General features: G+C 42.9%; 58 protein-coding genes and 1 riboswitch (1 of these 59 running past the window's edge). Of the genes, 27 read left to right on the top strand and 31 right to left on the bottom strand.

Annotated elements, in window-relative coordinates; genetic code table 11:
• The 3 genes in view from FD27_RS03440 to FD27_RS03430 are tightly spaced (at most 52 nt apart) and all read right to left on the bottom strand, a layout consistent with a single transcriptional unit that may run on beyond the window.
• On the bottom strand, positions 1–127 hold the 5' end (the start) of the coding sequence (locus FD27_RS03440; protein WP_057749566.1) for a YbhB/YbcL family Raf kinase inhibitor-like protein. The gene continues 380 nt to the left of window position 1, outside the view; the window shows 127 of its 507 coding nt (coding positions 1–127); its start codon is at positions 125–127; its stop codon lies off the left edge, out of view.
• Positions 128–141: 14 nt separating this feature from the next.
• Entirely contained in the window at positions 142–924 is a 783-nt protein-coding gene (locus FD27_RS03435; protein WP_057749563.1) for a tyrosine-protein phosphatase, read from the bottom strand.
• Positions 925–976: 52 nt separating this feature from the next.
• Positions 977–1,930: an SGNH/GDSL hydrolase family protein gene (locus tag FD27_RS03430; RefSeq protein ID WP_057749560.1), complete on the bottom strand. Its 954-nt coding sequence runs from the start codon at positions 1,928–1,930 to the stop codon at positions 977–979.
• Between the two features lie 217 nt (positions 1,931–2,147).
• On the opposite strand from FD27_RS03430, the gene FD27_RS03425 reads away from it, so the two are divergent.
• The 3 genes from FD27_RS03425 to FD27_RS03415 all read left to right on the top strand — a co-directional run bounded on the left by FD27_RS03425 (position 2,148) and on the right by FD27_RS03415 (position 6,070).
• Entirely contained in the window at positions 2,148–3,326 is a 1,179-nt protein-coding gene (locus tag FD27_RS03425) for a galactokinase (protein WP_057749557.1), read from the top strand.
• A gap of 222 nt (positions 3,327–3,548) precedes the next feature.
• On the top strand, positions 3,549–4,997 hold the full coding sequence (locus FD27_RS03420) for a UDP-glucose--hexose-1-phosphate uridylyltransferase (protein ID WP_057749555.1): 1,449 nt from the start codon (positions 3,549–3,551) through the stop codon (positions 4,995–4,997).
• A gap of 80 nt (positions 4,998–5,077) precedes the next feature.
• Positions 5,078–6,070: a LacI family DNA-binding transcriptional regulator gene (locus FD27_RS03415; RefSeq protein WP_057749552.1), complete on the top strand. Its 993-nt coding sequence runs from the start codon at positions 5,078–5,080 to the stop codon at positions 6,068–6,070.
• A 77-nt stretch (positions 6,071–6,147) separates the two neighbouring features.
• Here FD27_RS03415 and FD27_RS03410 read toward each other — a convergent pair whose 3' ends face one another.
• A complete protein-coding gene (locus FD27_RS03410; protein ID WP_057749549.1) occupies positions 6,148–7,728 on the bottom strand; it encodes an amidohydrolase in 1,581 nt (526 codons plus the stop codon).
• A 17-nt stretch (positions 7,729–7,745) separates the two neighbouring features.
• On the bottom strand, positions 7,746–8,417 hold the full coding sequence (locus tag FD27_RS03405) for a YczE/YyaS/YitT family protein (RefSeq protein WP_057749546.1): 672 nt from the start codon (positions 8,415–8,417) through the stop codon (positions 7,746–7,748).
• A 210-nt stretch (positions 8,418–8,627) separates the two neighbouring features.
• Between FD27_RS03405 and FD27_RS03400 the strand changes: the two genes are divergently transcribed.
• On the top strand, positions 8,628–9,911 hold the full coding sequence (locus tag FD27_RS03400; protein WP_057749543.1) for a dicarboxylate/amino acid:cation symporter: 1,284 nt from the start codon (positions 8,628–8,630) through the stop codon (positions 9,909–9,911).
• Positions 9,912–9,950: 39 nt separating this feature from the next.
• Here the strand turns inward: FD27_RS03400 and FD27_RS03395 are convergent, their stop codons facing one another.
• Entirely contained in the window at positions 9,951–10,406 is a 456-nt protein-coding gene (locus FD27_RS03395) for an Lrp/AsnC family transcriptional regulator (RefSeq protein WP_057749540.1), read from the bottom strand.
• Between the two features lie 223 nt (positions 10,407–10,629).
• On the opposite strand from FD27_RS03395, the gene FD27_RS03390 reads away from it, so the two are divergent.
• Positions 10,630–11,094: a universal stress protein gene (locus tag FD27_RS03390; protein ID WP_057749537.1), complete on the top strand. Its 465-nt coding sequence runs from the start codon at positions 10,630–10,632 to the stop codon at positions 11,092–11,094.
• Positions 11,095–11,231: 137 nt separating this feature from the next.
• Here FD27_RS03390 and FD27_RS03385 read toward each other — a convergent pair whose 3' ends face one another.
• From FD27_RS03385 to FD27_RS03365, 5 genes are all read right to left on the bottom strand, one after another.
• The gene (locus FD27_RS03385; RefSeq protein ID WP_057749535.1) at positions 11,232–13,184 is read right to left on the bottom strand and encodes a sugar MFS transporter; all 1,953 of its coding nucleotides are present in this window, start codon (positions 13,182–13,184) and stop codon (positions 11,232–11,234) included.
• A gap of 189 nt (positions 13,185–13,373) precedes the next feature.
• Positions 13,374–14,219: a metallophosphoesterase gene (locus FD27_RS03380; RefSeq protein ID WP_057749533.1), complete on the bottom strand. Its 846-nt coding sequence runs from the start codon at positions 14,217–14,219 to the stop codon at positions 13,374–13,376.
• Between the two features lie 120 nt (positions 14,220–14,339).
• Positions 14,340–15,776, bottom strand: coding sequence for an NADP-dependent phosphogluconate dehydrogenase (gene gndA / locus FD27_RS03375; protein ID WP_057749530.1), 1,437 nt, complete (start codon positions 15,774–15,776; stop codon positions 14,340–14,342).
• Between the two features lie 131 nt (positions 15,777–15,907).
• The gene (gene zwf, locus FD27_RS03370; protein WP_057749524.1) at positions 15,908–17,383 is read right to left on the bottom strand and encodes a glucose-6-phosphate dehydrogenase; all 1,476 of its coding nucleotides are present in this window, start codon (positions 17,381–17,383) and stop codon (positions 15,908–15,910) included.
• A 170-nt stretch (positions 17,384–17,553) separates the two neighbouring features.
• Positions 17,554–17,919, bottom strand: coding sequence for a hypothetical protein (locus FD27_RS03365; RefSeq protein ID WP_151495807.1), 366 nt, complete (start codon positions 17,917–17,919; stop codon positions 17,554–17,556).
• Between the two features lie 190 nt (positions 17,920–18,109).
• On the opposite strand from FD27_RS03365, the gene FD27_RS03360 reads away from it, so the two are divergent.
• A complete protein-coding gene (locus tag FD27_RS03360) occupies positions 18,110–18,538 on the top strand; it encodes a VOC family protein (protein WP_057749518.1) in 429 nt (142 codons plus the stop codon).
• A gap of 60 nt (positions 18,539–18,598) precedes the next feature.
• Here the strand turns inward: FD27_RS03360 and nrdI are convergent, their stop codons facing one another.
• On the bottom strand, positions 18,599–19,069 hold the full coding sequence (nrdI, locus tag FD27_RS03355; protein WP_057749515.1) for a class Ib ribonucleoside-diphosphate reductase assembly flavoprotein NrdI: 471 nt from the start codon (positions 19,067–19,069) through the stop codon (positions 18,599–18,601).
• A 178-nt stretch (positions 19,070–19,247) separates the two neighbouring features.
• On the opposite strand from nrdI, the gene FD27_RS08900 reads away from it, so the two are divergent.
• From FD27_RS08900 to FD27_RS03330, 6 genes are all read left to right on the top strand, one after another.
• Complete coding sequence (locus tag FD27_RS08900; RefSeq protein WP_235803006.1) at positions 19,248–19,538, top strand: hypothetical protein; 291 nt, start codon at positions 19,248–19,250, stop codon at positions 19,536–19,538.
• A 27-nt stretch (positions 19,539–19,565) separates the two neighbouring features.
• The gene (locus tag FD27_RS08895; protein WP_235803005.1) at positions 19,566–20,114 is read left to right on the top strand and encodes a P-loop NTPase family protein; all 549 of its coding nucleotides are present in this window, start codon (positions 19,566–19,568) and stop codon (positions 20,112–20,114) included.
• Between the two features lie 36 nt (positions 20,115–20,150).
• Entirely contained in the window at positions 20,151–20,678 is a 528-nt protein-coding gene (locus FD27_RS03345; RefSeq protein ID WP_057749512.1) for an NAD(P)H-binding protein, read from the top strand.
• A gap of 11 nt (positions 20,679–20,689) precedes the next feature.
• Positions 20,690–21,208 carry a DUF1836 domain-containing protein gene (locus FD27_RS03340; RefSeq protein WP_057749509.1) on the top strand — a complete coding sequence of 173 codons (519 nt, stop codon included), beginning with the start codon at positions 20,690–20,692 and terminating at the stop codon, positions 21,206–21,208.
• A 91-nt stretch (positions 21,209–21,299) separates the two neighbouring features.
• Complete coding sequence (locus FD27_RS03335) at positions 21,300–21,752, top strand: MarR family winged helix-turn-helix transcriptional regulator (RefSeq protein WP_057749506.1); 453 nt, start codon at positions 21,300–21,302, stop codon at positions 21,750–21,752.
• A gap of 51 nt (positions 21,753–21,803) precedes the next feature.
• Positions 21,804–22,526 (top strand): B3/B4 domain-containing protein, encoded by a 723-nt coding sequence (locus FD27_RS03330; RefSeq protein WP_057749501.1) that lies wholly within the window; start codon positions 21,804–21,806, stop codon positions 22,524–22,526.
• A gap of 51 nt (positions 22,527–22,577) precedes the next feature.
• Here the strand turns inward: FD27_RS03330 and FD27_RS03325 are convergent, their stop codons facing one another.
• Both FD27_RS03325 and FD27_RS03320 read right to left on the bottom strand, forming a co-directional pair.
• Positions 22,578–23,681: an AI-2E family transporter gene (locus tag FD27_RS03325; RefSeq protein ID WP_057749498.1), complete on the bottom strand. Its 1,104-nt coding sequence runs from the start codon at positions 23,679–23,681 to the stop codon at positions 22,578–22,580.
• Between the two features lie 3 nt (positions 23,682–23,684).
• A complete protein-coding gene (locus tag FD27_RS03320) occupies positions 23,685–24,521 on the bottom strand; it encodes a TIM barrel protein (protein ID WP_057749495.1) in 837 nt (278 codons plus the stop codon).
• A gap of 110 nt (positions 24,522–24,631) precedes the next feature.
• On the opposite strand from FD27_RS03320, the gene FD27_RS03315 reads away from it, so the two are divergent.
• From FD27_RS03315 to FD27_RS03305, 3 genes are all read left to right on the top strand, one after another.
• Positions 24,632–25,546 carry a hypothetical protein gene (locus tag FD27_RS03315; protein ID WP_057749492.1) on the top strand — a complete coding sequence of 305 codons (915 nt, stop codon included), beginning with the start codon at positions 24,632–24,634 and terminating at the stop codon, positions 25,544–25,546.
• Positions 25,547–25,616: 70 nt separating this feature from the next.
• On the top strand, positions 25,617–26,072 hold the full coding sequence (locus FD27_RS03310) for a helix-turn-helix domain-containing protein (protein ID WP_057749489.1): 456 nt from the start codon (positions 25,617–25,619) through the stop codon (positions 26,070–26,072).
• Positions 26,066–26,995 carry an IS3 family transposase gene (locus FD27_RS03305; RefSeq protein ID WP_151495806.1) on the top strand — a complete coding sequence of 310 codons (930 nt, stop codon included), beginning with the start codon at positions 26,066–26,068 and terminating at the stop codon, positions 26,993–26,995. Before FD27_RS03310 ends, FD27_RS03305 begins: the two co-directional genes overlap by 7 nt.
• Before the next feature lie 57 nt (positions 26,996–27,052).
• Here the strand turns inward: FD27_RS03305 and mscL are convergent, their stop codons facing one another.
• From mscL to ybaK, 4 genes are all read right to left on the bottom strand, one after another.
• On the bottom strand, positions 27,053–27,427 hold the full coding sequence (mscL, locus tag FD27_RS03300) for a large-conductance mechanosensitive channel protein MscL (RefSeq protein ID WP_057749484.1): 375 nt from the start codon (positions 27,425–27,427) through the stop codon (positions 27,053–27,055).
• Between the two features lie 201 nt (positions 27,428–27,628).
• The gene (locus tag FD27_RS03295) at positions 27,629–29,065 is read right to left on the bottom strand and encodes a C69 family dipeptidase (RefSeq protein ID WP_057749481.1); all 1,437 of its coding nucleotides are present in this window, start codon (positions 29,063–29,065) and stop codon (positions 27,629–27,631) included.
• An 84-nt stretch (positions 29,066–29,149) separates the two neighbouring features.
• Complete coding sequence (locus tag FD27_RS03290; protein WP_057749478.1) at positions 29,150–29,878, bottom strand: hypothetical protein; 729 nt, start codon at positions 29,876–29,878, stop codon at positions 29,150–29,152.
• The gene (gene ybaK, locus FD27_RS03285; RefSeq protein ID WP_057749476.1) at positions 29,871–30,380 is read right to left on the bottom strand and encodes a Cys-tRNA(Pro) deacylase; all 510 of its coding nucleotides are present in this window, start codon (positions 30,378–30,380) and stop codon (positions 29,871–29,873) included. Before ybaK ends, FD27_RS03290 begins: the two co-directional genes overlap by 8 nt.
• Positions 30,381–30,504: 124 nt before the next feature.
• Between ybaK and FD27_RS03280 the strand changes: the two genes are divergently transcribed.
• Entirely contained in the window at positions 30,505–31,236 is a 732-nt protein-coding gene (locus FD27_RS03280; protein ID WP_057749473.1) for a GntR family transcriptional regulator, read from the top strand.
• Positions 31,237–31,285: 49 nt separating this feature from the next.
• Here FD27_RS03280 and FD27_RS03275 read toward each other — a convergent pair whose 3' ends face one another.
• Positions 31,286–32,413 carry an acyltransferase gene (locus FD27_RS03275; RefSeq protein ID WP_235803004.1) on the bottom strand — a complete coding sequence of 376 codons (1,128 nt, stop codon included), beginning with the start codon at positions 32,411–32,413 and terminating at the stop codon, positions 31,286–31,288.
• Positions 32,414–32,644: 231 nt separating this feature from the next.
• Here FD27_RS03275 and FD27_RS03270 point away from each other — a divergent pair, with 231 nt between their 5' ends.
• From FD27_RS03270 to brnQ, 3 genes are all read left to right on the top strand, one after another.
• Complete coding sequence (locus FD27_RS03270) at positions 32,645–35,056, top strand: phosphoketolase family protein (protein WP_057749467.1); 2,412 nt, start codon at positions 32,645–32,647, stop codon at positions 35,054–35,056.
• Positions 35,057–35,199: 143 nt separating this feature from the next.
• The gene (locus tag FD27_RS03265; RefSeq protein ID WP_235803003.1) at positions 35,200–36,123 is read left to right on the top strand and encodes an ROK family protein; all 924 of its coding nucleotides are present in this window, start codon (positions 35,200–35,202) and stop codon (positions 36,121–36,123) included.
• A gap of 133 nt (positions 36,124–36,256) precedes the next feature.
• Positions 36,257–37,609 (top strand): branched-chain amino acid transport system II carrier protein, encoded by a 1,353-nt coding sequence (gene brnQ, locus FD27_RS03260; protein WP_057749461.1) that lies wholly within the window; start codon positions 36,257–36,259, stop codon positions 37,607–37,609.
• A gap of 58 nt (positions 37,610–37,667) precedes the next feature.
• On the opposite strand, the gene FD27_RS03255 is transcribed toward brnQ, so the two are convergent.
• Both FD27_RS03255 and FD27_RS03250 read right to left on the bottom strand, forming a co-directional pair.
• A complete protein-coding gene (locus FD27_RS03255) occupies positions 37,668–39,608 on the bottom strand; it encodes an elongation factor G (protein WP_057749458.1) in 1,941 nt (646 codons plus the stop codon).
• Between the two features lie 2 nt (positions 39,609–39,610).
• Positions 39,611–40,081 carry a universal stress protein gene (locus FD27_RS03250; RefSeq protein ID WP_057749455.1) on the bottom strand — a complete coding sequence of 157 codons (471 nt, stop codon included), beginning with the start codon at positions 40,079–40,081 and terminating at the stop codon, positions 39,611–39,613.
• A 192-nt stretch (positions 40,082–40,273) separates the two neighbouring features.
• Here FD27_RS03250 and FD27_RS03245 point away from each other — a divergent pair, with 192 nt between their 5' ends.
• From FD27_RS03245 to FD27_RS03235, 3 genes are all read left to right on the top strand, one after another.
• The gene (locus FD27_RS03245) at positions 40,274–41,287 is read left to right on the top strand and encodes a lipoate--protein ligase (protein ID WP_057749453.1); all 1,014 of its coding nucleotides are present in this window, start codon (positions 40,274–40,276) and stop codon (positions 41,285–41,287) included.
• A gap of 91 nt (positions 41,288–41,378) precedes the next feature.
• Positions 41,379–41,837 carry a hypothetical protein gene (locus tag FD27_RS03240; protein ID WP_057749451.1) on the top strand — a complete coding sequence of 153 codons (459 nt, stop codon included), beginning with the start codon at positions 41,379–41,381 and terminating at the stop codon, positions 41,835–41,837.
• Between the two features lie 299 nt (positions 41,838–42,136).
• The gene (locus FD27_RS03235; protein ID WP_057749448.1) at positions 42,137–43,447 is read left to right on the top strand and encodes an MFS transporter; all 1,311 of its coding nucleotides are present in this window, start codon (positions 42,137–42,139) and stop codon (positions 43,445–43,447) included.
• A gap of 257 nt (positions 43,448–43,704) precedes the next feature.
• Here FD27_RS03235 and FD27_RS03230 read toward each other — a convergent pair whose 3' ends face one another.
• The 3 genes from FD27_RS03230 to FD27_RS03220 all read right to left on the bottom strand — a co-directional run bounded on the left by FD27_RS03230 (position 43,705) and on the right by FD27_RS03220 (position 46,298).
• Positions 43,705–44,880, bottom strand: coding sequence for an MFS transporter (locus tag FD27_RS03230; protein WP_057749445.1), 1,176 nt, complete (start codon positions 44,878–44,880; stop codon positions 43,705–43,707).
• Positions 44,881–45,017: 137 nt separating this feature from the next.
• Complete coding sequence (locus FD27_RS03225) at positions 45,018–45,875, bottom strand: hypothetical protein (protein ID WP_057749442.1); 858 nt, start codon at positions 45,873–45,875, stop codon at positions 45,018–45,020.
• A 9-nt stretch (positions 45,876–45,884) separates the two neighbouring features.
• Complete coding sequence (locus FD27_RS03220) at positions 45,885–46,298, bottom strand: helix-turn-helix domain-containing protein (RefSeq protein WP_057749439.1); 414 nt, start codon at positions 46,296–46,298, stop codon at positions 45,885–45,887.
• A gap of 115 nt (positions 46,299–46,413) precedes the next feature.
• Between FD27_RS03220 and FD27_RS03215 the strand changes: the two genes are divergently transcribed.
• Both FD27_RS03215 and FD27_RS03210 read left to right on the top strand, forming a co-directional pair.
• Positions 46,414–47,394, top strand: coding sequence for an alpha/beta hydrolase (locus FD27_RS03215; RefSeq protein WP_057749437.1), 981 nt, complete (start codon positions 46,414–46,416; stop codon positions 47,392–47,394).
• A 10-nt stretch (positions 47,395–47,404) separates the two neighbouring features.
• Positions 47,405–47,764: a DUF1304 domain-containing protein gene (locus tag FD27_RS03210; RefSeq protein WP_057749434.1), complete on the top strand. Its 360-nt coding sequence runs from the start codon at positions 47,405–47,407 to the stop codon at positions 47,762–47,764.
• Positions 47,765–47,809: 45 nt separating this feature from the next.
• Here the strand turns inward: FD27_RS03210 and FD27_RS03205 are convergent, their stop codons facing one another.
• The 6 genes from FD27_RS03205 to FD27_RS03180 all read right to left on the bottom strand — a co-directional run bounded on the left by FD27_RS03205 (position 47,810) and on the right by FD27_RS03180 (position 53,948).
• Positions 47,810–49,759, bottom strand: coding sequence for a cation:proton antiporter (locus FD27_RS03205; protein ID WP_057749431.1), 1,950 nt, complete (start codon positions 49,757–49,759; stop codon positions 47,810–47,812).
• A gap of 69 nt (positions 49,760–49,828) precedes the next feature.
• Positions 49,829–50,167 carry a magnetosome magnetite crystal formation protein family gene (locus tag FD27_RS03200; RefSeq protein WP_057749429.1) on the bottom strand — a complete coding sequence of 113 codons (339 nt, stop codon included), beginning with the start codon at positions 50,165–50,167 and terminating at the stop codon, positions 49,829–49,831.
• Positions 50,168–50,204: 37 nt separating this feature from the next.
• Entirely contained in the window at positions 50,205–50,855 is a 651-nt protein-coding gene (locus FD27_RS03195; RefSeq protein ID WP_057749424.1) for an energy-coupling factor transporter transmembrane component T family protein, read from the bottom strand.
• A gap of 2 nt (positions 50,856–50,857) precedes the next feature.
• Positions 50,858–52,234, bottom strand: coding sequence for an ATP-binding cassette domain-containing protein (locus FD27_RS03190; RefSeq protein WP_057749420.1), 1,377 nt, complete (start codon positions 52,232–52,234; stop codon positions 50,858–50,860).
• A complete protein-coding gene (locus FD27_RS03185; RefSeq protein WP_057749417.1) occupies positions 52,231–52,797 on the bottom strand; it encodes an ECF transporter S component in 567 nt (188 codons plus the stop codon). Before FD27_RS03185 ends, FD27_RS03190 begins: the two co-directional genes overlap by 4 nt.
• A 56-nt stretch (positions 52,798–52,853) precedes the next feature.
• Positions 52,854–52,945, bottom strand: a riboswitch (TPP riboswitch).
• Between the two features lie 40 nt (positions 52,946–52,985).
• Complete coding sequence (locus FD27_RS03180) at positions 52,986–53,948, bottom strand: nucleoside hydrolase (protein ID WP_057750198.1); 963 nt, start codon at positions 53,946–53,948, stop codon at positions 52,986–52,988.
• Between the two features lie 96 nt (positions 53,949–54,044).
• Between FD27_RS03180 and FD27_RS03175 the strand changes: the two genes are divergently transcribed.
• Positions 54,045–55,040 carry an NAD(P)/FAD-dependent oxidoreductase gene (locus FD27_RS03175; protein WP_057749414.1) on the top strand — a complete coding sequence of 332 codons (996 nt, stop codon included), beginning with the start codon at positions 54,045–54,047 and terminating at the stop codon, positions 55,038–55,040.
• Positions 55,041–55,112: 72 nt separating this feature from the next.
• On the opposite strand, the gene FD27_RS03170 is transcribed toward FD27_RS03175, so the two are convergent.
• Positions 55,113–55,361 carry a hypothetical protein gene (locus FD27_RS03170; protein ID WP_235803002.1) on the bottom strand — a complete coding sequence of 83 codons (249 nt, stop codon included), beginning with the start codon at positions 55,359–55,361 and terminating at the stop codon, positions 55,113–55,115.
• 191 nt (positions 55,362–55,552) lie between these two features.
• Between FD27_RS03170 and FD27_RS03165 the strand changes: the two genes are divergently transcribed.
• Positions 55,553–56,206, top strand: coding sequence for a L,D-transpeptidase (locus tag FD27_RS03165; protein WP_235803001.1), 654 nt, complete (start codon positions 55,553–55,555; stop codon positions 56,204–56,206).
• A gap of 95 nt (positions 56,207–56,301) precedes the next feature.
• Entirely contained in the window at positions 56,302–57,534 is a 1,233-nt protein-coding gene (locus tag FD27_RS03160; RefSeq protein ID WP_057749411.1) for a D-alanyl-D-alanine carboxypeptidase family protein, read from the top strand.
• The last annotated feature ends 137 nt before the right edge of the window (positions 57,535–57,671 follow it).

Below are 57,671 nucleotides of genomic sequence, written 5' to 3'. Positions count from 1 at the left end.
CTGGCAGGTCACTAACGGTGAGTGGAAATGACTGGACTGGATGATCAGCAATCATTTGGTCAGCAGGAGCGTATTTACCGTACTGGTCTGGTAGATAACCATTTGGCAGGTTAACAGATACTTTCATGAACTTGACCTCCCTTATTCTAGGTATTGATGACGAAGATCAGTTAAGTCTCCCTGTGTTAATTGTAAGTAATCGGTGAGGTAGTGGTCAACGTCGCCAAAGTTATTTTTGATAATTGTTAATGCCTGTTGGAGATAATCGAGGGAAACAGAACCGAGTGCCCGTCGATTTTCGACAACCGTGTCACTTTCGCCTTCTGCCCGGAGCATTTGAAGCCAGTTGTGCCGAAAATCGTAAGTCGCTTCATTTGTTAAGAGGTAATCCTGCTTAATTGTTTCCATTGGCACTTGGAGAGCGGAGAGAATCAAGAAGGCCCCCATCCCTGTCCGGTCTTTTCCAGCAGTACAGTGGAAAAGGGTAGCGCCATCATTGTTTTCCAACAGTAATCGGAACATTTCTTGGTAAGCTGCCTTAGCAGTCTCAACAGTGGCCATTCGGCGGTATACGTCAAGCATATGCCGATAACCATTTCCTGCCTGAGCCATCCGATCAGCAATCTCTTCGTCACTATGGGAGGCATCTGTTTCATCAGACTTAAATACTGGTAAATGGTGATATGTGGCAGTATTTGGCACGTGGTCTTGCGACCGTTTAACTTCTTCAGGAGCCCGGAAATCAAGATCGAGGGTCACTGGAATATTGGCCAATAACTGTAAATCGTGATGATTTAAATTAGCTAATGAACCGGAACGAATAATTTTATGCCATTTTACATGATGACCATTAGTGGTTTCGTAGCCACCAAGATCACGGAAATTTTGACCATTTTGGATATTGAGGAGTCGTTGATTGTTCATTTATAGGACCCTTTCTACTAGAAAGTCGAATTCTTTTATATTGTACACTTTTTCACTTTAAAAAGGAGCGGAGAGCTTTGGCTAATTGGTGACCACAATGGATAGAATCCTCTTGGTTAGGATGGAGACCATCGGTGTATGATGGGTGCCAGCTTGCTGTTTCAATTATTGGTAGTGCCCGCTGATGAGCTAAGGATCTGATTTGGGAAGCAAAGGATTGCTTAAAGGGGATCATGATAACAATGGGGACATTATCAAATAAGTGGTGGACCCGGTTAAGCAAGTCATCATAAGCAGCTGTAAACTGGTCGATCGAATAACGGCGGTCATTAACACCCAAATTAATCACCACAAGGTCTGGATGATCAGGTTGCCATCGCGACACTGCATCTAGTTGTGATAAATATTGACGGGCGTCGGGAACGCCACCGGTAGCTTTCCGCAGGACGCCACCAGCTGAATAAGCAACCCGTATCCCAAGTGTGTCCAGGTCATCACACGCGATACCAACATAATTAGTTTCGGGTCGATAATCAAAGGCAGCATGCTTACCCGTCACCCAACAACCAGCCGTAATGGAATCACCAATAAAATCGATCATTGCTTTATGAGGGGCACTGGTTAATTGACCACCATCTATTATGATATCAGTCACGCCAAAGCCCTCCTGACCACTCCAAACTTGATCGAGGTCACTATTACCAGCCGTAATAATCTCAATGAGGTGTTGTTTAGGGGAACAGTTGATAGTAAAGCGGTGGTTGATTGCTGTAACTCGTTGCCAAGAACGTCCGTCGATTCGCCAGGCCCACATTTGACTTGGGCCAAGCGAATTATGATAATTCGTCACTTTAACAACTAACTGGGTACATTGGTTACTAGTGAAGCGTAAAGTACTGCCGAGATTGGTGGTATATAACAGCGGTTGCTGATGAATAACTTTAATAAACCATCGTCCACTGGTTTGCTGTAAATCAAGTAGCTCCTGAGGTCCAAATTCATGCATTGTTGCTCCTCCTTTGAACAATATTATAAGTTTTTAGGAATCTTAAGAAAAGCAGTAAATGCACTAATACCGCCGTTTGTGGAAACCGCTTTCAAATAAACACTGTCGAATATGAAAGCGCTTATTGACAAACTAAGTAAAAAAGACTAGATTATAGTTTAGTAAAAGTTTACTAACTTGGAATTACCACGATAAAGTGGTTATGGAGGTATTTGAAATGGATAAGCAACAATTTCTCGATGAGTATCAAAACGTCTTCAAGGAACCTGGTAAGGACGTCTTCTTCTCACCAGGTCGAATCAATGTAATCGGTGAACACACTGACTACAATGGTGGGCATGTTTTCCCATGTGCTATTAGTATTGGTACTTATGGTGTTTATGGGCCACGTGAAGACACTAAGGTTGCTATTTATTCTGCAAATTCCGCTAAGGTTGAAAACAGTAAGATTATCACCTTTGATATCAACGATGATCAACCCCAAACGGCTGACGACGAAAAATGGGTTAACTACTTCAAGGGAATGTTAGTTTATCTTAAACAACGCGGTTACAAGATTGACCACGGATTCAATTTCTACATCCATGGTTACCTGCCATATGGTTCTGGATTATCATCATCAGCTTCAATTGAAATGCTGATGGGGTGCATCCTGAAGGAAGAATTCAACTTAGATGTTGACCAATTAGACTTGGTTAAGTTGGGTCAAAAGACTGAAAACGACTTTGTGGGCTTGAACTCCGGAATCATGGACCAGTTTGCTGTTGGTATGGGTAAGAAGGACAATGCCATTTACCTTGACTGCAACACCTTGGAGTACAAGTACTTACCACTGGAATTGGGTGACTACGAAATTGTCATCATGAGTACGAACAAGACGCACTCATTAGCCGGTTCTAAGTACAACGAACGGGTTCAACAATGTGAAGAAGCTGTTAAGCGCTTGAACAAGAAGCTGCACATCAACAAGTTAGGTGAAATTGATTCTGACACATTTGATCAATACACTTACCTGATCAATGATGACACCCTGTTACGCCGGGCTCGTCACGCAGTTAGTGAAAACGAACGGACTAAGAAGGCCATTGACGCAATGCAAAAGGGTGACCTCGAAGAATTGGGTCGCTTAATCAATGCTTCTCATGTTTCCTTGAAGTACGACTACGAAGTTACTGGTAAGGAACTTGATACTTTAGCAGAAAACGCTTGGAACCAACCAGGGTGCTTAGGTGCTCGGATGGTCGGCGGTGGATTCGCTGGCTCTGCAATTGCGATTGTGAAAAAGTCTGAAGCAGATAACTTCAAGAAGAACGTTGGTAAGATCTACAAGGATAAGATTGGTTACGACGCTAGTTTCTATGACGCTGAAGTTGTCGATGGACCACATAAGTTGTAATAGAGTGTGAAGCCGTGAAGAGCCCTGTATGTCTAGCCTAGTAAGGTGCTTGAGGTGCGAAGCACATCAAGTATCCTTACGTAGCTAGACACTAAGGGCTTAGGCTGAACACGTTTCGCCTTAGTAGCATTAGAAACCCGGCGAATACGTTTCGACTCGATAGCAGTAGGAATGTCACCTAATTTTATTCATCATTAATTCAATAAGTGAGGAAAGTAGAATATGAAGTTAATTGAAAAGTTTGCTGATCAAATCATTGATAGTGGTGCTTACAAGCCCCTTGATAAAATCTACGTTATGAACAAGATTCGGGGATTTGTTGGCGATGAAGATGTTGATGCCACTGACGATAAGCCAGTTGTTGCCCAATTAGTTGACTTGGCCGTTAAGCGCGGCAAGATCGAGGATGGTCAGACTGAACGTGAAATTCTCAATGACCAATTGTATGATTTGATGACACCACGGCCATCTGTTGTTAACGAAACTTTCTGGGAGAAGTATCAACAATCTCCTGAAGAAGCAACGAACTGGTTCTATCACCTAATGACTAGCAACGATTATGTTAAAGTTGCGGCTATCAAGAAGAACATCGTCTTTGACAAGCCAACTAAGTACGGTAACTTGGAAATCACGATTAACCTTTCTAAGCCTGAAAAGGATCCAAAGGCCATTGCCGCTGCTGCTCATGATACAAAGAAGAAGTATCCACAATGTGCCCTTTGTATGGAAAACGAAGGGTACAAGGGTCGCTTAGGCCAAGCAGCACGGTCTAATCACCGGGTTATCCGGATCAACGTTGGCGGCCAAAAGTGGGGCTTCCAATACTCACCATATGCTTACTTCAACGAACACTGCATCTTCTTAGACAGTAAGCATGAACCAATGCACATTAATCGGCAAACTCTGATTAACTTAGTTGAAATTGAAAAGCAACTTCCCGCTTACTTTGTTGGTTCTAACGCTGATTTACCAATTGTTGGTGGATCAATGTTGGCTCATGAACACTATCAAGGTGGTCGGCACAGCTTCCCAATGATGAAGGCTGAAATCAAGAAGCCATTGCACTTTGACCAATACCCAGACGTTACGGCTGGAATCGTTAACTGGCCAATGAGTGATATTCGGTTGACTAGTGCTGATACGACCCAATTGATTGACTTGGGAACGCACATTATTGACGTTTGGGATCACTATGATGACGAAAGCTTGTCCCTGAAGGCCTTTGATGGTGATACTCGTCACCATACTGTTACCCCAATCATGCACCGGGATGGCGCCAAGTTTGTTCTTGACCTGGTATTGCGTGACAATAACACCAATAAGGAATACCCACTGGGCATCTTCCACCCACACAAGGAATTGTGGCACATCAAGAAGGAAAATATTGGTCTGATCGAAGTAATGGGTCGGGCAATTTTACCAGCACGATTAAAGAATGAATTAGCTGAAGTTAAGAAGTACTGGTTAGGTGAAGATAACAACATTGCCGAAAGCCACTTGCCATGGGCAAAGCAAATTGCTGCTAAGATGGATATTACCAAGGATAATGTTGACGAAGTAATGGAACAAGAATTGGCTAACGTCTTTGCTAACGTTCTGGAAAATGCTGGAGTCTTTAAAGATGATGAAGCCGGCAATGCTGGCTGGGATCGGTTTATTGCCCAACTTTAACTTTGGTCTAGACAAAATGGCTAAATCGGTTTAAGATACAAAAAACGAGTAGTAAACTTTTAGTGAAAGAAGTGAGTTTGATGGCCGCGACCTTACGTGATATCGCAAAACAAGCGGGAGTTTCCATTGCGACAGTTTCACGGATTTTAAATAACGATGCAACTTTGTCAGTAAATGAAAACACTCGTCAGCGGGTCTTAGCAACTGCTGAGGACTTAAATTATACTAAACACAAGCGGACGCGGACCGACCAAGTGCAACGAGTAGCAATCGTTCAGTGGTACTCACTTACTCAAGAGCTCGATGACTTGTATTACATGGCTATCCGAATGGAAATCGAACGGGCGGCTCAGCAAAAGGGGATTTCAACGGTACCAATTTATCAAAATGACCTCGAAAAGATTCCTAGTAATGTCACGGGAATCATCGCAATTGGTAAGTTTAGTAATTCGCAAGTCCAAAAGCTCCGTTTAGTTACTAACAACATCGTATTTGTTGATTATGATAGCCTGTCTGCTGGTTATGATTGCTTAGTGCCTGACTTTGAGAATGCCGTTCATTCAGTAGTGAATGAGTTTTTAAGCGAAGGTATTGAGGATATTGGAATGCTTGCGGGAACGGAAACGACGACTGATAACGAAATTGTTCCTGATCTTCGTCTCCAGTACTTCGAGCATGACCTTAAAAAGCGTGGTATTTTTCACCCTGAATATATCTTTACGGGTGACTATAGCTCGATGTCCGGTTATAATGCGATGAAGAAAGCAATCGCCGACCTCGGTGATCGTCTTCCCCATGGGATCTTTATCGCCAATGATCCAATGGCAGTGGGGGCACTGAAGGCGGTTCAGGAGGCTAAGATCGCCATTCCGGATCGGTTAGCATTAATTTCTTTCAACGATACGGCATTGGTTAAATATGTTTACCCAAGTATGTCGGCGGTTCATGTGGGCACTGATGAAATGGCCCGGGCAGCTGTTGAAGTGATGGCTAAACGCCTAGCTCACCCCGCTAGTGATCCATTTAAGACCGTTGTGGGAACCCATTTGATTAAACGACAAACAACAAAATAACCTTGTAAAGTAAAACAAAGGCTAAGCACTTGATGAAGATGAAGTGCTTAGCCTTTTTAGTTTAATGTTAATGATAATTATTTAGCCTGGTAAACTGGTTGGCCGTTCATCCAGGTTTCTTTTACCCGGACGTTTTGCAGGTCCTCATGATCAACGGTAAAGATATCCTTGTTCAGGATCACAAAGTCGGCTGCTTTACCAACTTCCAGTGTTCCGTTGTCATCAAAGCCGCCAATTTTGGCACCATCACGAGTGTAGCCTAAGACCGCTTGAGGAACGGTGATGGCCTCTTCAGGGTTCACCAGATCGCCGTTAGCCGCCTTCCGGGTCACTGCAGCATAAATACTATAGAAGGGACTATCAGGCTCTGCCCATGGGGTACATGGAGCATCGGAACTTAATCCTAACATTGCTTGTGAATTGAGCATTGTTTTAACTCGGTAAATTAGTTTAAACTGTTCAGCATTTAAGTAGTTCCGGTAAGATTCATCTTCGGCAAAGAAGAAAATTGGTTGGGTAACGAGGGCATACTTCATCTTACTGTGGGCAATCTGGTCAAACATGTGATCGTTCATCAGAGAAGCATGTTCAATCCGGACGGACGGCATTTCCGGCAACCATGGGTCCAGGTCTTTGATGACATCGATAACTGTTTGAATAGCCTGGTCACCCATTGCGTGCACGGCTAACTGCAGTTTATTATCGCGCGCCATCTTAACGGCTCGCCGTAATTTTTCAGGTGAGGTCAAGCTAACGCCCATTTTACCTGATGGGTATGAGACAGAATTGTTAGCAGTTTCACCGGAAATGGATCCATCCATGAAGACTTTAATACCAGCAACTCTTAATTGTGCGTCCCCACTAGGCTGCAATCCCTTTTGGGGGTCAATTTCGTCAAAGACATAGTAGATGGATGCCTTAGGCTTAAATCCCCGCTTCACGGAATCTTGATATAGCTTAAGAGTCGTATATGGTTTCATTCGACCCATCATTTCGCCAATTGCAACAATTCCATTTTGTAAGTAGTGACGAGAACTGTTGACCATATTTTGCACATCGTTGTCGTAGCTCTGTGCTGACTTTGCCCGAATCAGCAGTTGTGAAGCAGCCACTTCCCGCATGAACCCGGTTGGCCGACCGTTAGCATCCCGTTCGATTTTTCCACCAACTGGGTCCGGTGTATTTTCATTGATTCCTGCCAGCTCTAAGGCTTTGGAATTACCAACTGATGAGTGGCAATCAGACCGGTAAATAAAGATCGGCTGGTCCGTGGAGACGGCGTCAAGGTCGTCACGATTAGGACTTCGATGCTCAGCGAGCTTAGTTTCGTCAAAGCCCCAGCCTTCGATCCACGTATCTGGGCCTTGACCATAAGCGGGAGAGTGCCGCAGGGCAGTTTGCATTTCCTTAATGCTATTCACGTTTGGTGGTGTACATGCCACTCCGTGTAAAGCATCAGCAATATACTTGGGGTGAGTATGGCAGTCGATGAGTCCCGGTAATACCGTTTGGCCATGTAAGTCGATGACGTCGCCTTCAGGAGTAGGATCGTTGCCAATCCATTTAATCCGTTGCTGATCATCAACAACCATGCCGTTGGCAAAATCAGTTTCGGATGTACCAATAAAAATCTTACCGTTAATAAAAGTTTGTGACATTGTTCATCACGATCCTTTCACTTCTTATAATTCAAATGGTGATGCAATTGCGGAAAAATGTGCTGGTCGGACCAGCCAATCAGGTATCCTTGGGTGAGAACGTTGTAGACCGTTCCGAAGTTAACCGCTACTAACCGGTGGGCACCGATTGCTGAGATAATTACAATCAGAATAGGCGGCACATAACTGGTCCACTGTGACCACACTGATGAACCATGCATAAACCGAAAGCGAAGGATGTATGGGAAGTCATCGTTAGGGTGCATGATAAGGTTGGCGCGTTGGTAAATGGAAACGGCCACTGCAATCCCGAAGAGACCAATAATATCGAGAATGACCCGCCACCAGATATTAAGACTCGGCACACCAATGTAGTTAAAGAATTCTGCAAACCACTGCAGGATGTAGCTGAAGGGCAAAATATACAGTAGATTTCGAATAAGGCGGAAATAATCAAACCGTCTGAGTAGCAGGAGATTAGTCAAGGCTACAGCAATCCCTTCAAGGAACAATGTATTCCCTAATGACCAGTGAACCCAGTTGCTTAGGTTAGCAGCGGAAGCCGTCCAAATGGCACTCCCCATGTTAGTAGAGACAGTTAATCCATTGGAACAGGCATTTAAAATAATTGATATAGCTAGAAATACCCAGCGGCCGGGCAGACTATTCGCCCATTGTTTGGACAAAATGACACCTTCTCTTTAATAAAACTTCCTTTACTATCGTAACTGAATTAGCAAAAAAATTGAACCGCTTTCAACAATAAAATTAAAGTGAATAAAGTTAACTGATTGCCGTCAAGTGTTCGCTTTTTGCAAGATGAAATTAATATTATTGGTCAATTTGCCTTTAAGTTGTGCTAAAGTAGAACAAGATGATTTAAGGGAGATTGATTTAACTTGAAAAAATATCGAATCACCCGTCTTAGCATGGGTTGGCAAATAATGATTGGACTAGTCCTGGGGATTATCTGCGGAATGATTTTTTATCATAATGCCGCTGCCATCACGGTTATGCAGAGCCTTGGGACAATTTTTATTCGCCTGATTCAGATGATTGTCATGCCGATTGTTGTATCGTGCCTGACTGTCGGAATTGCAAACATGGGTGATATAAAGAAGCTAGGAAGAATTGGTGGTAAAACGATAATTTATTTTGAGGTCCTAACAACGATCGCTATTTTATTAGGATTGTTGGTTGGTAATATCACTCATCCTGGAACTTTTATTGATATCCATAAATTACATGCCACTAATATTTCGCAATACATGTCAACGGCTAAAACGGCTGCCCATAATAGTGGCTTTTGGCAGATTATCCTATCGATTATTCCGACGAACATTTTCAAGTCAATGGCTGATGGGGAAATGATGCCGGTCATTTTGTTCTCAGTCTTTTTTGGACTGGGGATCGCTGCTGTCGGTAATAAAGCCAAGATTCTTATTGACGTCCTTAATGGAGTATCAGAAGTTATGTTCAAGGTGACTAATTGGGTAATGAAGTTTGCCCCAATTGGTGTGTTTGGCTTAATTGGTATGACGATTGCCGAAATGGGAATCAGTGCGTTGTTGCCGTTAGGGCTGTTTATTGTAATTGCCTATGCGACAATGTTAATCTTTATTGTTGTTATTTTGGGAATTACGGCTCATATTTTTCACTTGCGCTACTGGAAAACGATGCATGTTATTCTTGATGAAATTGTTCTGGCCTTCACCACGGCCAGTTCTGAAGTCACGTTGCCGCGATTAATGCGAAAGACTCAGGACATGGGGGTTAGTCAGGGAATTGCCTCATTCGTCATTCCAACTGGCTATACCTTCAACCTTGATGGTTCCGCAATCTATCAATCATTAGCGGCCCTTTTCTTGGCTCAAGCGTACGGCTTGCATTTATCTTTTGCCCACCAGTTGACGTTATTAATTGTCTTAATGATCACTAGTAAGGGGATGGCAGGAGTGCCTGGGGCATCCTTTGTCGTCTTGTTGGCATCTGTTTCCACCATCGGTGTGCCAATTGCCGGACTAACCTTCATTGCCGGAATTGACCGGTTCGTCGATATGGGACGGACCGCAGTGAACGTGGTCGGAAATTCCATTGCTACTTTGGTTATTGGTGAATCCGAACATGAATTAAACCGTGAACAATATAATGAATATCTTGATAGCTATGGCAAAAATAAATAGATAGCAAAAAAGCCCGCCATTAATGGCAGGCTTTTTTGGTTATTCATTATCCTCTGGTGTTTTAAGCTGTACTCCGCGATGTTCAACGCTCGTCGAGAAAACAATCTGCGTACTGGTTTTTCCAAACCGTTGTTGAATTTGGTTAATAAACTCGTCCAAATCCGCAGTGGAAGGGAAGACGACCTCCATTACTTCGGAGAAGTCCCCAGTCACACAGTTACATTCAATCACGTTCGGAATGGCTTGAACATACGGATAGAATTCAGGCTTTTGACGTGGTTCAAGTTGGACTTGAACAAACGCTTTGACATGAAAATTAATTTTTTCAAGGTCAATGCTTGCCTGATAGTTCTTAATAATTCCTGCTCGTTCCAATTTATTGATCCGGGCAGCAATTGCTGGTGAGGAAATGAAACATTCCTTCGAAAGCTCCTTCAAGGAAGCACGGGCGTTTGTTTGAAGGATGTTGACAATTTTACGATCGATTTTGTCCATACTAATAGTGATCACCTGAATTCTGGTCTGATTTAAAAATAGTTAAAATATCCTAATGAAATCTTAATCTTATTTATTGATGATTGTAAGCGATATGGTAAAACAAGTCAAATCCTTTTAGAAAATGAGTTGCTGACAAGATTGTGAAAATAGTGCTTATCGATATCTCAACAAATGTTATAATAATACTAAATGGATTAGATGTCCGAATGGAGGCTCTATTATGAATCAAGAATACGAAAACATCCTAGTGCCAGTTGATGGTTCCAAGGAAGCTGAATTAGCATTAGGCCGTGCCATTGCAGTTGCTAAGCGGAACGATGCTCATATCGACCTGTTAAATGTGATCGATACACGAGCAATGGCTTATAACTTTGCTGGTATGTCTGATGGCAGCATTGCTTACCAATTAGTTGATAAGTCGAAGCAATACCTGGATGACCTGTTAAAGGATGTTAAGGATAAGCAAGGCTTTGACAACGTTGATATCCACATTCGTCTGGGGAATCCAAAGACCATTATTTCATTTGACTTCCCTCGTGACCACAAGAACGACATGATCATCATGGGTGCTAGTGGTTTGTCACGGATGCAACGGGCCATTATGGGATCAGTTACTTCATACGTTAAGCGGAATGCTCCTGTTGATGTACTGGTTGTTCGGACGGCCGTTGATCAAGTTAAATAATTATATAGATATTAATAATGTAAGCGAGTAGAAGCTGGTTGTAGTTTCTACTCGCTTTTTTGTACGCAAAAACAGGATGCAACAATGATCGTCACATCCTGTTTCTGTAAGAGAAAGAATGTATTAATGGTTAAGAATTACTTTTCAGTATCCTTCTTGGTAACTTCCATTACATTATCCTTAGCAGTGACAGTTTGATCAGCAGTAATTAATTGCTTAAAGTCAAACTCTTCACTGTTAGTAACGGTAACAATAACAGTATCATCAAGGCCAGCCTTCTTAATCGTTGGGTCCCAGAATTCCATTAATTCTTGGCCCTTTTCCACGTGTTGACCCTTGTTGAAGTAAGTTACAAAACCGGTACCGTGTAACTTAACAGTGTCGATCCCAATGTGGATCAGCAGGGCAACACCGGTGTCAGACACTAACCCAACAGCGTGCCGCGTTGAGAAGGTTGCCCGAACAGTACCACTGAATGGGGCATAGACCTTACCATCAGATGGCTTGATTGCAAATCCTTGACCCATGTTACCATTGGCGAATGCTGGGTCACTAACGTTCTTAAGATCAACAACCGTACCAGCAACTGGTGCAGGAATTTCAGTTACACCAGGTTTAGTAGGTGTAGCTTCTTTAGCACCTTCATTGTCGTCGGCAGTCTTATTAAATTGCTTACCCCAAGTTTGTTCCAATTCGGCAACGATCTTGGCGTGCATCTTTTCATCCAACTTAACTTTCCGGTTGAAGATTAAAACGGAGATAACTAAGAGAATAGCAGGAGCTAAGAACATCACTAACTTGAACTTCATAACACCAGTAGCGGAAACAGTTGATGCAGTGGCGCCAGCCGTCATTCCGGCAGCGATGGCCGTTGGGCCGATAATCCAACCAGAAACGGCACCAGCGAACTTATCAAGCAGTGGACGAACGGACAACGTTAATGATTCATCACGGTGTCCTAACTTCAACTGACCATATTCAACCGAGTCGGTAATGGTCATCAAAACAACTAAGAATACCAGTGGTTGTGGAATGAAGAATAATTCAGCACCCACAAGCACGAGGGCTAATGATTGGCCAGCAAAAGCAAAGACAATTAGGCCTAGTGCCAAGACGGCAATTGAACCATAGAAGAGCTTCCGCCGACTGATCTTACTAGTAAACAGTGGGAACGTTAAAACAGAGATGACACCGACAATCGTGTTCAAACCACCAAGAATAGACAGTGCCTTGGAATTACCCAGAATGTAGGTAAAGTAATAGGTTTCCATTGAGTTCACCATGGTAATACCAGTGGTGTAGAACAAATAAGACATAGCGATTGAGAACAATTGGTCGTTCTTAATCAAAATCTTGAAGACATCTTTCAGCTTCGTTTGTTCCTTGTTTTCACGAAGGAGTGACTTCTTTTCATTAGTACCAAGACCAACACCAATTGCGGTGATGGCAGCAACAGCAGCGACAATGGCAGCGAAGATGAACCAACCACGGTCATCACCGGTACCACCGTTTTGCTTAACGGAGAAGAACAGAACCATTGGCATGATAACCAAGGTAACGATCTGAGCACCAACAGTTGAACCAACCCGGGCAAACGTAGCAATTTTATCACGTTCGTGTGAGTTGAAAGACAGTGCTGGTAACATGGACCAGAAACCAACATCATTGAATGAATAGAAGATATCCATCACAATGTACAAAACGGCAAACAGAACCAAGTACAGGTAAGGACTGGAAACACTCAGACCACCTAGTGGCGTAAACAGTGCTGCCAAAATAACGGCTGAAATAATTCCACCGCCGACAACCCATGGCTTGAATTTACCCCAACGTGTGTTAGTCCGGTCAATGGCGTTCCCAATCATTGGGTCGATTAACAATTCAATAATACGAAGAACGGCGATGATCGTCGTAACAATCAAAACCATGTGATCATCAAATGCTTTGTTACCAGAGTTAAACAGGTGACTGGTAACGTACATAATAAAGTAAGTAGAGAGTAAGGCATAGAAGGCATCGTGTCCGAAAGCACCCATCGAGTAGGCGAAACGAGCACGGCCAACATGTTCATCGCTCTTGTGACTATCCATTATTGACTCCTCTTTTCTTTAGCTACTTTGAATAAGTATTCGGTTATGATGTTAAGCGCTTACATAAAAAATGTCAACAATGTTTTAGTAAAATTTTACGAATTAAATTAATCTTAAGAAATAAAAAGGCCGCGAACGGCGATCTCATGCGGTTTGTGTTTTCACGACAAAATTATGTGAATTTGTTAATTATGGTAGGGTAATTGTGCGTATGGTCGTTTTCCACTGGTCAATGAAAGTGGCAGCTTGCCATTCATTGTGGCGCTTATTTTTGACGCCAACTGCTTGGTGATAGTAGCGAACGTGGTTAATGGTTTGAGTGGGGTGAATTCTATGAAGGTGTCCATAAAATACCCCTGCCACGTCAGGGTCACTTTCCAAGAGCTGACCGAGTTCGTCACTGCCCATCATCGCATTGATCATCTGGTAAAAACGATTTTGACGTTTTGTTATGACTTGTGTTGGTTTCGGTGCTAATAACTGGTGATGGGGTGCAAAGTGGGTCAGCAAGAAGACCTTTTTGTGATCCCGGCGGGCAAGCCTTAACTGCACCTTTACTTGTCTTAAGACCAGTTGCATTCGTTCCTGGTCAGTCATTGGCTGCTTAATAAGACTGTCAATCCAGTACACACGTTTCCAGTCTGCCACTGCTTGCGGGTCATTGCGGAATTGAGAGAAGGAGTAATCATACCAGCCATTATTACCGACCATTCGATAACCGCTACTACCTAAGTCAACGAATCGGTTATGAAGGTATCGCGGATCGTCAAGGTGTTCAACGACGTTAAATGGGGCATTAGCAACCATGTCATGATTGCCAGCAATGTAGAAGACCCGACAGGCATTGCCCAGTTCCGACTGTAAGCTAGCAAAATAACGACGGGTTCTGGTAAAGTTATTGAAAAGGTCACCACCATGAAAGTAGTAGTCAATATGGTGTTCTAATAGCCATTGTGACTGTTCAGCCATTATCGACGGAATGTCGACTCGGTTAACGTCCAAGTGATTATCACTAGAAATTGCGATTGTTACCATAAACGAACCTTCTCTTGATTGGAATATAGTGATGATTATAAGAAAGCCCTGCTGAAAACGCCATTCAAACGTCTTCAGCAGGGCCTAATTTAACTTGGAAAGAGGATGTTGGATTATTAATTATTGTTCTTCGTACCAGCTGTAGTGGTAGTTACCTGGACGGTCAGTCCGTTCGTAGGTGTGGGCACCGAAGTAGTCCCGTTGTGCTTGCAGCAAGTTAGCAGGCAATACTTCAGAACGGAATGAGTCATAGTAGCTAATAGCAGCACTAAATGCTGGAACCGGTACACCGGCCTTAACGGATAAGGCAACAACATCACGAATAGCCTTTTGGTACTTCTTGGCAACGTCCTTGAAGTAGTCATCAAAGAGCAGGTTCTTCAAGTCAGGGTTCTTCTTAAAGGCATCAGTAATGTTTTGTAAGAATTGGGCCCGAATAATACAGCCGGCACGCCAAATCTGCGCTAATTCACCATACTGAAGGTTCCAATCATAACGTTCAGAGTCGATCCGCATTTGTTCGAATCCTTGAGCGTAACTCATTACCTTACCAAAGTAGAGGGCTTGACGAATCTTTTCAATCAATTCGGCCTTGTTGTCAATTGATACAGCTTCGGTATCTTCAGGAAGTTCCTTGCTTGCCTGAACACGTTCTTGCTTCATCATTGAGATATAACGAGCATAAACAGCTTCCGTAATTACGGATTGTGGAGCACCACCATCCAGGGCAGTTTCGGAACTCCATTTACCAGTACCCTTGTTGGCACCACGGTCAAGAATCATGTCAACGATTGGCTTATTCTTGTCATCGCCTAAGTCATCTTTCCGGGTCAGAATATCAGCGGTAATGTCAACCAAGTATGAGCTTAATTCACCCTTGTTCCAATCAGCAAAGGTCTTTGCAATGTCATCAACTGGCATCTTCAAAACGTTCCGCATGATGTTGTAACTTTCGTCGATTAACTCTTCGTCACCGTATTCAATCCCGTTGTGGACCATCTTGACATAGTGACCGGCACCATTAGGGCCAATGTAGGCAACGCAAGGTTTGCCATCTTCTTCAGCTTTTGCAGCAATCTGAGTCAGGATCGGAGCAACTAAGTCATAAGCTTCTTTTTGACCACCAGGCATCAAGGATGGACCGTGCAGGGCACCTAGTTCACCACCGGAAACCCCCATACCAATAAAGTTAATGCCGGACTTATCCAACTTAGCATTCCGTGCCATCGTGTCGTGGAAGTTAGTGTTACCACCATCGATCAGGACATCACCCTTGTCTAATAGTGGTAAAAGTTCATCGATAACCGCATCGGTTGGCTTTCCTGCCTTAACCATCATTAAGATACGCCGAGGCTTTTCCAGTGATTTGACGAAGTCTTCGATTGTGTAAGAAGGCACTAACTTCTTGTCACTGTGGTCCTTCATCATTTCATCGGTCCGGTTACGGTGACGGTTATAAACTCCAACCGTAAAGCCACGGCTTTCAATGTTTAAGGCCAGATTCTTACCCATAACAGCTAAACCAACAACACCAATTTGTGCTTTTTGATCAGACATTATACACACTCCTTATTTTGTGTTTCATTTCACAATATCTATTATATAACACTCTCTTATTGAAGTGCAAACAAAAAAGGCGATTCACCAAAATTTGATGAATCACCTTGTAAATTTAGCAGTTATTCAAATTACCGGTTCAAACGGTAGACCCATTTACGACCGTCACGAGCTAATAATTCGTCAGCAGCAGCTGGGCCCATGGAGCCTGGTACGTAGTTAGGGAATGATGGCTTTTCAATGTCCCAAAGGTTCCGGATAACATCAACGAACTTCCATGCATAAGCAATTTCAGCCCATGAAGCAAAGTTGGTATGGTTGCCTTCTAGAGCATCGTGGAAAAGACGTTCGTATGGTTCTGGTGATTCCTTCTTAGCGGAGTCACTTTGTAAGAACTGTAAGTCAACTGGTTCAGTCGTGTAACCTTGACCAACGTGCTTAGCGTTCAATTGAAGGGCAAAGCCAGACTTAGGTTCAACATAAATCGTCAAAACGTTAGAAGCCAAGTTTTGGTTCTTGGCATCTGGGTTAGCGAAGATATCGATGAGTGGCTTCTTGAAGACAACATCGATCCGGGTGAACTTGTCAGCTAACTTCTTACCAGTCCGAACGTAGAATGGCACACCGGACCAACGATAGTTATCAAACATTAACTTAGCAGCAACGAAGGTTTCAGTACCTGATTCAGGGTCAACACCATCTTCGTTCCGGTAAGCGTTAGTACCGTTACCAGCATCGTATTGGCCACGAACAAAGTTAGCAGCAGCTTCTGAAGGGGTGTAAACCCGTAAGCTCCGTAGTGCCTTGATCTTTTCAACACGAACATCGTCATCAGTGAAGGCAACAGGTTCTTCCATTGCTAATTGAGCAACCACTTGCATAATGTGGTTTTGAAGCATATCACGAAGGGCACCAGACTTGTCATAGTAGCCGGCACGTTCTTCGACACCAAGCTTTTCACTCAAGGTAACTTGGATGTTGTCAATGTAACGGTTGTTCCAGAGAGCTTCGATGATTGGGTTACCAAACCGTAATGCTTGGATGTTTTGAACCATTTCCTTACCCAGGTAGTGGTCAATCCGGAAAATTTGGTTTTCTTCGAAGGTTTGTGATAATTCATCATTCAGCTTCTTAGCAGAATCGAAGTCACGACCAAATGGCTTTTCGATAACCAGACGGTTGTAACCCTTATCAGTAATTAAGCCTTGCTTCTTCAAGTTGATAGCAATGGTACCAAAGAATTGTGGAGCCATTGACATGTAGAAGAGCCGGTTGCCTTCCGTACCAAATTGCTTGTCGAGTTCAGCCAGCCGGTCCTTTAACTTAACGTAGTGTTCTGGCTTAGTAACATCATGTGCGCAGTAGAAGAAGTGTTTTGCAAATGCTTCTGCTTCGCCATCCTTGGCAGGAATATCTTTGATGGAATCAAGCACCATCTTTTCAAATTCATCATCACTTAATTCGTGACGTGAAGTACCTAACAGTGCAAAGTGATCAGCTAAGTAACCCTTTTGGTAAAGTTTGAATAATGAAGTGTATAACTTCCGTTTAGCTAAGTCACCAGTTGCACCGAATAAAGTAATTAAAGCCTTATTTTCTGTAGCCAAAATGTTCACTCCCTCTGAGTATTCAGAAAAATTTCTAACGTTATAATTATATACTTTCAAAGACTTTTATGCATTAAAAAAGGTAAACGTTTTCCTAATGGTGGCGGTGACTGTGGAATGGACCAGTTCACATAAAATCGGTATTACTAACCATTATCGCGAAAAAAAGATTAATGGTCTAGATCAAAACTTTTTTCAACAACAGCCCGAATATCAGTGATTTCTAACTGTGTTAACATTTTTCGCCCCTGGTCTAACCAAATTTGGGAACCAGTAAAACCACAAATTATTCCCGAATAAGAAAGCGGGTGCTGGTCGAGGTCCAAAGTATCCATTTGAAGGACAACCGTCTGTTTGCTTTGCCAATAATCGAATAGTTTTGTGGAAATGGTAGTAAGGGATTCTTGTGGGTAGATTGGTATCTGGTGATGATTATTACGCCGATGGAGAGCTGCCTGGTGATCTGATAGGAAGAAGCCTTGCCACTTTAGCATTCCGCGGTCGTGATAATCATACTTAAAAAAATGTGTTGCCATGAAATTAGCTTGCTGATTGGAAATAGATTGTAAGATCATTTTAATCGCCTATCGAACATTTGTTTGGTAGAACTAGTATAGCATTTTAAAACGATCTTGAGAATGATAAGGTCAGTTGGTTAAGGCCCTCGTTTGACGGAAATAAAAATCAACCATATAATTACTTTGAAATTCTTTTCGGAGGAAAATAATGGCGGCACAGATATACCCGTATTTAACATTTGAAAATGCCAAAGAGGCAATGGATTATTATGTCCAAAACTTTGGTGCTACGATTCTTTATCATCAACCTTTGAGTCAGCAACAAGCTGAAGACCTCGGCTTGAACCTTGATAACCTGGCCAACACCATTTTTCGGGGTGCGTTTTCAATTGCTGGCCAAAAATTGATTTGTGCCGATGCTACAATGGCTAGTCCTCAGGCATCATCATTGATCTCGATTATGCTCGATTTTTATGATGATGAGGGTGAAGCTAAAGAGTTATTTAAGTTGTTGTCTTCATCAGATGAACAGCGCGTCACGATTCCATTTGGTCCCCAGAATGGTGGCCAAATGGGCCAGGTGATTGATAAGTATGGAATTACTTGGATTATTGTAACTGGCAGTTTAGAAGATTAATACAGAGTACAAAAAAGGGCAGGGCGATTATTATTCGCCCTGCCCTTTTTGCATCTTAAATTATTTTGCTTGAACTTCATTCCATCGTTCCATTAACTTCTTGTAAATAACTTGAATATCTTGGGAAGTGCCCCGGAGTTCATAATCAGCCAGGAATGGGGCATTGAATTGCTTAGCATACTTACGTGCCGTTAAACAATATTGTTCATTGAAGTTACGGTTGCCTGAACCGACAATTCCAATACATTGGTCAGCATTGTGGCCATATGCAACGTATTCGCCAAGTGAGTTGGTCATTACTTCAGTGAATCCGGAAGTGACGCCATCACCACCGTCAAGGTATGTTGGTACGAAGACAAAAAATGGTTCCTTTTCTTCTGCCGGTTCAGTTTGGTCGGAAACTTCTTTCAAATTTAATTCCAGATTGGCGGGATTAAAGCTATGCTGCTGCTTGGCATATGCGGTCATTCGTGTCAGGAAGGAGCGGGTATTCCCTTCAATCGAAATATAAATAATATTCATTGCTGTCATAAGTAATCCTCTTTCTATATCTATTCGTAATAATTATCATTCTTATTCTAGATGAATAAGTCGATAAATGAAAGTAAAAAAAGCTTTCCTAGTACTTTTTAAGCGATTAGTGGTGAATTTATGCTAGACAATGATAAAATTAAAGAGATGATATTTACCGTTAACGGGAGGACTTAGTGTGAGTAGTATCGTATTAAATGACTTGACTTTTGATGCCAAATCAGGTGATCAACTTGAAGATGTGTCGCTAGAATTAACTTCACCACAAGTTGTGGCCATTTGTAGCAATGATAATGGTGCAACAGACGCTTTAAAACAATTATTTGATAACCGGGGAGTTATCGAGAAGGGTACTGCTGAAGTTAATGGTGAACCAGTAAGCAATATTAACCGCCGGCGCGGCAATCATTTAGTGGCTCATTTTTCTGATGTTGAGTTAAAAGGGAAAACAGTCTTAAAGGCTGTTTGAAACGCTTTGCATCGTAAAGAAAATGTATTGACAGTTGATCAAACCTTGGAAATGCTTGAATCGTTGAGTATTGTTCCTGGCAAGACGATTAACGAGCTAAGTTCTGATGACCAGCAAAAATTACGAATTGTTATCTTATTAGCATGGTGCCGGCCAATTGTCTTATTAGAAAACGCTTATGACGGTTTGAGTGAAGATGCCCGGACGACCATGGCCAACTTAGTCAATGATTACTGTCAAAAAACTAATTCTTTAATAATTTTCTCTAGTAATGATGTATCTACCCTCATGCGTTATTCAAAAGTTATTTATTACTTTGAAGGAAGCCATCTGACTTCAAGCCGGAACGTTGAAATGGCAAATGACGTGGATTGTGTAGTTACGGTTATGGGGACCGGCTTCCCAGTTGAAACCGCCGTTAAATTAGGTGCCCATATGCTAGAAGAAGCACCAAGCGAAACGCGATTCTTGTTCACTGGTAATATCCAAGCTCTCTTACCACTATTGGAACAAAGTACAATCACTGATGTTCGGATTGAAGACGCTACAGTTGAGGATGAATTGAGAACCTGGTAAATTAGCAGGCGACTAACCAGGGGAAAGGAGGCAGCTATGGGAAGAGTAGTTATTGTTGAACACCGTCAGGATCGCTTAGCAGCTGAAATAATGAAGGTCGTTGACGATGCTGTCGTTGCAACAAACTTTAAGCAAACCCTTAAAGCAGGGGATGCCCTCTGCTGGCTGCCGTTACCAAATGAGCCCGTGGATGACGAAGTTCAGGATCTGGTAACGATGGTCGATCATAATATTTTTCCACCGACAAAGATTGTGATGCTGTCCATCCCAGGCACGGCTGATGATGCCGATGATCAACAAATTGTTAAGTGGTTTGGCAGCAAAGGGCGGTCATGGGTGATGGCCCATCAATATGCTGTCAAGATGATTGATGAATTAGAATTACCGTATACCATTGTACGAGCGGTACCACTAACCAATCAGGACACCACGAGTATCGTTGTCCCGGAAGAACACTCGTTGACTGGTTCCCAAGTAGGGATTAATCAGGTGGCCCAAGTATTAAAAACAGCACTGACCACCGACCGGTACCGTAACCAATCAATTGGTGTGACAGACGAGTAAGGAGGTTGCCCATGACACAATTAACGGATTTTCAGCAATGGGAAAAGAACATTGCCCGTGTTCAGCTTCCTAAATGGCAAGAATTACCGACCCTCGGTTTATACGTGGATCAAGTAGCAGCTGTGGTCAACGAGCAATTAGCTAACTTAGGAATAGAGCCACTCACAAAATCAATGATCAATAACTATGTCAAAAAGAAGGTCATTCAGGCACCAATTAAGAAGAAATACGCAGTCAATCAAATCGTGGACTTATTGCTCATCGGGTTGCTGAAGCGTAATTTCTCCATTGAAAAGATTCGATCTAGCATTGCCCAAATCACAGCTAACTTCTATCCACAAGCAGCATATGACCGTTTCGTAGAAATTATGAACGCTGCATTAAGTGGTCAACCGTTACCGGACAATGATGAAATTGATCCTAATAAGGATCGGTTAATGCAACTGGCGGTGGAAACAGTGGTCGCCAGTCTAAAGGCCCGCCACCTATTAGCAGCTTTGAACCAAGAAGAAACGACGGTTAAGCCTTAAAATTAATAATTGGGATTTTCCTAATTTTTATTTATTGTTTTTATTGCAAATGCAACAAAAATGAGTACAATGTTGGATAAGGAGATAAGCAATGGTCGATATTTTACGCGAAGTTGGGATGATCGAACGGGCGCTCGATTCAATGTCCAATATTGAGTTTAAGCAAATTGACCTTGCTCGGGGCCAGTACTTGTACGTAGTCCGCATCTACGAAAATCCGGGAATTATCTCAGAACAATTATCAGGACTAATTAAGGTGGATCGGACAACAATCGCTCGGGCAGTCAAAAAACTAGAACAAAAGGGATTCATTGAACGACGGAGTGATCCTACCAACAAGAAAATTAAGCACTTGTACGTCACAGAAAAGGGTAAGCAGATCTACCCTTTCATTATTCGGGAGAATAGCCATTCCAATGACGTGGCGCTTCAAGGCTTCAGCGAACAGGAGGCCCAGCAAGTTCATGACTACCTGGTGCGGATTCGCCACAACATTGACCATGATTGGAACTTTGTAAAGCATGGTGGCAAGCGCCAGTACTGAGTTTTGCATTTTGTAATTATTTAGATTAGCTAATAAAAAGGAGTGACTAACATGAATAAGGTAACAGTTGATGATAGTTTTTGGGAACTCTTCCCTGATGCTCAAGTTAACATTTTGTATGTTGATGGTATTGATAATCATGACAGTGAAAAGAATTTAGCTGAACGGAAGAAATTGCTGAGTGAAGCCACTAAGGAAGCTGATAAGTTCTTAACAAATGAAACTTTCCGTTTGAACCCAGTCATTGATCAATGGCGGAAGGCATACCAACAATTCAAGAAGAAGAAGGGCGCTCGTTCATCAGTGGAAGCTCTTTTGAAGCGTGCTAACCAGGGACGGAAATTTGAACCAATTGATCCCCTCGTTGATGTTTACAACAGTATTTCTTTGTCTTACGGTGTTCCTGTTGGAATGGAAGACCGTGATCACATTGTTGGTGACATGCATCTCGGACAAGTTGACGGTGGTCAAGCTTTCCAACCTGTCGGCGCTGATGAAGATGAGCCAACTTTGCCAGGCGAAGTTTGTTACTATGATGAAAAGGGCGCTGTTTGTCGTTGCTTAAACTGGCGTGATGGTCAACGGACAATGTTAACTCCTGATTCCAAGAATGTTGTGGCAGTCATTGAATCCGTTAATGAGGAACAAACTAAGCGTGCGAACGAAGCAATGGAAGAACTAAGTAAGCTAATCACTAAGTACTTTGGTGTTAAGCCTAGTCAAGTCTTCCATTTAACCAAGGACAACCCTGATGCCGTTGTTCCTAAGAACTAAGTTTCAAATACTAATCCTCCCCGCGGTGAAACCGTGAGGAGGATTTTTGCTTTATGCAGTTTGACGACGATCAACGTCATTGGCAATCAATTTATAAATTGCTGCAAACAAGGGGACAGTAAACATCATTCCCAGAATTCCATAAATGCCACCGCCGATAATAACTGCGGCAAATACCCAGACGCTGGGGAGGCCAATTGATTTACCAACAACGAGCGGGTAGGTAACCCGATTATCTAATTGTTGGAGCAAAATAATGAAAATTAGGAAAATACCAGCTTTGATGGGCGAGATCGCAAAAATAATGACGACCCCAACACTGGCACCCAGAATAGCCCCGATGATCGGAATCAAAGCCGTAATTGCCGTTACCGCCCCAATCATGGAAGCATATGGTAAACGGAGGACGGCCATTCCAATAAAACAAGCGATCCCTAGCAAACAGGCATCTTTGCATTGACCAACAATGTAACTGCTGTAGCTGTCATCAAATGTCCGGATAACATACATTGTCTTGTCATAAAACTTTGGTAAGTAAGTCTTGAGTACCCGGGTGCATTGGCGACCTAATTTCTCCTTATAGATTAAAAGATAAATGGAGAAGAAGATTGCGATCACCGTTGTTGCCAGGACTGAGGCGACCGACGATGCGGTAGAAGCAACCATCTTGAGAGTACCCCCAAAGCCAGTGGCAATGTATTTACCGATTTGGTTCCACTTAATCTGGCTCGGGTGGAAATTACCAAAGATAGCGTTCAAGTCACTGTTTTGTTGGATTGCAGTAATGAACTTATTAATAACCCGACTATGATTAGCTAGTAATAATTTAATACAAGAAATTAGCTGTGGGACAACGATTGCCAATACAACGGCAATAATGATAATAATTGAAAGGTACGCCAGAACAATTGCGACTGGACGCTTAAATTTTTGTGCCCGACGGTGGCCTTTGAATATTTTTGTATAACCATGCTCGTACTGCTTGAGTAGCAAATTAACAATATAAGCAATAACACAACCGATTAATAACGGCACAGCAGCTGAGAAGACCGAGTGAAACAGTTTAGCAATTACCGGCCAATAATGAATTAGAAGATAAAGTAGAAAGGCAACAATGGCTAAAGACCAGTGTCGTTGACGAATTTTAATTTTCAAAAGTTAGTCTCCTTGTTGGATTTGTTTGGCGATAGCGGTCAAGTAACGGTGAGAAGCAACCTGTTCTTTACAGTTTTCTTGGTCATGTAAGTTAATTTCATAAATGCTGGTGGCATCTGGATTAAGCCGCTTTAGGACAGATGCCCAGTCGATCTTACCAGTGCCTAATTGGAGACTATCGTGAGTTAAGCCCATTGAATCGACAAGATGGTAGTGGACAACTGACGACTTGAGATGCTCCAGTGACTTTTGCAAAGCCTGGTTATCTCCATGCATTTCGATGAAGCAATGGGAAGTATCAAAAGCTAGCCGGTAATGATGACTTAAGATCTCATCTTCTTGCTCAGGATCGCCGTATGCAAAGACCCTAGCAATAGAATTTTCAAACATAATATGGTTGCCACCTTCTTTGGCAAAACGGTCGAGCCGCTTGTATACAGCTTGCCGGGCATCGTGGAGGCTTGAGTAGTGGGCGATCATTTCTTCCACTTCATCACCAGAGTAGCCACCGTGAACCAAGATCTGAATGTTCCGTCGATCCGCAATTTTTAGCAGTGCGGCGGTGCTTTCTTCAATAAAACGATATAAGTCAGGGTAGGAACTTTCTGGCGCTACTACTTCAGAATGCCATTGCTTATAGACCATTGGATGATGAATAACAATATGTTTAATTCCCTTAGACTGTACGTACTGGACCGCATTATCTAAGTGGGCAATTCCATCTGGTGTAAAGTCGGCCGCGTTAGTATAAAATTCATAAACCTGGGGATGGTATTGCAAACGGTCGTCGATTTGTTGGCGAGCGCTACTTCCCTTTAGTCCTAGCATTGGCATAATCATGAAAGTCAGTCCTCTCAATATATAACTACTCCCATTTTAGCAGATTATGGAATGAACAGCGGGTCAGGAAGGAGTATCATAATTACTAGCAGAAAGGATGGATGTTCCACATGAAACAGCTAATGAAATGGCAACCACTTATTATTGAACCAGTTCTGGCATTGACCTGGATAGTGGGGTGGTTGAATTTAATGACGATCTACCAGATAGTCAATGGACCGGTCCATGTTGGTAGTCAAATGGTTGAATCAGTTTTAATCTTCTCAGGCGTAATCCTGATCGCTGACGTATATAACCTGATCCTTACCTACCAACAAAATCCCGCAATTGTGAGGACTTCATTGTACCGCGGCTTGTCCATTTTTCAGGCCTTAATCATTATCTGTTTGTTAGTTCTATCATGGAGCCATCCGTCAGTGGTTCTTTTACCGACCACGGTTACAGTGTGGAACCTCATCTTTATTTTATTAGCAGGAACAAAGGGCTTGGTGGGCAACTTTTTTGCGGTCACTTCCCGTTACATTCCATTTCCACCTAAGCAGGAGTTTATGATTTGGCTCGGGACAATTAACCTTTTTTGTCAGGGACTATTATGTTATCCACTATTAGTAATTCAAGGTGGTAGTCGCTGGCTAATGGCATTCATTGTTGCTGCTGTGATTGTTGTCGGCTTGTGGGCAGAACTTATTCACTTACCATTGATTTTTTCGACAGGCTTTGTGCAACGCAGCGGCATTTACCAATGCATTGTTGGCATTAACCTCATTGCCAGTGTGACAGTCCTCTTCTTTGGCTTGGATACGATAATCTTTCGATTAATGGACAGTAAACCTGACTTGATCAGCGGTGCCTTTGTTACATCTTGGCTACTCCAGGGAGTAAGCCAACTAGCAATGGGGGCCATGCATTATTATGATAATGATTATCGTTATGGTCATGCGATTGGTCGTGAACGACTGTATATCCTGCTCGGGACAATTGTCGGTGCAATATTTTTACTTGTTGCTTGTTTCTGGTTGGCATGAAATTGAAAAGTGGTTCAACTGAAGTGAACCCCCATAGTTGGACAAATAATCCAACTATGGGGGTTTTACTATGACTAAATTTAATTTTGATACCAAGTTGAAAGCTGTCCAACTATATTTAGCGGGTGTAGGTTCAACCACGGTGGCACGGCAATTGGGGATAAAGAATGATGATAATGTTCGAATGTGGATAGCTCGTTACCGTAAATATGGGGCTAAAGGTCTCGAGCTTCGTCAGCCCAAATATGATTACTCTGGTGAATTTAAACTAAGTGTCTTAAACTGGAAAAAACAACACAAGGCTTCGTACTCCCAAGCAGCGCTTCATTTTGACATTAGTAATACCGGAACAATAGCTAACTGGCAAAAGAAGTTCGATCAAGGTGGCACTCAGGCCTTGTTTACCAGAAGAGGACGGGCAAGACATATGAATACTAACCATAATCGACAAGCTAGTAAGCAATTATCAGAGTTACAACGTTTAAAAGCGGAAAATCGGGCATTGAAAGTTGAGAATGAATATTAAAAAAAACTCAAGGCCTTAGTTCAACGCCGCGGACAGTCAAAGAAGAATACCGAATCATCCAAGAACTAAGGCACGAATTTGGATTTAGCTTAACGGAGATATTACCATATACCACCATCAAGCGAAGTACGTTTTATTATCAAGCGCATCGCCATGAAGCTAAAGATAACCAGGCGTTACTCCAAACCATTAAAGAGATTAAACAACATAATCCTGGTTATGGTTATCGGACCGTGACCGATGAACTACACCGCCGTGGAATTAAAGTTAATCACAAGCAAGTTAATCGGTTAATGCGTGAACATGGGCTGTTATCACGAATGTACAACCGACAAACACGGAAATATGATTCATCAATTGGCCCCCAAGGTAAGAAGACTAAGAATCGATTACATCGTCACTTTAAGACTGATCGGCCATACCAAAAGATGGTAACTGATGTGAGTGAGTTTCGATACGGTAATATGGGCCAAAATGAACGAGTTTATCTGTCACCGATTAAGGATCTTTGTACCGACGAAATTGTTAGCTTTAATATCAGTGAGCACCCTACCACTGACTTTGTGATGAAGCCATTAACGGAGTTAATTAAGCAGCGCCCGGCACTTAACTACCGCATGACCGTTCATAGTGATCAAGGGATTCAGTATCAAACCTCTATATGGTGCCACACGTTGAAAAAACATCACATTTTTCAAAGCATGTCACGGCGAGCAACCTGTCTAGATAACGCGCCAATGGAAAGTTTCTTCCACACGATGAAAGTGGAACTATATTACGAGCAACACTATAAAACTAAGCGAGAGTTAATTAAAGCAATGAAGGAGTGGATAAGCTACTACAATCAGGAAAGAATCAAGCATAAATTAAAAGGCAAGACTCCGATTGAATATCGAAATCTTGCCTTAGGAAAAGTGGCCTAATTAAAGTGTCCAACTTATGGGGTTCACTTCACAACGCAGTTTTGCGTTGGGCCACTTTTATTTTTCGTTATTTTTTAGTAACTGAACAATTTCTGCCAGGTATTTTTCTTCTTTGCTGGGTTCTTCTGGTTGGGGCTGTTCTTGTTTATGGTGGAAACTGTTAATCGCTTTTACTAATAAGAAAACTACAAATGAAATGATCAAAAAGTTGATGACGGCATTAAGAAATGAACCAACCTTGAATTGAGCGTCACCAATTGTCCAGACGATATTGGAGAGGTTAATTTTACCGAGAAACAATCCAATAAAAGGGTTTAGCAGGTCATTAACCAGCGCCTTAACAATTGCAGTGAAAGCACTCCCGACAATGATCCCAACGGCAAGATCAATCACATTACCGCGAGCAATAAAGTTCTTAAATTCTTTTAACATAGCAGCCTCCTTTGATACTGAATTTTAGGTAAGAAGATTATACCAAGCTAATTATCACGCTGAAAAGAGTCAAGTTCCGTAAAGACAAGGACTTAAGGAATTTTTAGAAAATATACTGTTTGCTATTTTGTTACAAACGAAAAAGATCCCAGTCAACACTAGAATGAAAGCGCTGACTGGGATCTTAAAATCAAACGGTAATTATAAATTCTTATCCATAATAAAGGTTAGCTTAGAGAGGCTGAGCCCCTTCATAATTAATTGACTCATCAACTTCTTGGTCCGTTTGGCCATTTCAGCCACCATTTGGTGAGTTTGATCACTTAAGTATGCGCAGGCATCTTTATCGTTCATGCCGTCAACTTTCGGAGCTACTTCATTTACCCACCGGTAGAAGTATTCCCGAGAGTCTTTCAGATAGTTGAGGTCATCCTGGGCAAATTCCGCATGGTGGGATTCAACGATCATTGAGAGTGCGCGGTACATCCAGTAGGCACTCTTCAGGTCCATGTTCAATTCCTTAGGTGTTTCCCGATAACTAACATCGACATCATCGGCATTACCGAAGAATGGTACGTATGGAGTGAAGGTTGGCACTCCCCAGCTCATCCACATAATGGTTGAAGCAGCTTCTGGTAAGTCTGGACGGACCTGAAGAACGTGGGAGTTCTGCGTCCGGTTCAGAGAAATTGGTCGGAAGAGGTGACGGGTTTGTTCATCACCATCATGGCCCAGCGGATCATAAGGGGTACCTTGATAGTGACTACTCAAAATCTTTTGGACATCAACCAGGGTAATCTTTTTATTTGTCCGCATAATAAATGGCAAATCGAAGTCTAGTGGATCCATTTCAATACTTGGGTTCATCAACTTGTGACCATACCATTGCCGTGGGGTGTTGTAGTGCTGGTCAAAGACGTCCGCCGTCCCAAAAATGTGACGGAAATCCCAGCCATGCTTGTCTGGGTTCAGATTATTTTTGGTGACAAAGTCTTGAATACCATCTGACCACATAAAGTTGTCGGGGTCGTCAAAGTCAACTTGTTGGATAGCAACCCGGTTACCGGTGACAGCGTAAGCATCATCAGGGATCCGTTCAGCAACCCAGTGGTGACCAGTAACGATTTCCATGTACCAGACATCATTCTTATCTGAGAAGATCACCCCATTACCTTCAGCGGAACCGTACTTGGTAATTAATGAGCCTAAGTAACGAACCCCATCGCGGGCACTGTCGATGAATGGCAGGGTAGCAGCCACGATTAGGTCTTCATTAATGCCAGTTTCCGTGTTTAAGGGATCACAGGCTAAAACCCGTTCGTTAGCGTAAACACTTTCGGTGGCACTCATCCCGACGTTCTTTTCGTTGAAACCACTTTCGTCGAAGGTTCCTTCGGTCTTGTAATTGACATTCGGCGTGCCTTGGTAACGATAACCATCAGCTGGCCGATCAACGACACACTTGTTGAGGTATGCCTTTACCTGGTTAGGGTGGTTATGATAAGCCGGATAAGTTACAAAACGAGTTGGGTTCAGGGGCCCAAAAGTATCATCGTTTCGGGCAGCCATGGTTGAGCCATCAATGGTTGCTTCTTTACCAACCAAAACCGTGGTGCAGGCTGATAGATTTTTCTTCATGAAATTCAGAACCTTTCATTTAACATTAAACATTATTGTTACATTTATAGTTTAAACTTGTTTAATTAGACGATCAATGAATAATTAACGGTAGTGCTTCACTATTGCCAACAACCCAATCCACCCTAAATTACAAGCTAACGAAAAAGCCATAATCAGGTAGACGGTCTTCATAGTTGCTATTAATTGGGTGTGAAATGACTGTGGATTCATGGTAATAGCTAGCGCCAAAGTTATAAATAAAATTACGATAATCAACGTTCCGACGCCCATCAGTGAATTATGAAAGTCGGCGCCACTGAGGTCAAATCCCCCAACGCTGATGTTAAAAGTAAGAAATAACCATAATAATAATCGCCACCAACTTACAGGAGCAGATCCATATGTTGGTAAAGCTAGATCGACTAGCAGAAAAGGACACAACCAGTTGGTAATTACCCAGAGGACCAATGTGCATCCCAATAAAGGGGCAATGCCGATAAAAAAGTTACCCATTTTTTGGTACCAGTTGTGGTTATTCCAGGCATGATTGACGACTCCTAGACCAGTATCACTGGGGTCACGCGGATTCGGAATATGAAGAAGGGTGACATGATTGATATGGTGGCCAAAGATGAGGGCAACGATTAGGTGACTCAGTTCATGAATGATCACACCAATTCCACCAATTAGCGCTTGTAGCCGGGGACCCCACAGTTCGACAACTCTTAGCTTAGCTTGGCGCCCCGTTAACGATAAACATGTGCCAAGTAAAGCTGGAATTAGAATGACATATTCGCCAACCTGTTCCAGAAAAAAGAGGTAATTATTCATGTTGCTCGAGGTCAGCAAACTTAGCATGAACTAGTTGGGCCAGGTCGTCAGCATTGATTTTGACAGAACGGCCAATTTTGCCAGAAGAAACATAAATTTTGCCTTGTTGGTGAGCAGTTTCTGAAATGAAAATGGGGAACTGGTGCTTTTCATAAATGCCGACAGGGGTATTGGCCCCATGAACGTACCCGGTGGTTTTAACCAGTTTCTTCAATGGAATCATGTTAACTTTCTTGTTGCCAGAAACTTTCGCCAGCTTCTTCTCATCTAAGTGAGTGTCTACAGGAACGACACCAACTAATGGACCAGTGACGTTACCAGACAGTACTAAGGTCTTGTAAATATAGTGTTCATCAATCCCAGTATGATCAACACTCATTGTTTGCACGTCACCATCTTGGTGAGTAGGGAAAAGTGCTTGTTCGTATGGCACTTTATTCTTATCCAGAATTTGTTCTACTTGAGTCTTTTTTAACTTACCCTTTTTGCTTTTCTTACTCATTATTACATGCTCCTTTTTTATTCTGGGACGAACCAATTTTTTTGAAAAAGGTCCCAATTTAAAATAGGTCTGTTATACTAATACTAGAATTAATAGTGACTAATTACTAGAGGGAGTATAAAACATGGCAGATTTAGTATACCGCTCTGTGATGCGTGATATAAAACAAAAGATTCTGGCAAATGAGTACCAAGGAATGCGGTTACCAGATGAACGAAGCCTTAGTACTAGCTATCAAGTTAGCCGGAGCTCAATTAAACGGGCGTTAGGTGTTCTCGCGCAGCAAGGAATTATTTTTAAAAAGCGTGGCTCAGGGACCTTTATTAATCCGCTCTATCTTAAGAATCGTTCACTATTTCGCTATGAGGGTAGTAACGTTGGGGTCACGGATAGTTTTAAGTTTGGTAACCATAAACAAGGTATTCGCTTGATTGATTACCAAGTGGTACCAGCTAGTACCGACCTTCAGCAGGATCTTTTCTTGGATGACAATGACTTCGTTTACAAAATTCGTCGGTTGCGATTAGTGGATGACCAGCCGTTTATGATTGAAACTGGTTATATTCCAATTAAAATTACGCCCACTTTGTCACCAGCAATTGTCAAAAGTTCTATTTTTAATTATCTTGAGAACGCTAAGGGCAAACGGGTCACAAAATCCTTCATGTCAATTAGCGTTGCGCCCTCCAAGATTGAAGATCAGCGTTTATTAAAACTAAAACCAACCGAACCGGTGGGCATCATGGAAGGGGTCTTCTTTCTCGACGATGGGACACCGTTTGAAGTATCCAACATGCGTGTGCATTATAAATACATGAAGTACAGTACCTTCGTTAATCTTGATCAAGAATCTTAATATTCAAAAGGCTGCCAAGCTAGTAATACTAACTAGGCGGCCTTTAAAATTACCCATTAACGATGTGATGAATGTGAAAGAGCTGCTTGCAGCTGCTCCATAAAATGTGCAATCCATAAGCAGACATGAATGCGAGGAAAATGGTCATTCCGATCATCAATGGAAACTTAATCATTAGTGAAAGGGACCAATGATTTAATAATTGCCAACTCCAGTACAGCCAAAAGACGTGTGACAAGTAAGCACGATGAGCATACAGGGCAATCCAGTGCACTAACGGGAGCCATTGGTTGCGGAACTTCTGCATGTAAGTAGCGATCATGGCAATGAGAATGATGGATGACAAGTTGTAGAAAATCATCGACGGAAGGTAGTAAGGCGCGTTGTCCAAACTAACGGGCGTTCCATAATTAAAGAAGTTCAAAGTGACGTAATAGAGTAAAATGCACCAAACAACAATGGCACTACCCCAGTGGCGCATTGCAAACCGACAAAGCGGTCCATGAAATGTCCATAACAAAGTTCCACTAACTGCGAAGATAATAAAGCTCGGGAAAACGCGGTCAAATAGGTACCAGTTTTGTGCTTGGGGGCCGTGAAAGATTTCTAGTTTGTAAAGCCAGTGCCAGGCCAGTTCAAATAATAAGGTAATGGTGAAGGCGGCAACTGCTCGATGCGGTCGGTTATGGCACCAGCGAGCCAGTGCCCAGAAGAAGGGCATGAGGATGATGAACTGGAGCATCATTACGTTGTACCACAGGTGAGGAGCCGCATTACCGTTAATAAATTGCCAACAAAATGTTGCAATATTGTGGTAATGACGATGCTGCTGGAGTTGTGGCAACAATAATAAGTAGATCGTAGTCCACATGATTGAGGGGATGAACAGGACATGCCACCGGTTAACCATAAAACGCGGATAATCTTTCAGATGCGCGTGGGGGTGTGTCCTAATGGTTGAGAAAAGGATCCCAAAGATAAATGCGGAGGCTGAAAACTTTACAACTTCATAAATTCCACCGAGAAAAAACTGCTGGCCAACTGGCAAATGATCACTCATTAGAAAGCTAATTACGGATTGCATCATCACGGTTGTCACCGCAAAAAGCTTTTCAAAGTCACCAATGTCAGCGGAACTGGCACTTCCCAGGTTCTGCATATCATCACATTCTTTCAATAATTCGCGAAAAATCACGTCATTTATTATATAATTAATTCTGAAATTTGCGACTAGGAAAGCGGATAAGAAACGAAAGGACCGGGATTTTAATTTTGGGTCGTACCAATTTTCAAAAAGGTTGACTTTTGATTTAAATCCGTTATCATTAGTATTGTAAATTTGAGTAATTTACGTATTGTTATAAAAGCAAGAACGTATTTATTTATTCAGAAGGAGTGTTTATTAGAAATGGCAGTAGATTACGACTCCAAGCAATACTTGGAAAGTGTTGATGCTTACTGGCGTGCAGCCAACTACCTTTCAGTTGGTACATTATTCTTAATGCATAACCCACTGTTACGTCGTCCATTAAAGGCTTCAGACGTTAAGCCTAAGCCAATTGGTCACTGGGGTACTATTGTTCCTCAAAACTTTATTTATGCTCACTTGAACCGTGTTATCAAGAAGTACAACCTTGACATGTTCTATGTTGAAGGTTCCGGTCACGGTGGCCAAGTGATGGTTAACAACTCATACTTGGATGGTTCATACACTGAAATTTATCCAGAATTCACCCAAGATGAAAAGGGAATGGCTAAGTTATTCAAGCACTTCTCATTCCCTGGCGGTACTGCATCACACGCGGCACCAGAAACTCCAGGTTCTATCCACGAAGGTGGGGAACTTGGTTACTCACTCTCACACGGTGTTGGTGCAATCTTAGATAACCCAGATGTTATTGCTGCTGTTGAAATTGGTGATGGTGAAGCTGAAACTGGCCCACTTTGCGCTTCATGGTTCTCAGACAAGTTCATCAACCCAATCAAGGATGGTGCTGTATTACCAATCCTTCAAATCAACGGTTTCAAGATTTCTAACCCAACTATCCTTTCACGGATGAGCGACGAAGAACTTACTAAGTACTTCGAAGGAATGGGCTGGAAGCCATACTTCGTTTCTGCATACAAGGAACCAGGCCGTGAAGGTGAATTTGATGGTTACAAAGACCACATGCAAGTTCACGAAGAAATGGCTAAGACCATGGATGCTGTTATCGAAGACATCAAGGCTATTCAAAAGAATGCTCGTGAAAACAACGATGATTCTATGCCACAATGGCCAATGATTGTGCTTCGTGCACCTAAGGGCTGGACTGGTCCTAAGAAGGATCTCAATGGTAACCCTATTGAAAACTCCTTCCGTGCTCACCAAATTCCAATTCCTGTTGCTCAAGACGACATGGAACACAAGGACATGCTTATTAACTGGCTGAAGTCCTACAAGCCTGAAGAATTATTCGACGAAAATGGTCACCCAGTTGACTTAGTTGAAGAAAACACTCCAGAAGGTAACAGCCGGATGGCTATGAACCCTATCACTAACGGTGGTATCGATCCTAAGCCATTAGTATTGCCTGACTACCGTGACTTTGCTGTTGATGTTCAAAACCACGGTACTGTTGTAAAGCAAGACATGATCGAATGGGGTAAGTACCTGAACAAGGTTGCTGAATTGAACCCTAACACCTTCCGTGGCTTTGGTCCTGATGAATCTAAGTCTAACCGTCTGTACGCATTCTTGGACAACCAGAAGCGTCAATGGGAAGAAGGCATTCATGAACCAAACGATGAAAACCTTAACAAGGCTGGTCGGATGATTGATTCACAATTGTCAGAACACCAAGCTGAAGGATTCCTTGAAGGTTACACTCTGACTGGTCGTCATGGATTCTTCGCAACTTACGAAGCCTTTGGTCGTGTTGTTGACTCCATGCTTACTCAACACATGAAGTGGTTACGTAAGGCTAAGGAACAATACTGGCGTCATGATTACCCAGCATTGAACTTCGTTGATACTTCAACTGTCTTCCAACAAGACCACAACGGTTACACTCACCAAGATCCAGGTCTGTTGACTCACATGTTTGAAAAGGAACGTCCAGATCTTGTTAAGGAATACTTACCAGCAGATACCAACACTCTGATGGCTGTTTCTAACAAGGCCTTGAATGACCGTGAATGCATCAACATCTTCGTTACTTCCAAGCACCCACGTCTTCAATGGTTCTCAATTGATGAAGCTACTAACCTTGTTAACAATGGTTTGGGCTACGTTGACTGGGCATCTACTGACCAAGGTTCAGAACCAGATGTCGTCTTTGCTTCAGCTGGTACCGAACCTACTGAAGAAGCTCTTGCCGCAATCGACATTCTGCACGATAACTTCCCAGAATTGAAGATTCGTTACATCAACGTTGTGGACATCATGAAGTTGATGGGTACCGACAAGAACCCTGAAGGTCTGACTGATGAAGAATTTGACCAATACTTCACGAAGGACAAGCCTGTTATCTTTGCATGGCACGGATTCCGTGACATGATTCAAGCTCTGTTCTTCAACCGTCACAACCACAACCTCCACATTCACTCATACGAAGAAAATGGTGACATCACCACTCCATTCGATATGCGTGTATTGAACGAACTTGACCGCTTCCACCTTGCTAAGGATGCTATTCAAAACATCCCTGGCTTCGAACAAAAGGGTGCTGCCTTCGTTCAAAAGATGGACAACATGGTTGCAAAGCACAACCAATTCATTCGTGATGAAGGTAAGGACTTACCAGAAATCACTAACTGGACTTGGAAGGGCTTGAAGTAATCGCTGCTGATTACTCAGTAAACACAACCAAATAAACGAAAACACCTCAGCTGGATGCTGGGGTGTTTTTTAATGCTGTGGTAGCTAGTCACAAGTGGAAGCTCACTTTTAATGATTGATGCTGTATAATTAAAGCAGAATTAGTGGTGAAAGCAGGTGAGCTGATGCAACGGGAATACCTTTCGATCGATGTTGGGGGTACGGCGATTAAGTCCGCTCGCATTAATCATTCTGGTAATATTATTAGTAAATTCCGGGTCGCAACTCCCCGCACAAAAGAGGCATTTTTGACCACCTTGTTGAATATTTGGCACGAAAATTCGTCAGTCGTTGCCGTATGTGTTAGTGTGCCCGGAATTGTTAATTCGAAAACAGGTCAGGTCCAGTTTACTGGAGCCTTGGCTTATATGGGCGTATTCGATCTAGGCGACTACTTAAGTGCCAAAACGTCTTTACCGGTTTATGTCGGCAATGATGCCAATTGCGCTACCTTAGCAGAAATGTGGCTCGGTAATTTGAGTGAAGTTAATACGGGGGCGGTGGTTACTTTGGGCACTTCCGTTGGTGGCGGGATCGTTGTTAATGGTCGCTTGCTTCACGGGCCACACTTCCGGGCGGGTGAGCTCAGTGCCATTATTACTAACCGTGATGATCCAGTTGCCAAGCAACGGACTGTGGGCGCAACAACATCCGCTGTCCAGATGGTCCGTCAGGTGGCGACAGCTTGTCGTTTAACAGATCCAGATGATGGCCGGAAGGTATTTGAGTATATTAATGCCCGTGATGATCGGGCATGGGCAATCTTTACTGCATATTGTCGTCGGGTAGCCATCCTATTGATCAACCTGCAAGCTGTTTTGGATCTTGATGTCGTTTTAATTGGCGGTGGAATTAGTGCCCAGCCAATCCTAATAACGGAAATTCAGCGACAATTTAAACAAGTACAAGCAAGCGATCGACGATTAACTGATGACATTCGAATACCAGTTATTGAAGCTGCCAAATTTGGCAATGAAGCGAACTTGCTTGGAGCTTTGTATGGCTTTTTCCTTAAATTTGAAGAATAATTACTAAAACGGGTCTGTTGAAGGCCCGTTTTTTTAATATATCAACAATCTTTGAAGGACAGTTCATTCCAGGTAATTCCATGGTAAAATGAATAATTGTGATTAAGAGATTAATAATATTAAGGAGCACACTATGCAAAGCTTTCGACAGGCGAGTAAGACTTATTTAATCATTGGGTCGTTAATTTTTGGAATGATTTTTGGGGCAGGAAACCTCGTCTTTCCGGTTCACTTAGGACAATTAGCAGGTGGCCATTGGTTGCCTGCAGCGAGCGGCTTTATTTTATCAGGAGTATTCTTACCACTATTTGCTTTATTAGCCATTAGTATTACGCGATCGCGGGGACTATTCGAACTGGCCTTGCCGGTCGGTTCCTGGTTTGCTCTGATTTTCTTGTTGCTTGTCCAAATTGCGATTGGTCCATTAGGTGCGACACCGCGGACCGCCACCGTGCCGTATGCAATTGGGGTGGCACCATATTTATCGCCTCGCTTTCAGCCAATCGGCTTGGCAATCTATACAGGGTTCTTTTTTCTGATGGTATATTGGTTAGCGGTGAAACAAGGGAAGATCACGGAGATTATTGGTAAAGTTCTGAATCCGGTTTTCTTAGTGATGTTGTTTGTGATTTTTCTAATGGCCTTCATTTGGCCAATGGGGAAATTATCAACGCCACAGCCAACGAGTGCATACGTTAGCCATGCTTTTGCGAGCGGCTTCCTCCAGGGTTACAACACGATGGACGCCTTTGCAATGTTGATCTTTGGGGTCACGATCATTACGGCAGTTCGACAGATGGGCTTTCAAAAACCTCAAGAAGTCTCCCTAGCAACGACGAAGGGGGGCCTGATTGGGATTGCCGGTGTGGGGATCATTTATCTAGGCCTTATTTACTTGGGGACCACTAGTCGTCATCATTTTGCGATCGCTACTAATGGAGGGACCACCCTTAATCAGGTTGCCCATTACTATCTGGGTTACTTTGGAAATGCCTTGTTACTGACACTCGCAACAATTACTTGTATGACAACGGCGATGGGCTTATCGATTGCCTTTGCGCAGGATTTTCATGATCGTTTTCCGCAAGTTAGTTATAAAACCTTTTTACGGATTAACTGCCTGGTGTCTTTTTGTCTGGCAAACTTAGGCTTGGACCAGATTGTCATGTGGTCAAAGCCGGTTTTGATGCTTCTGTATCCATTGGCAATTGTCCTGATATTGGCCGCAATGCTATCGCCGGTATTTCACCACGCCACCATCATGTACCGGTTACCGTTGCTTCTGACATTGATTCCAGCCCTGTTTGATATGGTTAATGCCCAGCCACCAGTAATTCGTAACTGGACAGCGAACCAAGTGCTAATTCACTTTTCCCAACAATCATTGCCATTATTCAAGATGGGCTTTAGCTGGCTACCATTTGCCATTCTGGGCTTTGTACTGGGGATGATTATTTGGCAGGTACAGCGGCGTGCTCGCAGTTAATAAATTTTTTGGAGATAAATAAACGCTCAGCATTTAAAATGTGCTGAGCGTTTTGTATTTACATATTTACTGGGTACTGATATGGGAAACGGGCCTTAGCTGGTACCTGATCCCACTTGACGGGATAGCCAGCACCATGGGCACAGAAAACCGAATCAGGGGTGTTATCTAAGTCGGCTGTCGGATCATAGTGATGACTTGCAATCACCATATTCGCATTATGACATGGCTGATAACCATCGACAGTTAATTCTAATTGGCCCTGACCATGAGAATAGGCACGAACCTGTTGGGCATAATCCCGCATTTCGCTAACGGGAGCGGTCCCTGTTAGTACTCCAATGTCCTGTTGGGTACCTTGCTGAAGATTAAAAGTACCACTCATTTGCTGAATATCATTGATGGCGCGGCCAACTTGATCGGTCGGAACTGTCAACCGATATTGATACCACGGTTCAAGTAGTTGACATTGGCCACGTTGCTTGAGCATCATTAATCCCTGGCGCACTGCCCGGTAGGTGGCTTGGCGGAAGTCGCCACCTTCAGTATGGACAATTTTACCACGACCACCAATCAGGGTGATTTTAACGTCCGTCAATGGGGCGCCGATCAGGACACCACGATGTTCCTTACTGCCCAGACTAACCATAATCTGGTGTTGCCAATTTTTCCGCAAAACATCGACACTACAATCATTAGCAAAAGTGAGCCCAGTTCCCCGTTTGGCTGGTTCTAAAAGCAGGTGAGCTTCTGCATAATGACGGAGAGGCTCAAAGTGGCCCACACCTTCGACTTTCCCTGTGATGGTTTCCTTATAAAGGGTTTCACCAGCAGTAAAGTCAACAGTTAAGTGGTAACGCTCTTGAAGGGTTTGTTGGAGAATTTCTAATTGAACGCTCCCCATAATTTGTAAACGAATTTGAGCCAGGTGGCCGTCCCACGTAACGTGTAGTTGCGGATCTTCGTCTTCAAGTTCTCGAAGTGCCGTTAAGACCTTATGCGGATCATTTTCTTGACAATCGACCGCATATGATAAAACTGGCTGGAGAATGTTCTGAAAGGAATTTTGGATATCACCAAGGCCTTCTCCAGGTTTACTATCCGTTAAGCCAGTGACTGCCGCGACTTCACCAGCATGCAATACTTGCTTAATAGTGAATTTAGCACCGTTATAAACGCGAATTTGATCAATCTTCTGGCCTTGTTTAATGGTAGCCTTGGCAGGAAGTTCGCCACCAGTCACCCGCAGCCAGGTTAGCCGATTATCCTGGGTATCATGGGAAACTTTAAATATGCGAGCACCAAAACTTTCTGACCATTGCCGCTCCTGTGTCCATTTTTCGAGACCAGTCATTAATGCGTCAACCCCTGTTAACTTGAGGGCTGCTCCCTGATAAATAGGGAACAGTTTTTGTTGTTGAATCAATGTTCTAATTGCTGAATCACTGATTTTGCCATTAGTCAGATATTGGTTGAGGACATTCTCGTCGAGAGTGGCAATCGATTCTAGTTGCGCGGCAGTTGGTTGAGTATCTAATGGCAAGCAACCACCATCAAATTCGTTTTGCAATTGTTTTATGACGTGCTGTGGGTTTGCCCCGGTCAAATCGTTCTTATTAATGAAAATAAAGGTGGGGACATGGTGGGCCTTTAATAACCGCCAAAGCATTCGTGTATGTCCCTGAATGCCGTCAACGGCAGAAACTACCAGAATGGCATAATCAAGAACGGCCAAGACCTGTTCAGTCTGGTAAGCAAAGTCGACGTGACCGGGTGTATCCAAAAGCGTTAACTGTATTTGGCCATATTGAATGCTGGCTTGGTGCGAGTGAATTGTAATGCCCCGTTGCTTTTCCAGCTGGTCGGTATCCAAAAAGGCACTGCCTTGATCAACCCGGCCCAGTTGACGAAGCTGGCCGGATTGGTAAAGAAGTGCCTCGGACAGGGTAGTTTTCCCTGCATCAACATGCGCAACGATGCCTGTGACAATCTTTTTCAAAGTTAATTCTCCCGTTGTCTTTCGGTCCGGACTACTAGAACATCACATGGGGCATTCCGGTTGACATAATTAGTGACGGATCCCAGGACAAACCGTTCAACCCGGGAAAGCCCTGTTGTACCGATAACAATGAGGTCAGTATGGTGGTCCTTAGGAAAATCATGGGCAATAACCCGCTTCGGATTGCCAAAACGAATGTGGATGGATACGTCGTCGACCCCAGCATCTTCAGCCACTTTTTTAAGGTCGTCCAGACGTTCCTTAGTCGTGGCCACCATCCCATAGGTTTGATCATTTGTAACGGCACTTGTTGCACTATAACCATCAGAAAGTTGGCCCACTTGTTCAATTGTTAGTAGGTCTAAGTGCGAATGGTTATGTAAGGCTGACTTAATAGCTTCTTGTAATACAGGGTTGGTGGCCTTGGAACCATCAATTGCAGCTAAAACGTTATGATATTGCGTTTCACTCATGGAACAGACTCCCTTTCGTTTCTTTACCTCAATTATACTTTGTTCAAGGTTAAATTAGGGCACTTTATCGGGATTTTTCATTGAAACCGGTTGCAATAAAGACTACACTGCAATTGTAGATAAATTACATTTTGAAAGATTTAGTCTAATAGTAACAGACTTATTGGTTAGACGAGGATAAGGAGTGGGACAATGCGATACGTTTCAATGACTTCCCATAATATTGGGATGAACTTAGCAACGGAACAGTACTTGATGAATGATAAGGATTTTGGTAATGAACCGTTGGTACTGTTTTACTATGAAGAACCATGCATCATCGTTGGTCGTAACCAGAATACCTTAGAAGAAATTAATCATGACTATGTCAAGGAACACAATATTCGGGTCACCCGGCGTTTATCTGGTGGTGGTGCAGTTTACCAGGACATGGGTAACCTTTGCTTCAGTTTTGTGGTACCAAGTGATAGCGAGGAGTTTGGTGACTTTAAGTCATTTACTAAGCCAATCGTGGAAGTCTTGCACCAAATGGGGGCCACGACTGCAGAAGTCAGTGGTCGGAACGATATTCTCGTTGATGGTAAGAAGTTCTCTGGTAACGCCATGTACACCAAAAATGGCAAGACATTCTCTCATGGAACGCTGATGCTTGATGTTGACCTGAGTGTGGTTGCTAAGGCATTGCATGTCCCAGCAGATAAGATTGCTTCGAAGGGGATCAAGTCCGTTCGTTCGCGGGTGACTAATTTGCGGCCATTCCTTTCCCCAGAATATCAAGATATTGACGTGCCAACTTTCCGTGATGACCTAATTAAGGGGTTGTTCCACGTGGATAGTTTGGACGACATTAAGGATAAGCAATACGTCGTTACTCCTGAAGATCAAAAGGAAATCGATAAGATCTATGAACAGTACTACAACAACTGGGACTGGGTTTATGGTAAGTCACCGGAGTTTACAATCAAGCGGCGGAAGCACTTTGATATGGGGACCATTGATGCTCGAATGGACGTCAAGAACGGGGTTGTTAAGAACATCAAGTTCTATGGTGACTTCTTTGGACCGGAAGACGTTGCCGACCTTGCCAAAAAGTTAACTGGGGTAAAGTATGATCACGATGCTATTTTGGCAGTGCTTGAGAAGAGTGGTACCCAGCAGTACTTTAATGGGATTCCGACTACGCAGGTCGCTGATTTATTAGCATAATTGCGGATTACTTAGTTTTTGTGTATGATGAGGAACGAGACAGGGGATGTCGAAGTCCTCATTTTTTGATCCGGTAAGGAGAGAACAATTCATGAAATTAACGGTGGCAGATTACATTAGCCAAATAACTGGCAATCAAGTGCAGGTCACAACTACTGAATCGACGGCAGCCAAAGTACAACAACCGGCTGTGTTAAAGAAAGCAATTCAGACCATCATGGATGCCCTTGATACTGGTCATCTTGCCAAGTATGAAATTACGATCAAAATGCGGAAGGGTGATCCAGTTGCCTTTCACCTAGATACGAACCTCATCAATGTGCCAATGGCGGAAGCCGAGCGACTGGATAACAAATTACTAGATAAAGAGCCAGCATATCCCGTCAATTTATATATGGTAATGGAAAGCGATGATATTAATAAGTCGCACTTAAGAATTGACGAATTAGCCAATGAAACTGATTTGGATGGTGCGGTTGATCCGCTAGTTAAGAAGACCCAGGCGTGGGTCGCTGAACACCTCGCTGTTATTGCGGAAGCCCGGGCCTAATTTGCGTATTTAATCTGAAGATGTTACAGTAATAAGTGCGATGAGTCGAGAGGTCTGGTAGCAACCCAAATGGCTACCATAAGACATTTTGACAAGTGGGGTACGTTAACTCACCGGATTGTGAGGTACCTGGTTCTGTTGGCCATGTGGACAGTGCTGACAAACCTGAGATAATATCAACACACGTTAACAACAGACGCTAAGCTTTACTTGGCGTCTGTTTTTGTATACTTAGGAAGATAAATGAAGGAGGAATAGATGCTTGGGACGTAAGCCGTTAGCGAGCGTTCCCAAACAATATGCAGAGACTAAAGAAAGATTACAAGAAAGCACCCATTTCATCAATTCACTTACGACTATATTTGGCAATTATCTTGGGGCAGATTGCCTGCGGGTATGCGCTCGGAATTAGCGGGACAGCGTTAGCTGAAGCCCAGCATGTTATTCAGATCAATGGTGCCTGGCAAGGATTACTAGGTGCCGGAAGTCTGATTGGCTTAGCCGGATCCGCACTAATGGGTCGTCTGGCGGATCAAATAGGCCGGCGGGGAATGTTGATGATTAACATGTATCTGTTTGCTCTTCTTTCCCTGGCCCAGCTATGGACCACTAATTTATGGATCTTATTTATTATCCGGATTCTCTTGGGTCTGATGATTGCCATTGATTACACGGTTGGTAACTCGTTACTTGTTGAATGGTTGCCTGCTAAAGAAAGTGGCAAGTTCCAAAGTAGATTAATTATTTACTGGACAGTTGGATTTATCCTGTCCTACGTCTCCGGGATCACAATTCATGGCTTTGGCGACTTGACCTGGCAGGTTGTGTTAGCCTCTTCAGCTGTTCCGGGACTAATTGCGGCCGGGTACCGTTCCATTTTTAGGTTGCCGGCCTCGCCAACCTGGCTGGCAGTTCAGGGCAAAAACAAGACAGCTCAAAAGGTAATTCAGAAGCACTTGGGTAAACGCTGGGGGCTGTCGTTGAAGCTAATCAAAGCCAAACCAGCTGACAGCATTTCAGTAACAACCTTGTTAAGCCCCAAGTACCGTCGCCAAACACTGGTCGGTGGAGGCTTCTACGCTTTACAGGCTTTCGCTTTCTTTGGAATTAGTATTTTTTTGCCGGTCCTCTTGAAGGATATGCACATTGGTAATCAGCATATTTCTGGGCTAATTTACAATGCCTGCATGATGATTGGTGTACTGGTAGGAACGGTAATTTTTAAGAAAATCAGTCGGCGCGCATTTTTAATTGGCTCCTTCTTCTTATCAATGCTGGCACTATTAGCATTAGTCATTGGCAGCAGCCTTTCAAGCTACGTTCAAATTGCTATTTTTGCACTGTTTTCCATTATCCTTTCAGCAGGATTGACCCTTGATTATCCTTATCCGACTGAATTATTTGATGACCAGGTCCGGGCATCTGGTGTTGGAACATGTATTACCATCAGTCGTTTTGGAGCGGCAAGCGGGACTTTCTTGCTGCCTGTTCTTACTGGAATTGGTGGTGCTCGCTTGTCAATGTTAGTTTGCGTGGTCATCCTTGCATTAGGCGGTTTAATCTGCTTATTATGGGCACCAGAGACGTCCCCGCGCTTTAAGAAAAAGTAGTTACTATTGCTTAACTCATTTGTTATCGCTCGTGAAAAGGCTTACAATAATAATGAAAAGAAACCGTTAAGAGCATCCGCTTTAATCGCGAATTCTCCTGACAATGGTGTCATGTGAAAGGGTGATGAACAATGAGAGAGTGGTATTTCTTTGGTTACGTTGTATTGTTCGTATTCGCGATTTTCATTGTTTGCTCATTTATAAAGTAAGAAACAATAAGGGCATGGAACTGGTGATTCAGTTTCATGCCTTTTAGCTTATTTTACGATGTACTGCATTCCCTTGTACTGCTTGCTTAAGGTAATGATCAAAATTGTTCCCAGGATTCCATAGAGGGCGCCGACATAACCAAGATTTGTCATGGCAGTGAATTGAACGGTTTCGGAAGCAGTGAAGGATCCCAGCGAAATACCAATATTAGCAAAAATAGAGTTCAGAGATGATGCAAGATCTAGGGATTGCGGATATTCCTTTTCAGCAATGTCTAAAAACATTAACTGGGTGGATGAACCATAACTGGAGAAAGCCACGCATAACAAGGCCACGATCAGAATGGCAACCCACTTAAATTGCAGCAGCGGACCTAACAGGAGGTAAAGAACCGTCATCACCGCATAAACAGTTGGCAAACGGTGAACACCACCGCGGTCAGCGAGGAAGCCACCGAACTTGTTGCCGATGATGAAGAAGATCCCCATCCCGAATAGCAACCAATTAAGCCAAGTATTATCAAATCCCATTACATTAGTAATCAGTGGACGGATGTAAGTATAGATGGTGTAATCAGCGGCACAAATTGTGATGATAAAAATAACCCCTAATAGAACCCGTTTATCTGTCATGAGAGTAAACTGCTTACTAAGGGTACTCTTGTACTGCGGTGAGTCACGAGGCATTAACCATACTAGCGCGGCAAAAACGAAGATGGTTAGTCCAGAAATCATCCAGAAACTATCATGCCAAGAGAAAGTTGTCGAGATAACAGTCCCAATTGGGATCCCAATAACAGAGGCAATGGAGAATCCAGCAAAGACCCATGAAACCAAGCTGGCCCGTTTATTCCGTGGCGCAACATAGGATGCCATAACAAGTACCATTGAAATAATGGCCCCGGCAACGGCAGCAGTCAGCATCCGTGAAAGGAGCATCGAAGTATAATTTGTGGCCATTGCTGACCAAGTATTGCCGATAAAGAAGACCACCATTAGAACTAGCAAGACATGATGTCGTTTCCAGCGACTAGCTACTGAAGTAATGATGGGAGTGAAAATGGCATAGACCAAAGCAAACATGGTAACCAGTAACCCTAACCGTGATAGGGAATCATGGTACTCATGAGCAACATCGGGTAAAACACCGACGATCATGTATTCATTGCAACCCAGCATGAACGCGACAAAGACAAAGAGAATGGATTGTAGACGGTATTTCATTTAGTTTTTCCTCCTATCTGGGATACGCTAAGGCAGCTGTTCCCGAAAATAACAAACTCTTGTATTGTAACTAATTTGACGACAACTTTCTAGAGAAGTAACCATAAAAAAACTGGCGGTTAGCCAGCTTAGTGATTTTATTCTGCTAAATAAATTTGTTCATCAATGAGGTCAAAGGAATGTAACTGCCGATTAACCTTTTGTAGATCGTCCGGTTGTGACAATTGCGCGTTCTGCCAGAATTTCTTTGAATCGGTCGCCCCACCTTTTTCTCCAATGACTAATAACTTTAGTTGAGGGAAGTCATTACGGATGAGTTGCAGAACCTGCCAGTCTGTTTCCTGTTTGTCTGGTGCCCAAGACATAATGACATAATCCACTTGGTCACCATACTTCTTAATTGCTTCTAATGCATCTAATTGTTCAATCTTAGTAACGGGGTGTTTGCCAGTTTCATTTTCTTTTATCCAGGCTTGGCTGTCAGTTGTAAAGATCTTTTGGCTCCCGTTATTATTGCGAAGACCCTTTGAAATATAGCCATTACCAGCCATGATTTCTAACACTGGATGACCGTCAAGGTATTCCGATAAGGCCTTCGCAAATGGGGCATTGACGTATGACCACATGCCATAAGTATCTTCTAAGTAATCACGAAAGTTTCGCAGGACCTTGTCAAGCTTTGGTAGGGCAGCCGAGTACCGGTTCCATAGCTTATCACCGCGCGGATCACCCTGTCGATACTGCTTGTTAACATCCTGGAAAATCGTGTCTTGAATATCATCAGGTAACAATAAGGTTGGGAGTGGTTGCGGCAGTAAACCATTCTTTAACAAGCGGTCAGCTTCCAAGGCATTGTTGATCAAAAATTTAATTTCCGGAAAACGGTCAAAAAGGTCCCGATAAGTCAACAGCTGCTTGATATAAGGTGGCTCTGCTACTACCTTGTGAGCTTTCTTGACTCGTTTTTTTAACTTTTTCAATTGCTTTGGATTCATAGTAACCCCTTATTTTAACTTCAAATTCAATTGTTCCTGATTGCCATAGAACTGGTCAGTGTCAAGGCGATTATCGCGTCCCTTTAGGTAACCTTCAATCAGGTTGTAGATTTCATAACGGTCATTCTTGCTCAGGGCGGTGTGATTGAAAGTCAAATTCTTACCAGTGAAAAAGAGTTTAGCTAAATCAAAATCGTCACGGTCAGTTTTACCCGTCAAAAAATCAAGACTGACATCGAAGAATTCGGCTAACTTGCGTGCTTCAATATATGAAGGTGTCCGAATTCCCCGTTCCCAGTTCCCAATTTGCGAAGCGGTGTTCGGCTTTTCATCAGGGCCAAGGTTTTCATTTAAATGTTCAGCTAATTCCTTCAGCGTTATTTTTTGGCCTTTGCGTAAAGCCCGCAGTCTTTCTGGAAACATAACGTCACTCCCTTAATAATATCTATTTTAACATTCAAGTTTGTTCGGGGGAAAAAGAATGTGCATGAAAAGAAAAACTGTGCTAAACTCTGACCATTGATTATTAAATTATGACATGGGGTTAACTATTTTGGAAAAACAAACTACCAAACAACATCATTACTTGCGGAATACTATTCTGTGGTTAATTGGGATCGTAGTCATTGCTATTTTGGGTGCTTCGTGCTACTTTTTCCGGGTGGCAATGGTACCTACCCACAAGTCTTTCATTAATAACAATCACCGGATTACGCGAACAGATCCGCTCTATCACCAAAAGGAATGGTTTGCTCATGCTAATAAGCAGAAGTGGACCATGGAGTCAGCTAGTGGCCATTATCGGCTCGTCGCTGACTATATTCCTGCTGTCCAGCACACGACCAAGAACGTTGTGATTTTACACGGTTTTATGGGGCAAAAAAAGTGGATGGGTGAATATGCTGCAATGTTCCACCAAATGGGTTATAACGTGCTGCTGCCTGATGCCCGTGCTCATGGGCAAAGCCAAGGAAAGTACATTGGCGATGGCTGGCCAGAACGCTATGACGTGCGTAAGTGGACCAATAAATTAATTGCTAAAAACGGTACCAATAGTCAAATTGTTATTTTTGGTACCAGTATGGGTGGAGCCACGACGATGATGACCTCTGGAATTAAATTGCCGCATCAAGTAAAAGCATTCGTGGAAGATTGCGGGTATACTAGTCTTAATGATGAATTACAGTACGAAGCGCACCACATGTATCATTTACCGAGTGGCTTAAGTTGGGTATTAATCAAAACCATGAGTGGAATTAATCGTACCCAAAATGGCTTTTTCACTGGCGAAGCAAGCTCAATTGACAGCCTTCACCATAACCATCGCCCGATGTTATTCATTCATGGTAGCAATGATGATTTTGTACCAACGAAGATGGTGTATCGGAACTACCATGCTGATCGCGGTCCTAAACAATTATGGGTTGTCAAAGGAGCTAAGCATGCGGCATCGTATTCCCATGCTCCGCAACAATATCAACAGCATGTGGAACGGTTCTTGAACAAATACGTACACTAAGGAGAATGTTATGACAATTGCATTTACGATTCTAACAGTGCTCATCGGGGTTGAGCATATGGGCATTATGTGCTTAGAGATGTTTGCCAGCCCTGCTACTCAAGCGCGGGCGTTCGACCTGCCGGAGCATTTTACTAAGCAACGGGAAGCACGAATTGCATTTGCTAATCAGGGTATCTATAATGGTGTGCTTGGCCTTGCACTGGTGCTAAGCCAATGGTTATTTACAGGAATGATGCCAATTGCGGTTGCCCGAATGCTATTGCTCATGGTTGCTGTGGTTGGGTTGTATGGTGGTTTAACGGCCACTAAGAAGATCCTGTTACTTCAGTTTGCTCCAGCAGTAGTTGCCTTAATTTTGTCAATTTAATTGCGTCTTAAAATGGCCCCAACATGATTGTTGGGGCCATTTTTATTAGTCTAAAGATTGAACGTAAACGAGCTCATCGGTGGAGATTTGTTCATTTAGAGCGTTCGCTAATGATTGTGAAATCTTATTTGCTGCTAGTTTTTCCTGCACGTATGAATGCTCTAATTGGAATCCTTCAACAAAGATCGCCGCAATCTTATCTTGATCACTGAGTCGGTCCGGTGATAGGATTCGTGCTCGTTGGAGGTAGGAACGACGGACGAGGGCGACTTCGTGGATGTTATCTGCTGATTGAACGCGGTCTAAATAATCGTAGACGCGGTGATTAAGCATTTCGAAGGCCTGAAAGAAAGTAAGGTGCTTATCATTTTGTGTTCGATATTTCATCTGTTTACGTACATGATGGTACTTAGTGATCCGCCACTTAAGACGGTGAATTACGGCATTTAATGAGGCTAAGAAGCCATGCTGACTATGACGAATAAAGGAACGGTTGATAATGGTGGTATACCACGTAACTTGCTGAGGAGCCAATTGTTCATTCTCCGCCAACTGATTGATGGTTTGCAACTCAACTTGGTGCGCTTTTTGGATTAATTTATTAAATGTTGTTCGATTGATGTGATAAAACTGCGTCATCTGGCTGTTTAGCTGGTCCGTTACAAGTGAACAATTATAGTGGTCATCGGTATTATTCTGTAGTTCTTTGATCGCATACTGAACAGTTTTGGTGAGCCAGTCACGAAATTCTTCTTGACTGTAATCACTTGACTTGGCTGGTAGCACGAGGGGGTAGACAATTGCGCCGACAATAATACTAATTAAAATAACAAATGCGGAAATAGAGATAATTGCATTTCGGTAGATAAACTTACTGTTGTTAATCATGATCGGTAACGATAGGGCTAATGACAAGGTGATTGTCCCGTGGACACCACCAAGGGCTAGTAACCAGCTATCTTTGGAAGGATTCTCTGGAGTAGAGTTAAGGTTAACCAACTTAAACCGCGCCCAGGCAAACCGACAGATTAGCATAATTAGGTATAGCGCCGTTGCTAACAATAATAGGAACAGTAAATGAGTTGTCGGCGTACGACGGACAACTTGCGGCAATAACATACCGAGGAGAACGAAGACAATTCCATTAAGGGCGTCACTAATGATTGTCCAAATAGTGGTCGTCGCAATTTGAACCTTTGTTGATGTCAGGCGTAAACGATCATATAAAATCGAATGGACAACCCCCGCCGCGACAACCGCTAGAATTCCTGAAAAATGGCATTCTTCGGCACACCAGTAAATTACAATGGGCGTCATGATGTTGATAGGAATCACGATTGATGCGATATCAACGTGATTACGCATCAGCGCCGTTCGCAATGAAATCAGAAAGCTTCCGGCAATTAATCCAAAAATAATGCCACCAAAGAATACATATGAAAAGTACCAAATCCCGTGGCCAATTGAAAACTTACCAGATTCATACGCGGCCAGCGATAAATCCAATAGAACAATTCCAGAAGCATCGTTGAATAGTGATTCAACTTCTAAAGTCGTATTGACATTTTCTGGCATCGTAACATTGGAAGTAAGCGACTTAACGGCCACGGCATCGGTTGGTGTAATGATTGCGGCCAGCAGGAAAGCCAGTGGGAGACTAAAGGTTTTGGTCATCGTACCATGCAGAGCAAAACCCATAATCAGCACAGTGAAGAGGGCAAAAAGGACACTCAACGAAAAAATATTTTTGATGTTTTGGGACAAGACCCGTGATGATTGATTTTGACCATCATTAAACATCAGTGGTGCAATCACCACCATCATAAATAATTCGGGATGGAGACTGATATCAGTGGCACTGGTTGGTAACATGGCGATAATAATCCCAGCCAGAATTTGGTAAATTGACAGGGGAACCTTTGGTAGTATTAAATGCACAACATTGGCGATTACTACGGCTCCTAGCAAAAGAATAATGGTGAAAATTGAATCCATAATGAAACCTCAATACAAATAAAGCGAGATACCAGCATTTGCTTGATCTCGCTACTACATCGTTATGTTTTATTCACGACCAATTAACATTTTAATGGCCATTGCAATATTGTAGATGTACAGCAACAACGCTAACAATAAGGCAAAAGTTAATAAGACACCGCCTAACGCACCAAGATGCGAAAAGGCTGAGTTCCATGCAGACAGCGACAAGACCAGGATCGCAAAAATAATATACAATAGTGGGAAGATCTGTGACCAGAAAGCCCATTTAGCATGGTGCCTGATACTGGGTTGATCAGGCCCCGCAACGATCCAGACGATTAATGGAAAGATAACGGGTAAAAAGAGAATACTAATGTAAGATAATGTGTTGACAATCCGTGTCGTTAAAGAATTATCGTTCATATTGACCTCCAGTTTTTCTTCTATTATGCCCAAAAAGCTACGGGAAGGCAATCAGTAATCCTTGCAAAATAACCAGTGAAACGAACAGAATGAGCCAGTCGCGTTTGCGGATAATAATTGTTTCTGCAGCGGTCCGTGCTTTGCCTTCGCGGAAGCCATGCATTTCCATCGCTTGAGCAAGCTGGTCTGACCAACGAAGGGCTGCCAGAATGGCTTTAAAGTATAACGTTGGTGACCACCAATGGAGGGTAACACCACGCATTTGACCAGCAACCTGAATGCGGGAAACAGACCGACGGATGGTGGGAAAAATATTCAGAGCAGCTAACGTCCCATAAGCAAATTTACTAGAAAGATGGGCATTTTGTTCCAAGGAACGGACTAGTTCCAAGTTGGTTGTAGTGAAAATAAGGGTACTGCCGGCCAATACATAAACGTAGAAACGGGATAGCATGACCCAGGCAAGGAACCAGTTATGCCCTGAATATGCCCCGAGGGTGATCATTACAGCGACCCCTGGGATCAATGGTAAACATAATGCCCACAGTAATTGCCGCCATTTTAATCGTTGACTGACTAAGAGACCAAGCAAGATTACCGCCAGGATAACGTTAGCGGTAAGACGGTCGGTAAAACTAACTTCAATTGAAATGAGTAAGAGCAGAAGCAATTTTAAACTTGGGTTCATAGCTAGTCCTCCTGGTAGATGAGGTGGTGATCCGTCATCTTAAGATGGTGCTGTACAATCTCTTGGAATTGTTCAGGCTGGTGGCTGACAATTAGTAAAGTTTGTGGTGACTGCTTTTGGCTGACTTTAATCAACTTCAGTAGTTTGCGCTGGATCTGGTGGTCCAATCCGTTAAATGGTTCGTCCATTAGTAGAACGGCTTGCCCCATAATTAACATTACGAGGATTTGTAAAAGCTTTTTTTGCCCGCCAGATAATGAATATACCACCCGGTCAGCTAAATTACGCAGTCTAAAGTCGTCAATTACCTCATTAATCCGCTGATTCGTGAAAAAAGTGCTATGCCCATGCTTTTGGCTTAACATGATTTCTTCCTTAACGGTGATATTGATGAATTGGTCGTCAGTATGTTGAAAAAGTAAACCAACCTGACGGAAATATTTCCCGGGTGATAATTTTTTAATATTCTTTTGTAAGTAACTAATACGACCCGTATATGGTAATTGCTTACTGAGCGCATTCAGAAAAGTTGATTTACCGCACCCCGACGGCCCAGTAATTAGAGTCACCTCATTACGAGGAATGAATAATTGACTTTGGTCGAGAATGAGGTGTTGTCCCCGGTGTAACTGCGTGTTAGATAACTGAAAAGCCGGGTTATGACCTGATGGGATCGTAACCTCTAGGTGAATACTTGCTTGATCATCAGCTTGCTTTAACTTTGCTTGACTTTGTAATGGTGTTAACATCTTGACTCGTTGAGAACTGAATTCAACGATTTGTTGGATATATTTTTGATAACCATGCAAGTCATGGTCACTAATCACTACGGTTAAGTGCCGCCTAGATTGTTCCGCTTTTAAAGTCGCTAATAGAAAGTTTCGACTGGTTTCATCAATATTGGTGAACGGTTCGTCAAGGAGAATGATTTTCGCATTCATCGCTAATGTGGTAGCGAGGGCAACTGCCTGAAGCTGGCCACCAGATAAGGTCGTCAATGGCTGATCAGCTATTGACGACAAATGTACCTTACTTAAGATATGGTCAACCTGCGAGGCAATTTGTTCATGGGGCGTCTGAAGATTTTCTAAAGTAAATTCTAGTTCATGCCGGGCTGTGTCCATCGTAAACTGCATTGCGGGGTCCTGAAACAGCATTGCAATGCGGGGATGACCGTCAATGGTTAGTTTCCCATGAGTGACATGCCCACCATATTTGGGAAGCAAACCGGCAATTAGCTTGAGCAAGGTGGTTTTACCACAGCCAGTTGGCCCAGATAAAAGTGTAAAAGAATTATCGGGAATGTTCAGATTGAGTTGGTGCAGAATAGCTGGCTGATTGGGATATGCAAAAGATAGTTGGTGGATTTGAATAGTCATTTGCTAATCCTCTGAATAACATGAGCACGATTCAACAAATTGATGATAAGTTTTACTAGTACACCGGTAAATAGGAACATGCTGAACCAGCGCACAATCAACATGGTGGTAAGCATGCTGGGTGTGAAGTGACTGTAACCGTTGCGGAACCAATCCCAGGTAAAGGTAGTTGCAGTCATCATCGTACTAGTGAGAACAAGGGTCAACCAGTTATACAGCTTATAAAATGTAATGGTAAATCCTAATTCTGAGCCAATTCCCTGGACAAGTCCTGAAAGAATGTTAGATGCACCCCATTGGTCACCAAGAAGGGTTTCTACCGTGGCACTCAAAAATTCACTGAGGAATGGTGCCCCTGGTAAACGTAAAATGAAACCAGCAAGGGGACCCGCCATGCACCAAATGCCGATTGTAATGTCGTTGGCCATCGGGCCGTAACCGAATGGTGTTAGAAGGACGGTTAGTCCGTTATAGATAAAACCGGTGGCCAGGTAAATGACTCCAAATATAATCCCAATGATGGCCAGAAAAATAATATCTTTTAGATGGAAATTACGAAACATAATGAAAATCCCTTTCTGGGCACAAAAAAGCCCCAGCGTCAAAGACAACTGGGGAAAAGACTGAACTGATTACCGATTCCTTCGCTAGCATTATCTAGACAGGTTCAATGGGTATGATCTCAGCCGGTTGGCACCCCAGTAATTATTTAGCTATATCATACATCAATTGGCATAAAGAGACAAATTACTTAAGATTGTTGATTAAGCATTACCTTGAGGTGACTCATAAATGAATTCACGAAGCGTGCTTTATCAACTTGAACTGCGACATTAACAAGGCGACGGTGGTCATTTAACCGCGCTTTGTCACCGATTGTCCGGCCATAATTAGGACCAGCAGTGGTAACTTTCATTGGTAGTTGAATCATCGAAACAAATGAAGGGTCAATGGCTACCCCTACTGCCAGAGGATCATGAATAGCACAACCGTGATGGTCAATTCCTAGGTGATCATAAGCGTCAATATAAAAGTCAGTCAAATCTGCATATGTCTTTCCGGCAACCGTTCCTAATTGCCGCCATTGGGCAGTTTCAGCTTTTGTCAAAAGTGTGCGGAGGGTGACATCGAGGCCCACCATGGTAAGTGGCAATCCACTGGTAAAGACAATGTTTGCAGCTTCCGCATCCTGGTTGATGTTAGCTTCTGCTACTTCACTAACGTTGCCTTCAACGGTTAAAGCGCCACCCATGAAAGTGACGTTACCAATCAAGTCGATAATTGAGCGATCCTTTTGAATAGCTTCCGCTAGGTTGGTCATTGGACCAGTGGGCACGATTGTTAATCGTCGTTGGTATTGGTGGGCAGCTGCAATGAGGAAATCAATGCCGTCCTGTTCACGGGGACCTTTCTCTGGCTCTGGTAGGGAAATATTCCCAATTCCATTTTCACCATGGATTTGCTTGCTGACTTCCATTACTTTGAATGATTGACTACTCATGGAGTGATGAGTGCCCAAGAAAACGGGGACTTCTGGGTGACCTAGTAAATCCAATAACTGACAAGTATTCTTGGCTGTTTGCTGCACGAGGTTATTACCATACGACGCCACAACCCCAATGAGGTCGACTGCCGGATCAGCGAGGGCATAGGCCAGAGCTAAGGCATCATCAACACCAGTGTCTAAGTCGAGAATCATTTTTTGCTTTACCATAAGGTTCACTTCCTTTGGTAAAATCATACAATGCTTTCTAAGCGTGCGACAAGTTAAACCATGCTACAATTAAATGTGATGCGTGAGGAGGACATTATGACAGAGAAATATGATGTAACAATTATTGGTGGTGGCCCTGCCGGAATGTTTGCGGCCTTTTATTGTGGTCTTCATGAACTAAACGCTCAGTTAATTGAAAGCCTTCCCCAGTTGGGTGGTCAAGTGGGCGCACTTTATCCTGAGAAGAAGATCTGGGATGTTGCCGGCATGCCCGGAGTTACCGGCCGTCAATTAGTTGATTCATTAAAGAAACAAATGCAGGTTGCTCCCGTTAAAGTGTTTACTGATGAAACCGTCAAGGATGTTGTCAAAGAAGACGATGGTTCTTTCGTTATTAAGAGTGATCAACGGACATCCCGATCACGGGCGGTTGTGATTGCGTTGGGTAATGGTGCATTTCAACCACGGAAGCTGGCTCTGCCCGATGCTGATCAATTAGAAGGACACCAGCTTCACTACTTTGTTACTCACAAGGATGCCTTTGCAGGTCAACGGGTGGCAGTACTTGGTGGTGGCGATTCCGCTATTGATATTGCCTTGATGCTGGAACCAGTTGCCAAGCAGGTTTCAATTGTTCACCGTCGTGATCAGTTCCGGGGGCTTGAACATACCGTGACGAAATTGAAAGAATCGTCCGTCAAATTAATGACACCATATCTGCCAAGAAAATTAACGGTTCAAGATGATGAATCCGTCACGTTAGACCTAAAGAAAATGCATACTGACGAGATCGACCAACTGAATGTCGACCAAGTTATTGTGAATTACGGTTTCACGTCAAATAACGCGGCCCTCAATCAGTGGTCCCTTGACTTAGACAGTCAGCGCAACATGATCAAGGTTGATTCGACTATGGAAACCAACATTGATGGGGTGTACGCGATTGGCGATGGTGTTATTTACCCAGGAAAGGTAGCGTTGATTGCTACTGCTTTTGGCGAGGCACCAACTGCCATTACGTCCCTGGCAAAACAGTTATATCCGCATAAACGGATGGCAATGCATAGTTCTTCCATGAAAATCAATCGGTAGAACATGGTGATAGAGCAAACGAAAGGCCTTCAGTGTTCATGTGAACGCTGAAGGCCTTTTAACAGTGGGTAACTAATATCTTGATTGGTGACGATAACGATCGATGCCATCTAATAACATTTTGAAGATCAGGCACACGTTCATTAAGAGCCATCCCTTTACAAACAAAGCCAAATGAATTGGTTGCCAATGAAAGTGGAATAACTGGTACAGCACTACTAAAGCAATCAACAATAAATTAGCACGCAAGAGATCCTTAGACCAATGGTGAGTGATTGTATAGTGCCACCCGCGAATAATGGCGTTCATTAATGCTGACATTTTACTTACCCCTTATGAAATTAAATTGGCACAAATTACAATGACAATGAAAAAAGCAATTGCCGTTAAGTAGGATATTTTGAGATTTTCGCGCAATTGAGATCACTTCCATAGTAGTACACCGATACTGACATCTTTATAGTATAATATAAGCGTTTTGAACTGGTATTGAAAGTAGAGGGAACATAACAGTGCGTGGACGAACAAAGAACCTAATATACATCATTTTTTGCTTAGTTATGATTGTGCTAATGATCGTTCCGGCTGTCCACCATCACCGTGAACAACGATTAGCAGCGGATAAGGTGACGAGCAGCAAGATAACACCAAAAAAGAGTCATCATAAGGAAGCAGTAAGTAATCATATGCGGACGCCGATCGATTGGCGTAAGTCATCTGAGACGGTTCCTTACCCCGACTTATCTAAAGTGAAACGCCTGTGGGTAAAGGTTGTTATTCCCAAGAATCGGGTCTATTTATATGACGGTAACAAAGTGATTTACACGATGTACTGCAGCGCAGGGGTCTATAAGACTGACCCCAAGACTGGAAAGAAGAAGAGTGCAACGCCAACCGGGACTTTCCACGTCCAGGAAGAACGTGGAGACCACTTTTTTAATTCTCAAGTCAAAGTGGGGGCTAATTACTACGTTTCCTGGCATGATCATGGCCAGTACCTTTTCCATTCTGTACCAACAGACGCTAACGGCCACTATATTAAGGAAGAAGCCGCTAAGCTAGGCAAATTCACCGGTTCACATGGCTGTGTCCGATTGTCAGTGGCTGATGCCAAGTGGATGGAGCATAATTTGCCAACGGGAACAAAGGTTGTCATTCAGGATTAATTAGGCCTATATCAATACTGTCTGAAGTGGAAAGCTTGTCGGGCATTAATATAACTTCTAACTTCAGTAAAAAGGAGATTAAATCGAATAACACTATGAAACGTTTGATTTGGGGATTGTCAGTAATATTAATTGCAATATTGTCTTTTGTGATAGGATCACCGGTCAATGCTGCAGCTAATGATCATGTTGTTGATGCAAAGGCTGCGCTGATTGCTGATGCGGCGACTGGTCAAGTTATTTACCAACAAAATTCAAATCAAAAACTACCAGTGGCGTCAATTAGTAAATTGCTGACAGCATGTGTGATTGAAGATGAAATTCAGCACCATCAATTGCATTGGAATGACAAGATTACCTTTAATAAGCAGTTGGCTGATATTTCAAATGATAAGAATTATTCAGCTCTGGGGTTGCAAAAGGGTGAATCTTATACTGTTAAGGACTTATATAATGCCATGCTAATTAAATCAGCGGATGGCGCTGCGCTAGCATTAGCAACAGCACATGGACAAACGATGGCCCAATTTAACCAAAAGATGCGGACTAAAGCAAAGCAGATTGGCCTCAAAGATTATCAAATTGTGAATCCTGTGGGTTTGAATAATGAAGATACTAAAGCTTTTCAGCTTAAACAGTATAGTAATAAAGCACAGAATTCAATGACGGCCTGCGACGTTGCTTTATTGGCCCAGTATTTACTAAAACATTATCCTAATGTTGTTCAAACCACTGGCCAAGTTCAATCTCAAATTAGAGTTAAAGGGCAAGTTAAAACATACCGGAATATGAATAAAATGCTTGTTGGTCAGCCAATGGCGATGAAAGATATTCCAATAGATGGCCTAAAAACAGGAACATCTGATGAAGCAGGTGCTTGTTTCGTTAGCTCTGGGCAGTATCAAGGTCACCAGATCATTACAGTAGTATTAAATGCTCATGGCAAGGGGGATGCTCGTTTTACAGCTACCCAGCAACTTTACCGTTATTTGCAAAGTAACTACCATTTGCAATCCTTGAAGTTAAAGCAATCTGACCAACGAGTACGGGTAAGTAACGGTCGGCAGAGATTTGCCAAAGTTACCCCAGTAGCGATTCAAGTATGGGCAAATAAGCCGCTTAGCCACTATACGGTAACGACTCATTACCAAAAGCCTTTGGTCAAAGGTAAGGGTGTTAAGGCACCTCTGCGTAAGAACCAGCAAATTGGTTTGATTAAAGTTAAAGCACTTCAATTAACGACCTTAAATAACCAACCTTGGTCCACACCGTTATATGCTAAGCAAGCAGACCCGGTTGGTAACTTCTGGCAACGATTAATCAATTAGAAATAAGTAAGGGAGTGAGACAGAACTAGCTTGCTAGTTCGTTTTCGAACCCCCGCAAGCACAAAGAGGACTCTAGTGTTCTGAAGTGAACCCTGTAAGTTGGACACTTTCATTTACGCCACTTTTGCTAAGGCAAG

Source organism: Limosilactobacillus frumenti DSM 13145, assembly GCF_001436045.1.
Lineage (GTDB): Bacteria > Bacillota > Bacilli > Lactobacillales > Lactobacillaceae > Limosilactobacillus > Limosilactobacillus frumenti.
Note: the sequence above shows the minus strand (reverse complement) of the source record. Positions and strands in the feature narration are given on the sequence as shown.

Excerpts from the sequence above, each read along its gene's own strand:
- FD27_RS03435 (WP_057749563.1), bottom strand. The coding sequence starts at position 924 with ATGAACAATCAACGACTCCTCAATATCCAAAATGGTCAAAATTTCCGT.
- FD27_RS03430 (WP_057749560.1), bottom strand. The coding sequence starts at position 1,930 with ATGCATGAATTTGGACCTCAGGAGCTACTTGATTTACAGCAAACCAGT.
- FD27_RS03425 (WP_057749557.1), top strand. The coding sequence starts at position 2,148 with ATGGATAAGCAACAATTTCTCGATGAGTATCAAAACGTCTTCAAGGAA.
- FD27_RS03420 (WP_057749555.1), top strand. The coding sequence starts at position 3,549 with ATGAAGTTAATTGAAAAGTTTGCTGATCAAATCATTGATAGTGGTGCT.
- FD27_RS03415 (WP_057749552.1), top strand. The coding sequence starts at position 5,078 with ATGGCCGCGACCTTACGTGATATCGCAAAACAAGCGGGAGTTTCCATT.
- FD27_RS03410 (WP_057749549.1), bottom strand. The coding sequence starts at position 7,728 with ATGTCACAAACTTTTATTAACGGTAAGATTTTTATTGGTACATCCGAA.
- FD27_RS03395 (WP_057749540.1), bottom strand. The coding sequence starts at position 10,406 with ATGGACAAAATCGATCGTAAAATTGTCAACATCCTTCAAACAAACGCC.
- FD27_RS03390 (WP_057749537.1), top strand. The coding sequence starts at position 10,630 with ATGAATCAAGAATACGAAAACATCCTAGTGCCAGTTGATGGTTCCAAG.
- FD27_RS03385 (WP_057749535.1), bottom strand. The coding sequence starts at position 13,184 with ATGGATAGTCACAAGAGCGATGAACATGTTGGCCGTGCTCGTTTCGCC.
- FD27_RS03380 (WP_057749533.1), bottom strand. The coding sequence starts at position 14,219 with ATGGTAACAATCGCAATTTCTAGTGATAATCACTTGGACGTTAACCGA.
- gndA (WP_057749530.1), bottom strand. The coding sequence starts at position 15,776 with ATGTCTGATCAAAAAGCACAAATTGGTGTTGTTGGTTTAGCTGTTATG.
- FD27_RS03365 (WP_151495807.1), bottom strand. The coding sequence starts at position 17,919 with ATGGCAACACATTTTTTTAAGTATGATTATCACGACCGCGGAATGCTA.
- FD27_RS03360 (WP_057749518.1), top strand. The coding sequence starts at position 18,110 with ATGGCGGCACAGATATACCCGTATTTAACATTTGAAAATGCCAAAGAG.
- nrdI (WP_057749515.1), bottom strand. The coding sequence starts at position 19,069 with ATGACAGCAATGAATATTATTTATATTTCGATTGAAGGGAATACCCGC.
- FD27_RS03345 (WP_057749512.1), top strand. The coding sequence starts at position 20,151 with ATGGGAAGAGTAGTTATTGTTGAACACCGTCAGGATCGCTTAGCAGCT.
- FD27_RS03340 (WP_057749509.1), top strand. The coding sequence starts at position 20,690 with ATGACACAATTAACGGATTTTCAGCAATGGGAAAAGAACATTGCCCGT.
- FD27_RS03335 (WP_057749506.1), top strand. The coding sequence starts at position 21,300 with ATGGTCGATATTTTACGCGAAGTTGGGATGATCGAACGGGCGCTCGAT.
- FD27_RS03330 (WP_057749501.1), top strand. The coding sequence starts at position 21,804 with ATGAATAAGGTAACAGTTGATGATAGTTTTTGGGAACTCTTCCCTGAT.
- FD27_RS03320 (WP_057749495.1), bottom strand. The coding sequence starts at position 24,521 with ATGATTATGCCAATGCTAGGACTAAAGGGAAGTAGCGCTCGCCAACAA.
- FD27_RS03315 (WP_057749492.1), top strand. The coding sequence starts at position 24,632 with ATGAAACAGCTAATGAAATGGCAACCACTTATTATTGAACCAGTTCTG.
- FD27_RS03310 (WP_057749489.1), top strand. The coding sequence starts at position 25,617 with ATGACTAAATTTAATTTTGATACCAAGTTGAAAGCTGTCCAACTATAT.
- mscL (WP_057749484.1), bottom strand. The coding sequence starts at position 27,427 with ATGTTAAAAGAATTTAAGAACTTTATTGCTCGCGGTAATGTGATTGAT.
- FD27_RS03295 (WP_057749481.1), bottom strand. The coding sequence starts at position 29,065 with ATGAAGAAAAATCTATCAGCCTGCACCACGGTTTTGGTTGGTAAAGAA.
- FD27_RS03290 (WP_057749478.1), bottom strand. The coding sequence starts at position 29,878 with ATGAATAATTACCTCTTTTTTCTGGAACAGGTTGGCGAATATGTCATT.
- ybaK (WP_057749476.1), bottom strand. The coding sequence starts at position 30,380 with ATGAGTAAGAAAAGCAAAAAGGGTAAGTTAAAAAAGACTCAAGTAGAA.
- FD27_RS03280 (WP_057749473.1), top strand. The coding sequence starts at position 30,505 with ATGGCAGATTTAGTATACCGCTCTGTGATGCGTGATATAAAACAAAAG.
- FD27_RS03270 (WP_057749467.1), top strand. The coding sequence starts at position 32,645 with ATGGCAGTAGATTACGACTCCAAGCAATACTTGGAAAGTGTTGATGCT.
- brnQ (WP_057749461.1), top strand. The coding sequence starts at position 36,257 with ATGCAAAGCTTTCGACAGGCGAGTAAGACTTATTTAATCATTGGGTCG.
- FD27_RS03250 (WP_057749455.1), bottom strand. The coding sequence starts at position 40,081 with ATGAGTGAAACGCAATATCATAACGTTTTAGCTGCAATTGATGGTTCC.
- FD27_RS03245 (WP_057749453.1), top strand. The coding sequence starts at position 40,274 with ATGCGATACGTTTCAATGACTTCCCATAATATTGGGATGAACTTAGCA.
- FD27_RS03240 (WP_057749451.1), top strand. The coding sequence starts at position 41,379 with ATGAAATTAACGGTGGCAGATTACATTAGCCAAATAACTGGCAATCAA.
- FD27_RS03235 (WP_057749448.1), top strand. The coding sequence starts at position 42,137 with ATGCAGAGACTAAAGAAAGATTACAAGAAAGCACCCATTTCATCAATT.
- FD27_RS03230 (WP_057749445.1), bottom strand. The coding sequence starts at position 44,880 with ATGAAATACCGTCTACAATCCATTCTCTTTGTCTTTGTCGCGTTCATG.
- FD27_RS03225 (WP_057749442.1), bottom strand. The coding sequence starts at position 45,875 with ATGAATCCAAAGCAATTGAAAAAGTTAAAAAAACGAGTCAAGAAAGCT.
- FD27_RS03220 (WP_057749439.1), bottom strand. The coding sequence starts at position 46,298 with ATGTTTCCAGAAAGACTGCGGGCTTTACGCAAAGGCCAAAAAATAACG.
- FD27_RS03215 (WP_057749437.1), top strand. The coding sequence starts at position 46,414 with ATGGGGTTAACTATTTTGGAAAAACAAACTACCAAACAACATCATTAC.
- FD27_RS03210 (WP_057749434.1), top strand. The coding sequence starts at position 47,405 with ATGACAATTGCATTTACGATTCTAACAGTGCTCATCGGGGTTGAGCAT.
- FD27_RS03205 (WP_057749431.1), bottom strand. The coding sequence starts at position 49,759 with ATGGATTCAATTTTCACCATTATTCTTTTGCTAGGAGCCGTAGTAATC.
- FD27_RS03200 (WP_057749429.1), bottom strand. The coding sequence starts at position 50,167 with ATGAACGATAATTCTTTAACGACACGGATTGTCAACACATTATCTTAC.
- FD27_RS03195 (WP_057749424.1), bottom strand. The coding sequence starts at position 50,855 with ATGAACCCAAGTTTAAAATTGCTTCTGCTCTTACTCATTTCAATTGAA.
- FD27_RS03190 (WP_057749420.1), bottom strand. The coding sequence starts at position 52,234 with ATGACTATTCAAATCCACCAACTATCTTTTGCATATCCCAATCAGCCA.
- FD27_RS03185 (WP_057749417.1), bottom strand. The coding sequence starts at position 52,797 with ATGTTTCGTAATTTCCATCTAAAAGATATTATTTTTCTGGCCATCATT.
- FD27_RS03180 (WP_057750198.1), bottom strand. The coding sequence starts at position 53,948 with ATGGTAAAGCAAAAAATGATTCTCGACTTAGACACTGGTGTTGATGAT.
- FD27_RS03175 (WP_057749414.1), top strand. The coding sequence starts at position 54,045 with ATGACAGAGAAATATGATGTAACAATTATTGGTGGTGGCCCTGCCGGA.
- FD27_RS03170 (WP_235803002.1), bottom strand. The coding sequence starts at position 55,361 with ATGTCAGCATTAATGAACGCCATTATTCGCGGGTGGCACTATACAATC.
- FD27_RS03160 (WP_057749411.1), top strand. The coding sequence starts at position 56,302 with ATGAAACGTTTGATTTGGGGATTGTCAGTAATATTAATTGCAATATTG.